Source organism: Clostridium carboxidivorans P7 (assembly GCF_001038625.1).
Lineage (GTDB): Bacteria > Bacillota > Clostridia > Clostridiales > Clostridiaceae > Clostridium_AM > Clostridium_AM carboxidivorans.
Genome location: NZ_CP011803.1, coordinates 5,188,240 through 5,245,910 on the forward strand (window position 1 = coordinate 5,188,240; position 57,671 = coordinate 5,245,910).

At 28.5% G+C, this 57,671-nt stretch carries 44 protein-coding genes and 2 riboswitches (2 of these 46 only partly in view); of the genes, 36 read left to right on the forward strand and 8 right to left on the reverse strand.

Translation table 11 applies throughout. The annotated features are described in order from the left end of the window. Positions 1-648, reverse strand: the 5' portion of a protein-coding gene (locus Ccar_RS23350; protein WP_007059169.1) for a response regulator transcription factor. 51 nt of this gene lie to the left of the window's left edge; 648 of the gene's 699 nt are visible here — the first part of the coding sequence; it begins with the start codon at positions 646-648; its stop codon lies off the left edge, out of view. Positions 649-865: 217 nt separating this feature from the next. On the opposite strand from Ccar_RS23350, the gene Ccar_RS23355 reads away from it, so the two are divergent. From Ccar_RS23355 to Ccar_RS23370, 4 genes are all read left to right on the forward strand, one after another. Beyond that, positions 866-2,254: an efflux RND transporter periplasmic adaptor subunit gene (locus Ccar_RS23355; RefSeq protein ID WP_007059168.1), complete on the forward strand. Its 1,389-nt coding sequence runs from the start codon at positions 866-868 to the stop codon at positions 2,252-2,254. 28 nt (positions 2,255-2,282) lie between these two features. Beyond that, on the forward strand, positions 2,283-2,984 hold the full coding sequence (locus Ccar_RS23360; RefSeq protein ID WP_007059167.1) for an ABC transporter ATP-binding protein: 702 nt from the start codon (positions 2,283-2,285) through the stop codon (positions 2,982-2,984). Then, positions 2,985-4,172: an ABC transporter permease gene (locus Ccar_RS23365; RefSeq protein ID WP_007059166.1), complete on the forward strand. Its 1,188-nt coding sequence runs from the start codon at positions 2,985-2,987 to the stop codon at positions 4,170-4,172. Between the two features lie 250 nt (positions 4,173-4,422). After that, positions 4,423-6,135 carry a methyl-accepting chemotaxis protein gene (locus Ccar_RS23370; protein WP_007059165.1) on the forward strand — a complete coding sequence of 571 codons (1,713 nt, stop codon included), beginning with the start codon at positions 4,423-4,425 and terminating at the stop codon, positions 6,133-6,135. A gap of 288 nt (positions 6,136-6,423) precedes the next feature. Here the strand turns inward: Ccar_RS23370 and Ccar_RS23375 are convergent, their stop codons facing one another. Beyond that, the gene (locus Ccar_RS23375) at positions 6,424-7,341 is read right to left on the reverse strand and encodes a metal ABC transporter substrate-binding protein (RefSeq protein ID WP_007059164.1); all 918 of its coding nucleotides are present in this window, start codon (positions 7,339-7,341) and stop codon (positions 6,424-6,426) included. 389 nt (positions 7,342-7,730) lie between these two features. Next, positions 7,731-7,829, forward strand: a riboswitch (glycine riboswitch). A 151-nt stretch (positions 7,830-7,980) separates the two neighbouring features. On the opposite strand from Ccar_RS23375, the gene gcvT reads away from it, so the two are divergent. Then, entirely contained in the window at positions 7,981-9,060 is a 1,080-nt protein-coding gene (gcvT, locus tag Ccar_RS23380; RefSeq protein ID WP_007065111.1) for a glycine cleavage system aminomethyltransferase GcvT, read from the forward strand. 90 nt (positions 9,061-9,150) lie between these two features. On the opposite strand, the gene Ccar_RS23385 is transcribed toward gcvT, so the two are convergent. Then, complete coding sequence (locus Ccar_RS23385) at positions 9,151-9,540, reverse strand: hypothetical protein (RefSeq protein ID WP_007059162.1); 390 nt, start codon at positions 9,538-9,540, stop codon at positions 9,151-9,153. A 72-nt stretch (positions 9,541-9,612) separates the two neighbouring features. Then, positions 9,613-10,053 carry a cell wall hydrolase gene (locus tag Ccar_RS23390; RefSeq protein WP_007059161.1) on the reverse strand — a complete coding sequence of 147 codons (441 nt, stop codon included), beginning with the start codon at positions 10,051-10,053 and terminating at the stop codon, positions 9,613-9,615. 171 nt (positions 10,054-10,224) lie between these two features. Here Ccar_RS23390 and Ccar_RS23395 point away from each other — a divergent pair, with 171 nt between their 5' ends. The 3 genes from Ccar_RS23395 (at position 10,225) to Ccar_RS23405 (ending at position 12,072) form a co-directional block, all read left to right on the forward strand. Further along, complete coding sequence (locus Ccar_RS23395) at positions 10,225-10,740, forward strand: hypothetical protein (RefSeq protein ID WP_007059160.1); 516 nt, start codon at positions 10,225-10,227, stop codon at positions 10,738-10,740. Between the two features lie 169 nt (positions 10,741-10,909). Next, positions 10,910-11,539 carry a methyl-accepting chemotaxis protein gene (locus Ccar_RS23400; RefSeq protein WP_007059159.1) on the forward strand — a complete coding sequence of 210 codons (630 nt, stop codon included), beginning with the start codon at positions 10,910-10,912 and terminating at the stop codon, positions 11,537-11,539. After that, the gene (locus Ccar_RS23405; protein ID WP_007059158.1) at positions 11,485-12,072 is read left to right on the forward strand and encodes a methyl-accepting chemotaxis protein; all 588 of its coding nucleotides are present in this window, start codon (positions 11,485-11,487) and stop codon (positions 12,070-12,072) included. The genes Ccar_RS23400 and Ccar_RS23405 overlap by 55 nt, the downstream gene beginning before the upstream one ends. Before the next feature lie 65 nt (positions 12,073-12,137). Here the strand turns inward: Ccar_RS23405 and Ccar_RS26185 are convergent, their stop codons facing one another. Next, a complete protein-coding gene (locus Ccar_RS26185; protein ID WP_169823848.1) occupies positions 12,138-14,570 on the reverse strand; it encodes a PAS domain S-box protein in 2,433 nt (810 codons plus the stop codon). Positions 14,571-14,974: 404 nt separating this feature from the next. Between Ccar_RS26185 and Ccar_RS23415 the strand changes: the two genes are divergently transcribed. Next, entirely contained in the window at positions 14,975-19,132 is a 4,158-nt protein-coding gene (locus Ccar_RS23415; protein WP_007059155.1) for a 5'-nucleotidase C-terminal domain-containing protein, read from the forward strand. A 50-nt stretch (positions 19,133-19,182) separates the two neighbouring features. On the opposite strand, the gene Ccar_RS23420 is transcribed toward Ccar_RS23415, so the two are convergent. Together Ccar_RS23420 and Ccar_RS23425 are read right to left on the reverse strand one after the other, a co-directional pair. Then, positions 19,183-19,743: a hemerythrin domain-containing protein gene (locus Ccar_RS23420; protein ID WP_007059154.1), complete on the reverse strand. Its 561-nt coding sequence runs from the start codon at positions 19,741-19,743 to the stop codon at positions 19,183-19,185. Positions 19,744-19,757: 14 nt separating this feature from the next. After that, on the reverse strand, positions 19,758-20,405 hold the full coding sequence (locus Ccar_RS23425; protein ID WP_007059153.1) for a hypothetical protein: 648 nt from the start codon (positions 20,403-20,405) through the stop codon (positions 19,758-19,760). Between the two features lie 308 nt (positions 20,406-20,713). On the opposite strand from Ccar_RS23425, the gene Ccar_RS23430 reads away from it, so the two are divergent. From Ccar_RS23430 to holA, 25 genes are all read left to right on the forward strand, one after another. Continuing rightward, positions 20,714-22,531, forward strand: a complete 1,818-nt coding sequence (locus Ccar_RS23430) for a MutS family DNA mismatch repair protein (protein WP_007059152.1) — start codon at positions 20,714-20,716, stop codon at positions 22,529-22,531. A gap of 24 nt (positions 22,532-22,555) precedes the next feature. After that, positions 22,556-23,035 carry a PTS sugar transporter subunit IIA gene (locus Ccar_RS23435; protein ID WP_007059151.1) on the forward strand — a complete coding sequence of 160 codons (480 nt, stop codon included), beginning with the start codon at positions 22,556-22,558 and terminating at the stop codon, positions 23,033-23,035. A 25-nt stretch (positions 23,036-23,060) separates the two neighbouring features. Further along, positions 23,061-24,044 (forward strand): lipoate--protein ligase, encoded by a 984-nt coding sequence (gene lplA / locus Ccar_RS23440; protein ID WP_007065109.1) that lies wholly within the window; start codon positions 23,061-23,063, stop codon positions 24,042-24,044. 31 nt (positions 24,045-24,075) lie between these two features. Then, positions 24,076-24,927, forward strand: a complete 852-nt coding sequence (lipA, locus tag Ccar_RS23445; protein ID WP_007059148.1) for a lipoyl synthase — start codon at positions 24,076-24,078, stop codon at positions 24,925-24,927. Between the two features lie 197 nt (positions 24,928-25,124). After that, a complete protein-coding gene (gene cbiM, locus Ccar_RS23450; RefSeq protein WP_007065108.1) occupies positions 25,125-26,108 on the forward strand; it encodes a cobalt transporter CbiM in 984 nt (327 codons plus the stop codon). A gap of 134 nt (positions 26,109-26,242) precedes the next feature. Then, a complete protein-coding gene (locus Ccar_RS23455; protein WP_007059146.1) occupies positions 26,243-26,767 on the forward strand; it encodes an FmdE family protein in 525 nt (174 codons plus the stop codon). A 226-nt stretch (positions 26,768-26,993) separates the two neighbouring features. Then, positions 26,994-28,487, forward strand: a complete 1,494-nt coding sequence (locus Ccar_RS23460) for a spore germination protein (RefSeq protein ID WP_007059145.1) — start codon at positions 26,994-26,996, stop codon at positions 28,485-28,487. Next, a complete protein-coding gene (locus tag Ccar_RS23465) occupies positions 28,480-29,583 on the forward strand; it encodes a GerAB/ArcD/ProY family transporter (RefSeq protein WP_007059144.1) in 1,104 nt (367 codons plus the stop codon). The genes Ccar_RS23460 and Ccar_RS23465 overlap by 8 nt, the downstream gene beginning before the upstream one ends. Then, on the forward strand, positions 29,561-30,679 hold the full coding sequence (locus Ccar_RS23470) for a Ger(x)C family spore germination protein (protein WP_007059143.1): 1,119 nt from the start codon (positions 29,561-29,563) through the stop codon (positions 30,677-30,679). Before Ccar_RS23465 ends, Ccar_RS23470 begins: the two co-directional genes overlap by 23 nt. 29 nt (positions 30,680-30,708) lie before the next feature. Beyond that, positions 30,709-31,836, forward strand: a complete 1,128-nt coding sequence (locus tag Ccar_RS23475) for a Ger(x)C family spore germination protein (RefSeq protein WP_007059142.1) — start codon at positions 30,709-30,711, stop codon at positions 31,834-31,836. A gap of 69 nt (positions 31,837-31,905) precedes the next feature. Next, positions 31,906-32,997 carry a GerAB/ArcD/ProY family transporter gene (locus Ccar_RS23480; protein WP_007059141.1) on the forward strand — a complete coding sequence of 364 codons (1,092 nt, stop codon included), beginning with the start codon at positions 31,906-31,908 and terminating at the stop codon, positions 32,995-32,997. Between the two features lie 91 nt (positions 32,998-33,088). After that, on the forward strand, positions 33,089-34,147 hold the full coding sequence (locus Ccar_RS23485; RefSeq protein WP_007065105.1) for an HD-GYP domain-containing protein: 1,059 nt from the start codon (positions 33,089-33,091) through the stop codon (positions 34,145-34,147). A 32-nt stretch (positions 34,148-34,179) separates the two neighbouring features. After that, positions 34,180-35,238 carry a sensor domain-containing diguanylate cyclase gene (locus Ccar_RS23490; RefSeq protein WP_007059138.1) on the forward strand — a complete coding sequence of 353 codons (1,059 nt, stop codon included), beginning with the start codon at positions 34,180-34,182 and terminating at the stop codon, positions 35,236-35,238. Positions 35,239-35,551: 313 nt separating this feature from the next. Then, positions 35,552-39,283 (forward strand): helicase-exonuclease AddAB subunit AddA, encoded by a 3,732-nt coding sequence (gene addA / locus Ccar_RS23495; protein ID WP_007065104.1) that lies wholly within the window; start codon positions 35,552-35,554, stop codon positions 39,281-39,283. Between the two features lie 33 nt (positions 39,284-39,316). Continuing rightward, on the forward strand, positions 39,317-41,020 hold the full coding sequence (locus tag Ccar_RS23500) for a methyl-accepting chemotaxis protein (protein ID WP_007059136.1): 1,704 nt from the start codon (positions 39,317-39,319) through the stop codon (positions 41,018-41,020). A gap of 197 nt (positions 41,021-41,217) precedes the next feature. Beyond that, positions 41,218-42,330: a rod shape-determining protein RodA gene (gene rodA, locus Ccar_RS23505; protein ID WP_007059135.1), complete on the forward strand. Its 1,113-nt coding sequence runs from the start codon at positions 41,218-41,220 to the stop codon at positions 42,328-42,330. A gap of 59 nt (positions 42,331-42,389) precedes the next feature. Then, positions 42,390-42,491: riboswitch (TPP riboswitch) on the forward strand. Between the two features lie 103 nt (positions 42,492-42,594). Continuing rightward, positions 42,595-43,398 (forward strand): bifunctional hydroxymethylpyrimidine kinase/phosphomethylpyrimidine kinase, encoded by an 804-nt coding sequence (gene thiD / locus Ccar_RS23510; RefSeq protein WP_007059134.1) that lies wholly within the window; start codon positions 42,595-42,597, stop codon positions 43,396-43,398. Between the two features lie 17 nt (positions 43,399-43,415). Continuing rightward, positions 43,416-44,228: a hydroxyethylthiazole kinase gene (thiM, locus tag Ccar_RS23515; protein WP_007059133.1), complete on the forward strand. Its 813-nt coding sequence runs from the start codon at positions 43,416-43,418 to the stop codon at positions 44,226-44,228. Then, on the forward strand, positions 44,219-44,833 hold the full coding sequence (gene thiE / locus Ccar_RS23520; RefSeq protein ID WP_007059132.1) for a thiamine phosphate synthase: 615 nt from the start codon (positions 44,219-44,221) through the stop codon (positions 44,831-44,833). The genes thiM and thiE overlap by 10 nt, the downstream gene beginning before the upstream one ends. Before the next feature lie 158 nt (positions 44,834-44,991). Beyond that, positions 44,992-46,236, forward strand: a complete 1,245-nt coding sequence (locus Ccar_RS23525; protein ID WP_048030451.1) for a DUF6385 domain-containing protein — start codon at positions 44,992-44,994, stop codon at positions 46,234-46,236. A 79-nt stretch (positions 46,237-46,315) separates the two neighbouring features. After that, on the forward strand, positions 46,316-48,115 hold the full coding sequence (locus Ccar_RS23530) for a glycosyltransferase (RefSeq protein ID WP_007065100.1): 1,800 nt from the start codon (positions 46,316-46,318) through the stop codon (positions 48,113-48,115). Between the two features lie 306 nt (positions 48,116-48,421). After that, the gene (locus Ccar_RS23535; protein WP_007061164.1) at positions 48,422-50,212 is read left to right on the forward strand and encodes a tetratricopeptide repeat-containing glycosyltransferase family 2 protein; all 1,791 of its coding nucleotides are present in this window, start codon (positions 48,422-48,424) and stop codon (positions 50,210-50,212) included. Between the two features lie 154 nt (positions 50,213-50,366). Further along, complete coding sequence (locus Ccar_RS23540; RefSeq protein WP_007061163.1) at positions 50,367-52,964, forward strand: cation-translocating P-type ATPase; 2,598 nt, start codon at positions 50,367-50,369, stop codon at positions 52,962-52,964. 44 nt (positions 52,965-53,008) lie between these two features. Further along, the gene (locus tag Ccar_RS23545; protein ID WP_007061162.1) at positions 53,009-54,790 is read left to right on the forward strand and encodes a ComEC/Rec2 family competence protein; all 1,782 of its coding nucleotides are present in this window, start codon (positions 53,009-53,011) and stop codon (positions 54,788-54,790) included. Positions 54,791-54,879: 89 nt separating this feature from the next. Next, complete coding sequence (holA, locus tag Ccar_RS23550; RefSeq protein WP_007061161.1) at positions 54,880-55,902, forward strand: DNA polymerase III subunit delta; 1,023 nt, start codon at positions 54,880-54,882, stop codon at positions 55,900-55,902. Positions 55,903-55,939: 37 nt separating this feature from the next. On the opposite strand, the gene rpsT is transcribed toward holA, so the two are convergent. Then, on the reverse strand, positions 55,940-56,206 hold the full coding sequence (gene rpsT / locus Ccar_RS23555) for a 30S ribosomal protein S20 (protein ID WP_007061160.1): 267 nt from the start codon (positions 56,204-56,206) through the stop codon (positions 55,940-55,942). Positions 56,207-56,439: 233 nt separating this feature from the next. Here rpsT and gpr point away from each other — a divergent pair, with 233 nt between their 5' ends. Together gpr and Ccar_RS23565 are read left to right on the forward strand one after the other, a co-directional pair. Beyond that, positions 56,440-57,414 carry a GPR endopeptidase gene (gpr, locus tag Ccar_RS23560; protein WP_007061159.1) on the forward strand — a complete coding sequence of 325 codons (975 nt, stop codon included), beginning with the start codon at positions 56,440-56,442 and terminating at the stop codon, positions 57,412-57,414. A gap of 122 nt (positions 57,415-57,536) precedes the next feature. After that, positions 57,537-57,671, forward strand: partial view of a stage II sporulation protein P gene (locus Ccar_RS23565; RefSeq protein ID WP_007061158.1) — the 5' end (the start) only. It continues 945 nt past the right edge of the window; the window shows 135 of its 1,080 coding nt (coding positions 1-135); it begins with the start codon at positions 57,537-57,539; the stop codon falls past the right edge of the window.

Sequence of the window (57,671 nt, forward strand, 5' to 3'; positions counted from 1 at the left end):
TAAAGAAGAACCAGCATTTAGTAGTTTTTTTCTAATTCTCTTTACCATATCATCAGTGGCCCTGGTTTCTACATCATTTTCGAATCCCCAAACTTTATCTAATAGTTCACTGCGACTTACTGCTCTATTTTTGTTTGTTATAAGGTAATAAATAAATGAAAATTCCATACCTGTAAGGCCTATATTGTTTCCATGATAATGTATTTCTTTTATATCAAGATTTACAGAAATATCTCCAATAGTAATAACTTTGTTATCTTCAATATGTTGTTTTTTATCTAATTCAATTCTACGAAAAATGCTTTTAATTCTAGCTATGAGCTCCATAGGACTAAAAGGTTTAGTAAGATAGTCATCACATCCTAAAGTAAGACCTGCTATTTTATCAGGTTCTGTATCCTTAGCAGATACTATTATTATTGGAATACAGCTTTTCTGGCGAATTAATGAACAAAGCGAAAAGCCATCCATTTCAGGCATCATAATATCCAGTATGAGCATGTCTGGTTCTTTAGTATTGAAAGCTTCAAGAACAGAAAGCCCATCATTAAATAATTCTACTTCAAAGCCTTCCTTGACAAGGAAAGATTTTATTATGTTGCAAATGTTAACTTCATCATCGCCAATATATATTAGTTTTTTATTCAATTAACTCACCTCTTAATCAATTTTAACATAAGCAGCTTACAATATCATTTGAAATTGTTTGGTATTTAAAGTTGCCACAATTTTGCCACAATTTTACCGAGATTTATATAAAGCCCTTAGAGTAGAATTAGAATGTGGATAAAAATGACTTATCATAATTAAAGTTCAAATTGAGGAAATGATAGTGAAGGTAAACTAGATTTGGAGGTTTCTGAGCATGAAAGAAAAGATTTTAAAAATATCAGCTGTAATAGTTTTAATAATTATAGCTGGTTTCGGAGGATACTATGCATATAAAAGAAGTACATCTAAAAATGTACTGACATCTACTAAGTATTCTTTATCAAAGGCAACAAAAACTAATTTGGATATTACTGTAGAAGCTACAGGTGCTGTTACAGGAGTAAATGAAGTAAATGTTTTTTCATCTAACACTGGTACAGTAGATGGAATGACGGCAAAATTAGGTGCTGCTGTTAATAAGGGGGATTTATTTTGCAAAATTGATGACAGTACAACTCAACAGGCAGTGGATAGTGCGCAAATTTCATTGCAACACAGTTATTTAGAACTGCAGGCATTGAAAAATCAGTTGGATGATCTTGTAGTAAAGGCTCCTATAAGTGGAAAGGTAAGAGCAGTATATGCAGGTGTGGGAGACGAGGTTAGTTCCATAAAGTCTACTTATGGAGGAATGGCCATGATAACTGTAGGGTCTGATAATTCTTATGAAACAGCTGTTCCATTTCCTTCTAGTGGAAAAGTGGCAGAAGTTTGTGTATCAGCTGGTCAGAGCGTTAACAAAGGAGATGTATTATTTAGACTTGATGCTAAAACTTTAAACAACACTATTGCTCAAAAAGAAAATGACATCAAGTTGGCACAAAAAAACTTGAGTGACAAACAAGCTAATCTAGCTAAATCTACAATAGCTACTCCTATAAGCGGAATAGTAACAGTATTAAATGTTAAAAATGGTGAAATAGTAACAAATGAAAAGCTTATTGCTACTATATCAGATACATCAAAAATGAGAGTGACACTAGCTGTAGATGAACTGGATATTAACCAAGTAAAAGTAGGACAAACAGCTACAATAAAGTTGGATGATATTAAAGATAAAACTTTTAAAGGCAGTGTTGAATCTATTTCACAAAGTGGTACAACTACCAATAATGTTACAACTTATAGTGTAGTTGTGACTATAGATAATCCAGAGAATGTGAAAATAGGAATGAATGCAAATGTCAGTATTGAGGTACAAAGTAAGGCAGATGTGTTAACAGTTCCAGTAGAAGCTGTTACAGAAAAAAATGGAAAGAAATATGTCATGGTTTCTGAACAAACAAGTAAATCAACTTCAGCTAATAAAAAAGCCTCTAATAATATAAGACCAGGAAAGCTTGTAGAAGTGAAAACAGGACTTAAAAATAAAACTCTAATTGAAATAACAAGTGGGCTTAAAGATAATCAGGTTGTTATGACAGAACTTACACAAACTACTAATACAAATAACAGTAGTAAGTCAAGTAAAAATAAAAGTAGTCAACAAGGCGGAATGCCAGGTGGAGGAATGTCTGGCGGAGGAGGAATGCCACCAAATTAACGAATATGTGGTTTTATGGAGGTAGAATATGAATCTTGTTATAGAAATGAAAAATATTAATAAAATCTATAAAATGGGAAGCAGCGAATATAGAGCTTTAAGTGATGTTAATTTAAATATAGAGAAAGGTGAATTTGTATCAATAGTGGGACCTTCTGGAGCAGGTAAGTCTACTTTGATGAACATAATAGGTTGTTTGGATGTGGCAACCTCTGGAGAATACATCCTTGATGGAGAAGATACAAATTGTAATGATGATAAATTATCAGAGATTCGCAATAGAAAAATAGGTTTCATATTTCAAAATTACAATCTTCTTCCGAAAATGAATGTGCTAGACAATGTGGAATTACCTTTAATATATCAAGGATTAAGTAATAAAGAAATGAAAGAAAAAGCTTTAAAATCTTTAGAAAGGGTTGGTTTAATATCTCATGTTAAGCATAAGCCTGCAGAACTCTCTGGAGGACAAAAACAGAGAGTTGCTATTGCAAGAGCTCTTGCTACAGAACCTGAATTATTATTGGCAGATGAACCTACAGGAGCATTGGATAGCAAAACAGGAAAAGAAGTTATTGAAATGCTTAAGGGATTAAATAAAGAAGGAAATACAATTGTACTTATAACTCATGATAATGAAATTGCACATCAGGCAAAAAGGATAATAACTGTAAAAGATGGATATATTCAATCAGATGAATTAAATTGTGAATATAGTAAGGTGATTTAAATGAAATTTAGTAAACTTATAAAAATGGCATTTTCATCGGTTTTAGCCAATAAGATGAGATCTTTCCTTACTATGCTTGGCATAATAATAGGAATTACTTCTGTTATAGCTTTAGTAGGTATGGGACAGGGAACTAAACAGGATGTAGCTTCTAAAATTTCAAGTTTAGGGACTAATCTTATAACTGTAAATATCATGGGAAGAAGAAGTATAACAGTAACAAATAGTGAGTTAAATGAACTTAAAAAGAAACCAGGAATAAAGGATATAGCACCTTCAGCATCACAGCAAAATGCTACAGTAAAATCAGAATCCAGTTCAAAGAGTACTACAACTTCTATTGAAGGATGTGTACCAAGTTCTGCAACTATAAGAAAATTAGGTGTAACTAGTGGCAGATTTATCACTCAAGATGATGTAGATAGCAGGTATAGAGTTGCAGTAATTGGTACAGATGCTGCGGATACTTTGTTTGGAAGTACAGATGTTGTTGGAGAAGAAATTAATATAAATGGAAGTATATTTTCCATAGTAGGTGTGCTTGCTACTCAAGGTGGTAGTGGACAAGATTCTCCAGATGATAAGATAATAGTACCTTTAAGTGTTGTTCAGAGACTATTTAAGATTTCACAGATAAAAACTTTTTATGTTGAAGCAGAAAGTCAGGATTCGATATCAGAAGCAAAAGGATACCTTCAGTTATTTTTAAACAACAAATTTAGCAGTGATTCTTCACAAAATACTAATTATAGAATAATGGATCAGTCCAGCCTTTTGGAAACAGCTACTTCAACAAGTGATAGTATGACTACTATGCTTTCAGGAGTAGCAGCTATATCTTTGCTTGTTGGTGGAATAGGAATTATGAATATTATGCTTGTTTCAGTAGTTGAAAGAACAAAAGAAATAGGTATAAGAAAAGCCATTGGTGCTAAGAGGAAAACTATTCTGATGCAATTTTTACTAGAATCTGCGGGCATAAGTACTTTTGGTGGGATTTTGGGAGTTTTAGGTGGATATGCAGCAGCTTATGTAATGAAAACTTTTTTTCATACATCTGTTGTAATATCTAATAATGTAGTAATAGAAGCGTTTCTATTTTCTATTCTTGTGGGTATAGTTTTTGGAGTATATCCTGCTAATAAGGCTTCTAAGTTAAGTCCTATTGAAGCATTGAGATTTGAATAAATGTCAAATAATAAAGTACTGACAAATATGAGTTGTCAGTACTTTTTTTATAAAATAAATATTTAGAATTTTTAAGTAAAATACATATACAAAATGTCGAAAAGCAGGTAAAATTAAGTTTAAGTTGTAACCTAATTGTAACAATTTAATATTAAAATATAAATATAATTTTAATGTTTATATTTTAATGTCAAAACGTAGTAAGTGATAAAGTACCAAAGACAACGAAAATACAGAGGAGGATAATTACATGAATTTTTTTAGAAACTTAAAAATTGCGCATAAAATCAGTTTCCTTGCAACTAGTTTTCTTGTTTTTCTATTAATAATGGGGGTTGCTTCAGTAAAACAATTGTCTTTAGTTAATATTGGGATTAAAGAACTAAGTGAATCAAGAATGGGTCCAATTGTTAAGTTAGAGAACATGAAATCAAATGTGGAATATATTCGAACTAGAAGTAGTGCGTTAATGGATGCAAGTGATGAAAATACAAAAAATACTATAAAAAGTGATGTTGCAAATAAGGTAGCATCAATTGACAAATCATTATCAGAATATAAAAGTCATGCTGATTACAAAACTTTATTAGATAATTATGATAAGTTTATAGCAGCAAAGGATGAATTTATGAAAACTGCTGGTCAACAAGGAGCTATAAGTGCAGCTAATGGTAGTTCAGGACCTAATGATGCTGCTAGTTTTGATAAAGCTAAAACTGCATTAACTGCATCCTTTGATGAAATTATAAATAATCATGTTAAAGCAGCAAATAATACTTATGATCAAAGTAAAAAGATTTTTGGTACTACAATGATTGTAATAATATCACTTTCATTGATATGTTTAATTATAACTTTGATTTTATCTATAATTATAATAAAAGAAACTGTTGATCCAATTAGAAGGGTTACTAAAAAACTAAAAGAAATTTCTGAAAGTGATGGTGATTTAACTCAAAGAATAGGCTATGATAGTAAGGATGAAATGGGAGATTTGAGCAGAAGTTTTGACTTATTTATGGACAAACTTCATTCAATTATTAAACAAGTATCAGTTTCAGCTGAATCTATGACATCCTTAAGTGAAAATTTAAGTGATGCAACAACAGCAACAACACAGTCGTTAGATAGTATAGCAGGTACTGTTTCAGAGATATCCTCCAGTACATCAGATGGAGCTGCTGTTTCAGAAGAAACTTCAGCGAGTCTTGCAGAAGTAGCTAAATTTTCTGAATCAACTTCTGTAGCAACAAAGAATACTTCTGTAAATAGTAAAAAGGCAAAAGAAATAGCAGAAGAAGGAGCAGGAAAAATATCTGAAATTGTTTCTTCTATAACGGATATAGCTTCTTCATCAAAAGAAGTATCAATGATTATAAGTGATTTGGATGTATCTTCAAAGAGAATAGGAGAAATTATTCAAATAATAACAGGAATTTCAGCTCAAACAAATATGTTAGCTTTAAATGCAGCCATAGAGGCGGCTCGTGCAGGTGAGGCTGGAAAAGGCTTTAGTGTAGTAGCCGATGAAATTAGACAGCTTGCAGATGAAAGCAATAATGCAGCAACACAAATATCTGAATTAGTTAAAGAAAATCAATTGAAATCAGCCTCTGCTGTAACATCATTTGAACAGGTTGAAGGAAAGGTGTCTCACGGAGTTACTAAAGCGTCTGAGGTTGGAGAGAGTATACAAAGTATAATACATAACATACAAGATATAGTAAATCAAATAGAACAAATAAATAGTGCCAATGAGCAGCAGGCAAAGAGTACTAAAGAAATTGAAATGGCTATTAATACTATAGCTAGCAGTTCAAGTGAAATAGCTGGTGGTACTGAAAATATAAGTGCAAGCATAGAAGAACAGCTTAGCACTATGAATGAGATAGAGAAAAATACGAAAAATTTATCAGAGATGTCAAAGAAACTAACTAAAATGACATCTGGATTCAAAGTGTAATTTAAAAATATTGCGAAGCAATATTTTTAGAGGACATTTGACAGAGGACAGAGGACAATGAAGGTGAGTTTTCCTCCTTACGTCGGAAAACTAATTTATTTCTAAAGCTTATTTTGCTAATGCAAAATGAGCTTTAAACTTATATTAGTCAGCAATGTTTCGCTTTAGCGAAACGAGCCATCAAAAGTTTAATTAAAGATTTTTCGCAGCAAAGCGGAGAAAAATCATCCTTCACTGTCCTCTGTCAATTGTCCTCTGTCCTCTGAAAAAGTTGTGTCGTAATATGTTTTATTTCAAACTATTATATATCATATCAAGGTTATTTTTCATAGTTTCTATATAATCTTTACCACCTTCCGTATTTTCTAAGGTATAAATTTTTTGTGCTTTAGCTCCAACTTGATTTGCTAGTGTTTCGGAAACTTTAGGGCTTACCATATCCTCAACAAAAATTGTTTTTATATGCTTTTCTTTACAATAATCAACTAGTTCTTTTAACTTTTTAGCACTAGGTTCTCCCTCTGCAAAAACACCTTCAATACTGTTTTGCTTTAATCCAAAATCTCTGCAAAGGTAAGCAAATGCAGCGTGTCCTGTGACGAAGTTTTTGTTTTGTAAAGTACTAAATTTGCTATTGTAATCTTTATAAAGTTGTTCAAGTTTATTATAAAAGTCTAAATAATTTTTTTCAAAATAATCTTTATTTGAAGGATCTGCTTTTACGAATGCATCTTTTATATTTTTAGCTTCATTTTCTGCACCTTTTAGGCTCATCCATAAATGAGGATCATATTTTTCATTACTTTTAGATGATTCAGCGTCTACAGCTGTTATTGGGGTAGAACCAGTTGATGCATTTACAACTATAAGATTTTTATTATTTACAGCTTTTAATGTTTCATCTGACCAAGGTTCCATGCCAAAACCGTTGTATATAAATATTTTAGCATCACTCAATGCTTTTAAATCTTTTGTTTTTGGCTCAAAGTCATGGGCTTCAGTTCCACTGGGGATTATAGTTTCAATTTCAACTTTATCTTTACCTACTGCTTCTGCAAATTCTCGTATAGCATTAAAGGAAACTACTACTTTTAGCTTATTACTTTGTGAAGTGTTGTTTGTAGGTGAAGTTTGTTTATTGCTGCAAGATGAAAATGTAAGTAACATACAGAATATAGCAGATAGGAAAATTAACTTTTTCAACATTATGTATCACTCCTTATAAAAATAAATGCAAATAATTTGCATTTAAACATAGAATTATAATATAACTATATTAATTAATTGTCAATGTATTCAATAATTATACTAAAGGTAAGCAAAAAAAATTATTATGCTCTATTTATAATATTTATACAATTAAAAATTTATTTCACTAATATAAAATTGTTTGAAACAATTATGTACAATGTATAGTTTTTCATAGAATTTGTATATTAAATACATAATTAAGTATTAATTTTTAAGGTATGTTATGGTTAAATAAAATATTTATAAATATAACTAAAATTTTATAATTTATTCATAAAAGTGGGTTAAAAATGGATTACAAAAGTGTTATAATGAGTTACGTAATAAAAATCTATATAAATCGGATGAAAATAATGTGAGATAACTTTTGTTAACCGAAGAAGCAATGTTAAACTACCACAAGTTTAATAGAAACTTTCAGGTAAATGTAACATTATAGGACGAAACTCTGAAATTCTATTTTTAACTTTTTATAATTATGTTTAAGTTTAAATATAGAAGTTTTTAAATAGAGTAACAGAGGATCATGTGGCATTTGTAAAGATGTGTCCAATGGTCCTTTTTTTATTATATGAATACATAGGAGGTAACAGTATGGAAGCATTAAAGAAGACTCCACTATATAATGTTTATGAAGAATATGGTGGAAAAATAGGCAAAATTGCAGGCTGGGCTTTACCTATGCAATTTGAAGGAGTAGTAGAAGAATATAAGGCCGTAAGAAAAAAAGCAGGATTATTTGATATTTCCCATGTAGGAAAAATTCAAATAAAAGGTAAGGATGCCTTTCACTTTATTCAAAACTTGGTAACTAATGATATTGAAAGTTTAGAAGAAAATAGAGCTATGTATACTCTTATGTGCTATCCTTATGGAGCGGTTATTGAGATAGTATTATTATATAAATTAAGTGAAAATGATTATTTAATTACTATTAATTCGGGAAATGTAAAAAGAATTTTTAAATGGCTTATAAATAAAAAAAATAAACATGATGTAAGTATTATTAATATTTCAAATGAAATTTGTGAGCTTGCATTGCAAGGTCCTAAGTCAGAGACTATACTACAAAAATTAACAGATATAGACCTTAAAGAAATTAAATATTTGAGTTTCAGGAAAGATGTAAGTATTTGTGATACAAAGTGTTTACTTTCTAGAACTGGTTATACAGGAGAAGATGGATTTGAGATTTATATACTTCCTAAAGATTTAGAATTGCTTTGGAATAGTATATTGAAGGCAGGAAGGGAAGAAGGTATAAAACCTGCAGGCTTATGCGTAAGGGACGCATTAAGATTAGATTCTAATTTACCTCCTTTTGGAGATGAACTTTTGGAGGATATAACTCCATTTGAAGCTGGATTGAAAACTTATGTTAATTTAAGAAAGAATGATTTTATTGGGAAAAATGCATTAAAAAAAGAAAGTGAAAAGGGAATTAAAAGAAAGATTGTAAAATTTGAAACAGGGGATAAATGCACCAATGAAATTTCTGGTTCTAATGTTATTTTTAATGGCGAAAAAGTAGGTATAGTGGCCACAGAACAGTTTTCACCTAAAAAGAAAAAAAATATGGGACTAGCACTAGTAGATCTAAAATATTCAAAGTTAGGAACTACAATATTTATTAAGGATATGAATGATTTAGTTAAAGCTAAAGTAACAAGATAAATTTATTAGTTACTTTATTATAAGATTACAATAGACTTTAAATGCAATTTAAAATTGTATTTAAAGTCTATGTATTTATTATTGCATATTTTAAGGAAATATATTTACAAATTTAATTGCATATATATCACATAATACATTAATATTTGTTCCTGTTTCTTTTAGAATAATATAACTAATTCCAACATCCTCCAAAATTCCTTCTCTATCTTGTACTATATTAGTTCCAATCAAGAAAAATACTCGAACTCTTTTACCTATTTGTGTTCTTAAGTACCCTTGTGTATATTGAATATCTTGAGCTATTGGTGAACCAGGAGCTTGCTCAAAGCCTTGATCTTGCATGATTGGCTGCTGCTGAGGTTGTTGTCCTTGGAATTGTGGAACTGGTTTCTTTTGCTGACGAAAGCCCAGAATATTAGGAGAATCATAGTCTATTGCGTAAGGATTAAAGCAATTAAAACAATATTGAGGAAACATAAATAAACCTCCTTGCATAAAATTTTTTATTTTATTATTTATGAAAAACTTTATTAAACATATGATTTGAATTTAGGTTTTGGCATAGAGTTCAGTTGGATTATAGAAACAATGTTTCACCATTTTTATTTGAAAACTACCACTTCCGTTATATGGAAAAGTATAAGGACAAGGAGCAAATGGGTTAAAGTACCATAGTGAATAACCTATTGGAAATAATCTATTTCCTGCTAATGCCCAATCTGCAATATCATAGTGTATTTGTTCCGGTGGATTTCCCCAAATTGTCTGAGGATTAGCAACACCGCCTAAAACTGAGCGCATACAATCATATTGACCCTTTTGATAAATTACTTTTCTAATATCTCCTTGACCAATTTTATGGTACTCACCATATGGAACTCTTACTCTATTCATAATAGAAGTAGCAACGGCTTTCATTCCGTTTTCACCTTCTCCGCCAGCTTCACATTTAATTAGTCTTGCTAATAATTCTCTATTTGAATAAGCCATATATTATTCACCTCGATTATTCTCACTATAATAATAGTTTATTCACATACATGGTAAATGTTACATCTTTAATAAGATTATTATCAGGATAATTAAGTACATTTCTTGTACTAAATAAATATAGTAATAAAAGAAGATAATGAAATCTTGGGAAGAAGGGAGAAAACAACTATGAGTTCTATTGATGTGAGTAAATATAAATATTTAGGACATGGAAAGAATGGAAAAGTGTACTTAATGCCTGATGGGAAAGTAATAAAGATATGTAGAAGGGAAGATAGGTGTTTGGAAGAGTATAAAGTTTTAAAAATGGCTGAAGGAAGTAGTTATTTTCCAAAAGTATATGAAAGAAAAGGAAAAGTTATGATAAGAGAATATGTAGATGGACAGGATTTAAATACTTATATAAAGAAATATGGATTAAGTAAAAATTTAGTACTGAATTTAATAGGAATGGTTGAAGAATTTGAAAAGCTTGGATTTAAAAGATTAGATATGAGAGGAATTCATATATATGTAACTAAAAATGAAAAAATAAAGGTTATAGATCCTTCCATGCAGCTTATAAAGACAGTAAAATACCCTGAGCTTATGCTCAGAGATTTAAGAAATTCAGGTGTAATAGATAAATTTTATAGTGTTTTAAAAGATGAAAGACCTGATTTGTATAAAAAATGGAATAAGTAGCTTATAATATACCATCTCCGGTTTCAATAAAAAACTTGTTAATATGAAATAGTTTGAATTTAATGAACATTGAAATTTTATGTATTAAAATTAGTGAATTTTATGAAATTTTATTCAAATTGTGTTATTATTAATTTGGATTATTATAGGGGATATGGGAGATGGTAAAATGAGAATACTTTTATTGGTTATGGCTTTTGTTATAATTCAATGTATAATTTTGATGCTGGTTCATAATAAATTTATAAAGCCAATAAAGATAGCAGCGGAAATTATTAATATGACTGCTGATTTAGATTTAACAGTTCAACAAGAAACTAATGAATTGCAGTTTTTTTTAAATGGAAAAAGTGAAATTAGCAATATGATAAAATCTATTTATAGTTTAAGGGAAAAGCTTAGAAGTATAGCTAAAATTATTAAGGAAAATTCAGAGGATATTTCACAATATTATAATGGAGTTTATACATCAACTAAAGAAGCAGTGTCTTCAATTGAAAATTTAACTGCCACAATGGAAGAATTGTCAAAAAGGTCAGTGGAAGAAGCAAAGAATTCTGAGAGTGGGAATGAAAAATTATCAAGTTTGGCTGAGGAAATAAAAGTAGCAGTACAAGGATCTGATAGGGTTAGAAAATTATCTAAGGCGACTCAAAAAATTAATTTAATGGGCATGGAAGCAATGAAGAAGCTTATAGAAAAATTTGAAATAAATAATAGCAGCGTAAAAAAATATCTAACAATGTGGATTACTTATCTAATAAGTCAGGAGACATTGGTGAAATTGTTAATGCTATAGAATCAATTGCAAGTCAAACTAATCTTTTAGCACTTAATGCAGCTATAGAAGCAGCAAGAGCTGGTGAGGCTGGAAAAGGATTTGCTATAGTTGCAGATGAAATAAGAAAACTATCTGAAGAAACAACAAATTCTGCAAAACAAATAGAAAAAATAGTAAAAGATATACAAGGTGAAATAGAAAATACTAAATTGAATATGGAAAATAGTAATATGGCTACTGAAGAGGCCAATGTCGCTATGGCAGAAGCTGAAAAATCGTTTTTTTCCACTGGAAAAGCAGTTAAAAATACAATGAGGCAAGTAGAGAGTCAAGCATCAAGCATTAATAAAGTAGATGAAAATAAGGAAATAGCTATTAGTTCCATAAGAAATATATCTGATATTGCACAAAAATCAGCAGCATCAACACAAGAAATATCTGCTTCTATGGCGGAACAATATGAAGCTGTTGAAAAAGTATCTAAGAGCTTAGAAAAACTTGACAAAATTTCATCAAAATTAAATAAGGTCACAGAAAAGTTTAAGTTTTAATGACACAACTTTTCAGAGGACAATTGTCCTCTGTCCTCTGAAAAAGTTGTGTCGCAATATGCCTATTATGTTAAGTTATTGGATAGAAATTTATCTATTAATTTATAAAGTGTAGTATAGTCAATTGGTTTAGAAATATAATCGTCCATTCCTGCTGATAAAAATTTCTCTCTATCGCCTATCATGGCATAGGCTGTCATTGCTATAATTGGAATATGATTTCCTGTATTTATTTCTATATTGCGAATGTTTTTGGTGGTGTTTAATCCATTTAAATTAGGCATTTGTATATCCATAAGGATTAAATCAATTTTTTTTACTTGTTTTAATAAGTTTAGAGCTTCAATACCATCAAAGGCAGTAAAATAATTGTAACCCTTCTTACTTATTAGAGTAGAAATAAATCTTTGATTTATTTCGTTATCATCTTCTAAAAAACATTTTGATGAATTTTCATCTGGAAAAAATTCTGCGGTAAAGTAAAAACAACTTCCTTCATTATGCTTACTTGTTACCCATATATCGCCATTCATCATATTTACAAGGTGCTTGGATATTGAAAGTCCCAATCCAGTACCGCCATATTTTTTAGTGTACGAATCATCTATTTGACTAAAGGTTTTAAAAAGCTTGTCCATTTTATCTTCAGGAATTCCAATTCCAGTATCGCTAACAGAAAATTGAATTTTAATTTTATCTTTAGGTCCTTCAACTTTTTTTGCACAGACTATTATATTTCCTCTGTCTGTAAACTTAATAGCATTGCTTAGTAAATTCATTAATATTTGGTCCAATTTTGAAGGATCACCTATTATATTACCTTCACTAATGTTAGGATCAATGAAATACATAACTTCAATAAATTTTTTATAAGCAAGAACGGAGATATTTTTAACCATTTTGGAAATCCTTTCTTCAAGGTTAAAAGGTACTAAGTCAAGTTTAAACTTGCCGGATTCAATTTTTGATATATCCAAAATGTCATTTATTATATCTAGTAAGTGGCTGGAGGAGGCTTTTACCATATTCAAATATTCTCTTTGTTCATTTGTCAATTCTGTCATTAAAGTTAAATCTGTCATACCCATTATTCCGTTTATTGGAGTTCTTATTTCATGACTCATATTAGCTAAAAATCTACTTTTTTCAATATTAGCTTCTTCAGCTGCAATTTTGGCTTTTTTTAGTTCATCTTCGCTTTCCATTCTCTTAGTTATATCTCTTCCAATAGAATAAATAAGGCTATATTCTTTTATTACGAATGAATTCCATTCAATCCACTTATAAGTTCCGTTTTTGCAAATATATCTATTTTTGAATATGTGTCTACCACATTTTAACATATATGAAAAATCGTTTACACAACCTTGAATATCATCAAGATGAACAAAATCTTTAAAGTTTTTATATAGAACATCCTTCTCGCTCCATTCCAAAATTTTATTCATACCAGCACTTACTTGTAAAAACTTGCCATCATAATCAAATATAGAGAATATATCGTCAGATAAATTGGTGAAATTTTGAACTTTTTTTTCCACAGTTTTAAGTTTAGTAATGTCTTGTACTTGTAATAAAATTGCAGTTAAATCTTTTTTTTCATTTAGTATAGGAGTAGTTACAATATCAAAATAATAAATCCTATTTTTGTTTGTTTCAAAGTCAGCACGTTGATTTAATTTGTATTTGCAAGTAATACGGGAAGTTTTTTTGTTCCTAATCCTATTCTTTACACTTTCATAAATATGAGGAGTATTAAAGAAATTGGAATATTTGAATTCCTTTATGTCATCTAAGTTAAACATCTTGCAGAAGGATTCATTTGAAGATATAACTTCTCCATCAGCATCAAAAAGCTCTATTCCTATAGGAGATTGTTCATATATACTTCTGAATTTTTTTTCGCTGTTATATAGTTCCTTATGAAGCTTTTTATTTTCAGTTATATCTCGAGCAATAACAGATTCACATACAGTATCTCCACTATAGTTTTTAACAGGTGATATGCTTATGGATAAATATATAACTTCATTATTTCTGTTTATCATTTCTATTTCATAGTCTTTAATTCCATTTTTACTTATTGTACTACATAAAACTTTATTATTTTCATTATTATCTAATATGGAAAATTTTTTACCTAAAAGTTCTTGTTCACTATATCCAAAAATTCTCTCAGCCGCCTTATTCCAGCTTATTATTTTACCATCTAAAGTTTTTCCTATTATAGCATCTTCAGATGCATCAGCTATGGAGGCTAATTGCAAAGCTTTTTTTGTGTATTCATCTTTTTGAAGACGGTAGTTTATAATTAAGAATATAGAATCATTATGTTTTATAAATTGCCCATTAAATTTCCAGGTAATATTATTGAGTTTTACTTCTTTAACAAAAATCTTATTTTGTTTAATGCCTGTTTTAAACTTAATAAAATCTTCTTCAATAAACCATAAAAGATTACTAAATTTAGAATTAAAAGCGTTTATATTTTCATCCATGTAAATGGTATGCAGCATTTCAACAGCAGGAGAATTATATTCTTTTATAGTATCATTGCTGTGTATTAAAAAAAAGGGTACAGAAATATAAGATAAAAATTTAAAGTGTTGTCTAAAATCTTCTTCGTTTTCAAATATATGTCTCATAATAGATAAAAATAGATGTTAAATCTACTTTAATATTCACCTCTTTCTTAAAATTAAAAATGTCTTGAAAATTATGGTGTTTTCTTTAAAGTATATTACACTTGCATATATGTATCAACATGAAGAATTAAGGTAATTTTAAATTGTATTTTATTTTTATAAACATTTGGTTACCAATTTACAAAAAATTCACATTGTTATATAATTTTTATATATGAATATATTTCCAATAGGTTTTAAATTTTAAGGGAAGGTAGATGATAATTTTGTTAAGAGCTTTTAAAAACAAGAAGTTGACATCTTTGGTAATGACAGTACTAATGGTAGTATCACTTTTAACACCAACTGCTTTTACAAATGTTAAAGCAAGTGAATCTGGTAAATTATTTGATTTAATTGAAATTACAGATTTTCATGGTGCATTAGAGGATGCAAGCACACCTCCATTACCTGCAGGAGCAGTACTTGCTAAAAATATTGACAATATTAAAAATGCAAATCCAAATAGAACACTGGTTCTTGGAGGAGGAGACTTATATCAAGGTTCACCAATGTCAAATGTTTTATTTGGAGTTCCTGTACAAAAATTAATGAGCAGTATTGGAATGGAAGTAACAGCTCTTGGAAATCATGAATTTGATTGGGGACTAGACAAAATTATAAACACTACAATGAAGGATTCCAAATATTCAATTGTATGTTCAAATCTTTATAATAAAAATACTGGAGAAAGAGTTTTTGAGCCATATAAAATTATAAATAAAGATGGAGTAAAAATTGCAGTTATAGGTGCAATAACTACAGAAACACCAGGAATAGTTCTTCCAAATAATGTAGCAAATTATAAGTTTACAGATCCTTTAAATGAGATAAATAGTTTAGCTAAGGACATTAAAGATAATAAAAAAGCAGATGTAATTTTAGCACTTATGCATGAAGGAAGTAGTCAAGACTGTAAAACAGGTAAAGTTTTTGACATAGCAGACAAGCTTTCCAATGTAGATGCAGTGTTAGGAGGACATTCACATACTGCTGTACAAGCTATAAGTAAAACAGGCATACCAGTTGTTATAGGTAAAGCACAAGCAAAAGGTTTTATAGATTTGAAAATGTCTGTAGAATCTTCAGGAAAAGTATCATTTGTAAATCCAACTACAAGTTATATAGCATTAGACAATAATAAAGATAATGGATACAAAGCAAAAAATCCAATCACTGATACTAATGCAATATCCATAGTAGCTGATGCTAAAAAGCAAGTTGGCTCAACCTTTAATGAAGTTATAGGCAAGACAGATAAAGATTTAACTAGAAAACAAGATACAGCTCCTTTTGGAGAATCTTATTTGGGAAATTGGACAGCTGATATTATAAAAAATAAAGGAAATGCAGATGTTGGATTACAAAATAATGGAGGTATAAGAGTTGATATACCAAAAGGTGATATAACAGTTGGAACAATATTTTACTTAATGCCTTTTGATAACGTAGTAACTACAGTAAAGATGAATAAAGCTCAGTTAACAAAGGCATTTGAAGAAGCCTTTGCAGATAATGGAGTTGGAGTTCAAATGTCTGGACTTAAGGTTACTTATGATTCAACAAAACCATCTGGAAATAGAGTAATAGATATAAAAAAGGCAGATGGAACAGCTATTTCTGATAAAGAAACCTTGAAGGTTGCTACTAATGATTTTATGGCAACAGGAGGAGACGGCTTTGTTGTATTTAATGAGCCATCAGTTAAAGAAACTTATAATGATACTCATATACTTGTAAGAGATTCATTAATTGAAAATATAAAAGCAAATAAGGGCATAATAGCTTCAATGGATAAGAGAATAGCTACTAATGGAGCTTCACAAATATCCATAGTAGGAACTTCAGACATTCACGGAAGTATATATCCTATAGATTACAGCACAGGAAAAGCTGCAAATTTAGGACTAGCTAAAGTTTCAACTTATGTAAATAGCTTAAGAAATGCAAATCCAAATGTAATGCTTGTGGATTCTGGTGATACTATTCAAGGAACACCATTATCTTATTATTATGATAAAGTAGATACAAAGTCAGAATATCCAATGATGAAGGTTATGGGAGCTATGAAATATGATTCATGGACACTTGGTAACCATGAATTCAATTATGGATTAGAAGTTTTAAACAGGGTAATTAAAGATGCTCAAAAAGAAAATATAAATGTATTATCAGCAAATACTTATAAAACTGATGATAACTCAAACTTTGTAAAACCTTATATTACAAAAACTCTTAATGTAAATGGAAAAAATCTTAAAGTTGGTATATTAGGATTAACAACTAAGTGTATTCCTAATTGGGAAAATGCATCTAACTACAATGGATTAAAATTTAATGATCCAGTGGATGAAGCTAAAAAGTGGGTTCCAATATTAAGAAATGATGAGAAGGCAGATTTAGTAATAGTTACTATCCATAGTGGAGAAGAAACAGCTACAGATACAATACCTGAAAATCAAGTAAAAGCTTTGGCAACAAGTGTAAATGGTATAGATGCTATAATATGTGGACATGCTCATAAAAATATATCTAGCGATGTTACATTGAAGAATCCTTCTGGAAAAGTTGTTCCTGTTACTGAACCAGCAAAATCAGGACAATATGTTTCACAATTAGATATAAATATAAATGTAAATGGAACTATAGGGACAATCAATGCTAAAACAGTACCTATGGATGATAAAATTGCAGCAGATGAAGCTATAACTAAATTGGCACAGCCTTACGAGGATACAACTTTAAAGTATATGGCAACAGTAATTGGACAATCAGCAGGAGAGTTTCCAGGCAAGGGACAAACAATGGAACCAACAGCTATTATGGACTTAATAAACAAGGTACAACGAAAGGGAGCAGGAACTCAATTGTCTATTGCAGCACCTTTAAGTGAAAGTGCATATATACCAAAAGGAGATATAACAATTCAAAATATAATGGGAGTATATGTATTTGAAAATTTCCTATATGGAATAAAAATGAATGGAGCACAGCTTAAAAAGTGGATGGAGTTTTCTGCAAGATACTATGGGCAGGTAAACAATCCTAATGATGTTTTAAGTAAGGATAAAACTTTAAATGTTCCAGACTATAATCTTGATCAATTATATGGAGCAACTTATGATGTTGATTTAACACAACCGGCATGTACAGTGGATTCTAAAACAGGAGAAGTTAAATCAGTAAGCAGAATTAAGAACTTAAAGTTTAACGGAGTACCAGTAAAGGATACAGATGAGTTTACAGTAGCTATAAATAACTATAGGTTTAACGGTGGCGGAGGATTTATGGCTGCAGCTGGCTTAAAACCTGGAGATACATCTATAGTAATGTATGATTCAGCTAAGGCCTTAGGAGATGATGGTCAAGTTAGAAATATGATGACTAAATACATTCAAGAAAATAAAACTATTACACCAACTGTAGATAAGAATTGGAAATTAAGTACTACTCCAATATATCCATTTACAGTACAAACAATAAAGGGTGCTGATAGATATGAAACTGCAGCTAATATTTCTAAAAATGGATGGGATAAAGGTTCTGACTATGCAATAATTGCTAATGGTGAAGTTTTTGCAGATGCTCTTTGCGCAGCACCAATGGCTAAAAAATTTAATGCACCAATATTATTAACACAACAGAATAAACTTCCTGAGTCTTCAAAAGCTGAATTAGAAAGATTAAATGTGAAACATGTAATAATTGTTGGTGGTGAAGGTTCTGTATCTAAAGAAATAGAAGGCAATATACAAAATAATTTAAAGGTTAAACCAGAAGTTAAGAGAATATATGGAAAAGATAGATTTGAAACTTCTGTAAATATTGCAAAAGAAGTAGGAATTAAGGATAAAGCTATTTTTGTTAATGGATATAATTATCCTGATGCTTTGTCAGTATCATCAGTGGCTGCATCAAAAGGAATGCCAATACTTTTAACAGAAGGTAATAGACTTCCAGATAGTGTAGCTGCATATATTAATGAAAATAAGGCAAAGAATTTTTATATAATTGGATTAGATGGTGCAATTAGCAAATCAGTAGAGGTTTCTTTAGACAAAGTTTTATCCCAAAATGCAGTAAGACTTGGAGGCAGTAATAGATTTGAAACAAATGTGGCAGTAATGAAAGAGTTCCAAAATGATTTAAAATTGGATAAAATGCTTGTAGCATTAGGAGATGGTGCAACTGGTACTGAGTTTGCAGATGGATTAACAGGTTCTGCATTAGCAGCACAAAGTTCTTCTCCAATAATGTTAGTATATAATAATGTTCCAAAGGCAACTACAGATTATATTAACAGTAATACTAATCCTAATAGTATTGTAATACTACTTGGAGGACAAACTAAATTACCAGCAGGTATAGGAAACTAAATAAAAATAATAAGACACAACTTTTCAAAAGTTGTGTCTTATTATTTATTTTAAATAGCATCAAGCTTTCTTTCTAATTCATTAATAAGTTTTAAATATTTATCTTGTATATTGTTTAAAGCAGCATTTTTTTCAACTTCTTCAGATTTTTCATTTAGCATTTTTACATTTTCTTCTGATAATGAACGTTCTGCAAATTTATATAAGGCTGTATCTTCACGATCTATATGTCGGGTTAGCAAATCTGTATAAGAAATTGAATTTGCAATTATATCTAATTTTGCATCCTCTTTACCAGCTTCTAATCGCTTTAATGCATTTTCTAAATTTGTCATGTATAATCTACCTAAGTCATGTTCTACTAGCATTCCCATTATAGGACCATTTTTAATTTTTTCTCCAAACTGATTACTTAAAATATCAAATAATATATTTTCTTCTTTACTATGGTGATGCTTATCTGCATAATTTCTAACAAAATCTATTATTTTATAGAAATCATTGTAATCTAAAGCTTCATTTTTTAATACCTTGTAACAATACTTCCTCACTATTTTAAGCATTCTTTTAATATTTGCATGTTCTGAAACCATTATTTCTAAAGCATTCATTTAATCACTTCCTTTTAAGAACTTCTTCTGATTTCTTGGATTCTCTTGTTATCTATTATACTTACATTGTATGAAAAATTAAAATTTAAAGCCTTTATAAAGGATGTAATCCATGCATCACGAAGAATATAAAAGTTATTTACATCTCCATGAACACTATCCCAGTATTTACTGTGTAGACAAAGATTTGTTCTCCATATATAAACAGTAGAATCGCTTTCTAATTCTTCTGTAACTCTATCGCAAGGCATGCCTTCAAGAATAAAGTCATTTATGATATTATAAATTTCTTGAGGTGAATTAGGAATTGATTTTTCACTATATTCTATTCCTAATTTATTACCTTGTTTTTCAAATATGGATATTAAATCATTCTTATATTCTTTAGAAGAATTTAATATTTTAGTAACCCATGCTGCCTGCCTTCCTTCTGCTTTTGAAATCTTATCCTGAAGCCATCCATGTATGTTTGAGGTATCTATCATATCTTCTAGAGGTTTATCTTCAACAGGATGACCAAAATCTTTATATATTTCTTGTTTCCAATTGTCTACAGGTAAACCTTTGTGTTCAGCCCAGCTTACTATGTCACTTTCTAAACCTTCAAACCATTTAATTTTATCAAATAACCAATAGTGAATTTTTCCTAAAAATAAACTCATAATTAACCTCCTGAATTATTATTTTAACTTTAATTTGATGTTTTTATTATATGTAAATATGTATTATAAATCAGTAACAAATGTTACTAAAGTTATAATACAATGAAATGTATGTATGAAATTGTCAATAATAATAGTTATATGATTTGCTGTAAAATAAATAGGTATATATGAAGTATAATAAAGTTAAATTCACACAAAAATAAAGGAAATTTAGTTATACAAATAGAATATAAAGACGTAATATCCTTATATTATTAAAAAACAATAAAAATATATTGGCTTCCATAAAAGGAGGAAAATTTTTAGTGGTAATTGGAGAAAAATTTTATGAGAAGAGAAAAAATAATTATTTAAATTTAGTCAAAAGACAAAATAGAGCTATAAGTATTATGAGCACTGCAAGGCTTATTATTTTTTTCATTGGAATTATATTAACAGGATTTTTATATACAAAAAAATATATTTATCTAAGTATAAGTTCATTTTTATGCTTTTTAATACTATTTATTTTTATAGTTATTATCCATGGGAAAATTAAAAGAAATAGAAATTATTCTTTGGTGATTAGCAAAATAAATAGTAATTGTATAAACCGCTTTAATGGTAAATGGAAGGATTTCGTTGATGATGGCGAGGAATTTGTAGATATAGATCATAATTATTCTTTCGATTTGGACATTTTTGGTAGAGGTTCTCTTTTTCAATGGATTAATACTGCTAATACTTATTTAGGCAGAAGAAAGTTAAAAAGTTCACTTTCTACATGTTTAAAAAGTGCAGAAGAAATTGAAAAAAGACAAGAGGCCATAGAGGAACTATCAAAAAAGCTTAAATGGAGGCAAAGATTTGAAGCTGAAGGAAAAGTTATAAATGAAAAAATAGGTGATCCAGCACCTATAATTAAAGTAGCAGGGGATAGAAATTCTGTTTATACCAATAAATGTTTAATTTTAATATTTAAGATATTACCTGCGATTACAGTTAGCATGCTTATATTACATTTTGCCACTAATAGAGTATCTAAATCTATACCATTATTATTAATAGTTATTCAGATTTTTTTACTTATCCCAAAGGCAGGTCAACGTTTTAAGAGTTTGGGAGTAGTTTATGAATTTAAAAATAGTATAAAGATTTATGATAAAATGATAAAATTAATAGAGAAGGAAAAATTTCATTCTGCATATTTAATGAAACTAAAAAGTAATCTTATAAATGATAAATATAAAGCTTCTGAACAAATAAAGAAACTAGTAAAGTTATGTGATGTAATTTCTGATCGTAGAAATTCTATGTATATAATTATAAATATATTATTATTATTGGACTATCAATATATGTTTGCATTAGAAAAATGGAAAGAGAAGTGTGGAGGAAATTTACAGAAGTGGATTGATACTATTGGACAGTTTGAGGAATTGAGCAGTTTATCAATTATAAATTATGATCATCCAAAGTGGTATATCCCTAAAATTATTGAGAATGATTTAGTATTTGAAGCTAAACATATGGCACATCCATTATTAGGTGAGAAAGGCGTATGTAATAATTTAACAATTAGAAAACCATCTACTGTAGGGCTTATAACAGGTTCTAATATGTCTGGTAAAAGTACACTGCTTAGAACTTCAGGAATTAATTTAGTATTAGCCTATTCAGGATCTGCAGTATTTGCCGAGAATTTTTGTTGTTCCATAATGGAAATATATACTTGCATGAGGGTTAGTGACAATCTAGAAAAAAATATATCTTCTTTTTATGCAGAACTTTTAAAAATAAAGAATATTGTTAAAGCTTCTAAAGAAAAAAGAAAAATATTTTTCTTATTAGATGAAATTTTTAAAGGAACTAATTCATTAGATAGACATACAGGAGCTAAGGTTTTAATAAATAGCTTAAGTAAGAAAAAAACATTAGGTTTAGTATCTACTCATGATTTGGAATTAGGTGATTTGGAAGAGGAAAGTAATAATAAAATAAAGAATTATCATTTTAGAGAATATTATAAAGATGATAAAATTTATTTCGATTATAAGCTTCAGAGGGGTATATCAAAAACTAGGAATGCTCTTTATTTAATGAAGATGGCTGGAATAGAAATTGAAAATGATATACAAAAATAAATATAAGCTTTAGGAGGGTACTATATGTTTGATTTATTAAAGAAAGATTATTCTGTAATATCGCCTGCATCTGGTAAAGTATTGGAGTTGTCAGAGGTACCAGATGAAGTTTTTGCTAATAAACTTGCTGGAGATGGTGTTGCTATTGATTGCTCAGGAGATACAATAGTGTCACCAGCAGATGGTGTATTAACTATAATATTTAAAACAAATCATGCCTTTGCTGTTACCCTTGATAATGGAGTAGAAATTTTAGTTCATATAGGAATAGATACAATACAAGTAGATGGTGAAGGATTTCAAAGAATAGCTAAAGAGGGGAGCAGAGTTAAAGCTGGAGATCCTATAATAAAAATCGATAGGGAAATTATAAAAGAAAAAGGATTTTCTTTAATTACTCCAGTTTTAATTGTTAATGGCGATAGAGTTAAGAATATTGATAAAAATGTTGGAGTAAATGTATCAGCAGGAGAGGATATTATATTTACTTATAAAACTAAATAATTCAAATATTTATTGGAGGTTTTTTATGATTTTTATCAAGAATGATAATACCAATCCGTATATCAATCATGCTATTGAAGAATATATGCTAAAAAATTTTCAAGAAGATTGTTTTATGTTATGGAGAAATGAACGTTGTATATTGATAGGGAAAAATCAAAATACTCTTTCGGAAATAAATATGGATTATGTAAAAAAACACAATTTACCTGTTGTAAGAAGGATGTCAGGTGGAGGAGCAATTTTTAATGATCTTGGAAATTTACATTTTACTTTTATAGCTAATAATAGTGAAAATCGTTTTGCAGATTTTTCTAAGTTTACATATCCCATTATAAATGCTCTAAAGAAAATTGGTATAAATGCTGATTTATCAGGAAGAAATGATTTAACTATAGATGGAAAGAAATTTTCAGGTAATGCTCAATACAACTATAAAAATAAAATTCTTCATCATGGCAGTATTTTATTTTCAGCTAATATGAGTGATTTAACATCAGCATTAAAAGTAAAAGATATAAAGTTTCAAGACAAATCAGTTAAATCTGTAGGAAGTAGGGTTACTAATATAAGTGAACATTTAAAGTCTCCAATGAGTTTAGAGGAATTTAAAGAGTTTTTGGCTAATTCTATTATTAGTGAACAAGAGAAAGCAAAAATTTACGAATTAACAAAAGAGGATTGGATTCATGTAAAAAAGATTTCTGATGAAAAATATTCCACATGGGAATGGAATTATGGAAAATCTCCTAATTTTAATTATTTTAATGAAAAAAAGTTTTTAGGAGGAATAGTACAAGCTAATATAAATGTGGAAAAGGGATTAATAAACAGTATTAAATTATATGGAGATTTTTTTAGTGAAAGTGATGTTATTGAATTGGAAAATGTTTTGACTGGAATAAGATATAATGAAAAGAATGTAAGAGATGTTTTAAAGAATATATCAATTGAAAAATATATGAGTAATATTAATGAAGATAACTTAATACAAGTAATGTTTAATTAATATATAGATTTTTTCAAAGGGGGATAAAATCATGCATCAAAGAAAACCAGAATGGCTAAGAGTAAAAATAAGAGGGGGAGAGATTTCTGGTAATGTTCAAGAAATACTAAAGAAATATTCGTTAAATACAGTTTGCAGAGAAGCAAATTGTCCAAATAGAATGGAATGCTTTAACAAGAGAACAGCCACATTTATGATACTTGGAAAGAATTGTACTCGCAATTGTACTTTTTGTAATGTAACAAAAGAAAAACCAGAGGTGGTTGATTATGAAGAGCCGCATAATGTAGCACAAGCAGTTGATAAGCTAAATCTTAAACATACTGTTATAACTTCTGTAACAAGAGATGATATTGAAGATGGTGGAGCAGCACATTTTGCAAAAGTAATAGAAGAGATAAAAAAATTAAATAAAAATATCACTATAGAAGTATTAATACCTGACTTTAAAGGAAATGAAGAGGCTTTGAAAAAGGTGGTAAGTGCTAAACCTGATATAATAAATCATAATGTAGAAACAACGCCAAGACTTTATAGAGAAGTAAGACCTATGGCAGTGTATGATAGATCATTGGAACTTCTACAGCGAGTGAAAGAAATGGATGATTCAATAATGACTAAGTCTGGCTTTATGCTAGGACTTGGAGAAAATGAAGATGATGTAATAGGAATACTTAAGGATTTAAAAAACATTAATTGTGAAATTGTAACTATAGGGCAATATTTGGCACCTTCTTCAAAGCATCATCCAGTAGTAGAGTATGTGCATCCAGATATATTTAAAAAATATGAAAAAATAGCCTTAGATATGGGATTTAAACATGTTTTTTCTGCTCCTTTAGTTAGAAGTTCTTATTATGCAGAACAGGTATTTAATTCTTAATTATTTATTTGATGTTAAAAAAATTATCATAATGAAAAAATTCTCAAAATGGTACTAAAAAAGTATCGTTTTGAGAATTTTTTGCTGTTTTTACCCTATAAAACATATGGCATAAAAATTGCTCTTATTTATTGTAAAGATAATCTATTTGAAGAAAAAATAAAGGGTTTTTATTATAAAGTTGGGGGGATAAAATTATGCATATTCCAGATAATTATTTAAGTCCATCAACTTGTGCAGCAATGGGGGTTATTATGCTGCCAGTGTGGACAAAATCAGTAAAGAAAGTGAAAGAAGAAGTAAGTAAAAGAAAAATGCCTATACTTGGTGTATGTGCAGCTGTATCATTTCTTGTAATGATGTTTAATGTGCCAGTTCCAGGGGGAACTACAGCCCATGCAGTAGGAGCAACTTTAATAGCAATATTAGTAGGCCCATATGCTGCAACTATATCTGTTAGTATAGCATTATTGATTCAAGCATTATTCTTTGGAGATGGAGGAATACTTGCTTACGGAGCAAATACATTTAACATGGCTTTTGTAATGCCATTTGTTGGATATTCAGTTTATAGATTCATAAAAAATAGAGTAAACAGTGAAAAAGGGGAATACATAGCAGCATTTATTGGTGGTTATATAGGAATATTAGCAGCAGCCTTTTGCGCATCAATTGAATTTGGAATACAACCATTATTATTTAAAGATGCAGCAGGTGCAGCAATTTACTGCCCTTATACATTAAGTATTTCAGTGCCAGCTATGGTTTTACCTCATTTACTTGTAGGAATACTAGAAGGAGCTATAACAGCAGGAGTTTATGCTTATGTAAAAAAGATGTCACCTGGTATTATATATGAAGGAAAGAAAACAAGCAAAAAATCTTTATATGGATTACTTGGTGCTTTAATAGTATTATGCCCATTAGGACTTTTAGCTAGCGGAACTGCTTGGGGAGAGTGGGATTCAGAAGAAGTGAAGTCATTAGTTGGATATGTACCTAAAGCTTTTCAAAATGGGTTTAGCTTTAATGCAATAGCACCAGATTATGCTCCTGGTGGAATGCCTGAAAAGTTAGGTTATATTGTTTCAGCTATAGCTGGAGTGGCAATTTTATTAATTATATTTAAAGTAATTGCTTCAGTTAAAAAGGAAAAAGATTTACAAAATAAAGCATCATAGGAGAATATTAAAATACGAACTTTAAAGGCTGCAGCTTATGCAAATGTATTATAAGCTGTGGCCATTTAAATTTATATCAAAATTGATAGTATAGTATACTTATATTAAGTATACTATGAAGGGGAGAGTGTTATATGAATAAGGGTTTGTGGAAAAAGTGTGTAGAATTTCATGGACATTCATGTCCAGGCTTAGCTATAGGTTATAAAGTTAGTGAAGCTGCTAAAAAAAAGATGGGATTAGATTATTCTAAAGATGAAGAAATTGTTTGTGTAACAGAAAATGATGCTTGCTGTGTAGATGCAGTACAAGTATTAACAGGCTGTTCTATAGGCAAAGGAAACTTGGTCTATAAGGATTCTGGCAAAATGGCATTTACATTTTTCAATAGAAAGAATAATGAGGCTTTGAGAATAGTTTTAAAACCATTAGATAAGTCTGAAGGTAGGGAAAAGCGTATGGAGTACATATTAAATGCTGATATTGATGACTTATTTTTATTTAAGTCACCAAAATTTAAAATTCCAGAAAAGGCTAGACTTTTTAATAGCATTATCTGCGAAAATTGTGGAGAAAGTACTGCAGAACATAAAATAAGATTTATGAATGGCAAAAAGGTTTGCTTAGATTGCTTTAATGATTATTCAAGAGGGTTTTAGTAGGACTAAATTATATTCAAACATAAATAGAAACACTAAACTTTATTTTATATGAAGTTTAGTGTTTTTGTTATTTCTTTTTTGATATTTGAATTAGGTGCTTGTAATAAATACCCACTTATGACAATAGAATACCTACACTAGAGGCATAATTTGTCTAATATTTTTTAAAATTAAATCCATACTAAAAACAAAGATTATATTTTTTGTAAAGTGAGGTGTGTATATGGAGAATAAAAAACTTATCTTGCAACAAAATTTGGATGACATTAAGAATTTAATGGGAAATGGAATACAGCTAATAACTAAAAATTTTGTTATGGGAAGTAAAGAACCTATTGAGGCATGTATTATTTATGTAAATGGTTTGGTAAATAAAGATATGATTGATAGGGATATTTTGAATCCATTAATGCTTCACATAGAGGAAAATTTAAGTAGTATACCACAGGTTGAAGATTATGTATGTAAAAAATATATAACTATTAGCAATACACAATTAGAAAAAGATATAAATAAAGCTGTAGATGCTGCAAAGCGAGGAAAAACTTTGATGTTGGTCCAAGAAAGTAGCAGCTTTATTATAATAGACACAACAGGTGGAAACTTTAGAGCTATATCTGACCCTATGAATGAAACTTCGTTAAGAGGCCCTAGAGATTCTTTTGTAGAAAACTTGGAAACCAATTTAAGTATTATAAGAAGAAGATTAAAAGATAAAAATTTAAAAATGGAAACATTTACTTTAGGCGAAAGATCACAGACAGATTTAGTTATTGTATATATAGATGATATAGTTGATAAAAGTTTATTAAAAAAAATAAAAGATAGAATACAATCTATAAAGGTTGATAGTGTTTCATCAAGCGCTATGGTTGAACAACTTATAGAGGAACATACCTATAGTATTTTTCCACAAACTTTTGCTACAGAAAGACCAGATATAGTTCAATCCAATTTATTAGAAGGAAGGATAGCTCTGATGCCAGAAGGAACTCCTTCTGTTATAACTTTACCAAGTTTATTTACAGATTTTTTTCAAACAGTAGAAGATTATTACCATAGAACAATAGTAGCATCCTTTACTAGAATAATAAAATGTATAGCAGTTTTCATAGTAATCACAATTTCAAGTGTTTACATAACTCTAATAAAATTTAATTCAGAACTAATACCATTAACTTTTATACAATCTATTATTGAATCAAGAAAAGGCATAGCCTTAACGCCGTTTATGTCCATATTGTCTATGAATTTGGTTATAGAATTTTTAAGAGAGGGAGGACTTAGATTACCAAGCAAAATAGGTCAAACTTTAAGTGTAGTAGGTGGAATTATTATAGGAGATGCAGCACTTAAAGCTAAAATTGTAAGTTCGCTTACATTACTTATAGTTGGTGTTACAACTACGGCCTCTTTTTTAATACCTAATTATGAAATGGCTCTTTCTATAAGGATGATAAATTATCCTATGTTGGTATTGGCTAACTGGTTAGGAGCGTTAGGGATAGCTATAGGTTGGTTTTTCTTAATAGCCTATCTTTGCGCTTTAGATAGTTATGGGGTTCCTTATTTGTCTTTTCATAAGAGTGATTTAAAAGATATTTTTATAAGGGCACCTATATGGAAGATGAATAAAAGACCTGAAGCTATACCTAACAACAATCCTGTAAGGCAAAAGAATTTCAGATGGAAATTTAGGAGGGGCAAAAATGGGTAATAATAAAGAAAATACGATAACTATTACCCAATTTGCAGTTATATTACTGGGCAGTATGATTGGAATTGGAATATTAGTTTTGCCTAATGATGTAGTGAAGGTTGCAAAGCAGGATGGATGGATAGCATGCATAATAGGTATGCTATATCCTTTATATATGATTACTATGGCAATGTATATGTGTAAAAAGTTTCCTAAAGACAATATACTAACATTAAGTAAAAGGTGTTTTGGAAAAATTATAGGTGGAATTTTTAATTTTATATTTGTAATGTTTTTCTTATTTTTGTTGACAGAGGTGGCAGCAGGAACATGTAATGTTTTTTTAATATATGTTGTAAATTTTTTGAGTAGAAAAAAAATAATAGCAATTATACTTTTGGCTCCAGCTTTTATTGCGTATAAAGGTATTAATACACTTGGTAAGGTAGGAGAAATTATTTTTTGTTGTACTTTTCCTATACTTTTTATTCCTATAGCAGCCTTAAAACAAGGTAGTTTTTTAAATGTTATGCCTGTATTTGGTTCTGGAATAATAAATATAATAAAATCATCTAAAGAAACTGCGTTTTCATATTCCGGAATAGAAGTTATATTCTTGATATACCCTTTCCTAGAAAACAGGGAAAAAATTAAACGTTACAGCATAGGGGCTGCAGTACTTACTTCAATTATTTATACCTGGATAACTTTTGTAACTATATTTTATTTGGGAATTGAAACTATTCCTAAATTTTTATGGTCTGTTGTAACACTATCAGAATCTGTAATAATACCTGTAATAAATAGCTTTAGATATATATTCATGATGTTATGGTCTCTTATAATGTTTAGAACCATGTCTAATTTTTATTTTATGTTGGTTTACGGATTAAGCCAATTTACTAAGCATATAAGTAGAAAACAATTTGCTCTTTTGATGTATCCAATAGCTTTTTATTTATCTATAAAGTATGGAAATCCAACTATAAGGAGAAGTTTCTTAAGTAAGACAGTTCCTTTATATGTGCTCTTTAATTTAATATATGTTTCTGTTGTAGCCCTTTTACTTTTTATAAAAAAAGGAGATAAACATGAAAAAAAAGTTACACATTAAGTTTATTATTTCCATAATACTAAGTGCAATTTTCTTATGGAGCTTTATAGGTTCAAAGGGTGAATTAGTAGAAAATCTATCTGTACCTATAGGAATAGGAATGGATATAGTAAAAAACACAAAACAAGATGAATTATATAGGCTTCCCATTGCTTTATATGTTTTTGATCCTTCTGGTAATACAACAAGTAGTGTTATTACTGGAGAAGCTAGTACTATGGGAGATACTAGGGAAAACAGGCAGGTAAAAAATAATAAAAGGTATTTATTAGGATTGGAAAAAGTATATGTAATAAGTGAAAGTTTTGCTAAAGATGGAGTTCATGAAATGATAGATATACTAGTTCATAATCCTCAAATAAATGATAAGGCCTTTATGACAGTTTGTAAGGGAAAATCTGAGGATATCTTAAAATATAAAGTAGAAGGATATGCTAATTCAACGGAATTTATAGAAGGAATGATTAAAAACTCTAATTATTTTAATTTTTTTGCGCAGCAATATACCATGATGGATTTAGTAGTGAGAATGGATGCAGAAGGAAGAAGCACTATACTTCCATATTTAGAAATAAAGGAAAATGGTGTTGAAATTACAGGTGTTGCTGTATTTAAAAAGGATAAAATGGTGGCAAAATTAGATATTATGGAAGCTAAAATAGCCAATTTGCTTAGAGAAAACAAAGTACAAGGTATGTTAAGTATACAAAAAAATTCAAAAGAATATATAAATTATTATGCACAATCTAAAAGGAAAGTTAAATGTTATAAAGAAGGTGAAAAATTTAAATTTATAATAAATTTAAATTTAAAAGGTACTATAGCATCAAATGAATTATATAAGAATTTCAATAAAGATCCTAAAGTGTTAAAAGAGTTTACAAATGAAATGGAAAATTCAATAAAAAAACAATGTGAAAATTTTTTAAGTAAGGCTAAATGTGAATATAAAGTAGATTTTTTGGATTTAGGAAGAGTGGCAGCAGCCAAATACGGAAGAGAAACAGGAGTAGATTGGAATAAGGTTATTTGTGAATCAGATATAGAAGTAAATGTAAAAGTTAAAGTTGATACTGAAGGCAGGGGAGAATATTAAATCTTTAAGGGTTATTAAAAGGTGAAAAAATGGTTAAACATGCAAAAAAAAGTCTTAAGAGTACAATTATTAAAATAGCTATTGTAATGATTTTTTTGTGGAGTTTTATAGGTACTAAAGGTCAATTAATAGAGGATTTAGCTATTCCTATAGGTATAGGATATGACTTAGAAAAAAGAAATAAAGAAGATGTAGATTATAGCATTCCTATTGCCACATATATAAGTGATCCTTCAGGAGAGATAAAAAGTGAGGTTATTACTGGTAAAGCTAAAAATGTAGGTGAAACTAGAGGCAATAGACAATTAAGGTCTGAAAAGAAATTTTTATTAGGATTAGAAAAAGTACTTATAATAAGTGAAAGTTATGCTCAATATGGTATCAATAATATTTTAGATATATTGTTAAATAGTCCCCAAGTAAATGATAAGGCGGTTATGATAGTTTGCAAAGGAAAAGCTGAAGATATTTTAAAGTATAAAATTGAAGGATATCCAAATGCTGCAGAATATATAGAATCATTAATTTTAAACTCTAGATATTATAATTTTTTTTCTGGTCAATATAATTTTATAAATTCAATAGCAAGGGTGGATGCTGAAGGGAGAAATTTAGTACTTCCTTATATAGAATTAAAAGAAAATTTACCTCAAGTTACGGGTGTTGCCATATTCAAAGGTGATAAAATGATAACAAAATTAGATTTACAAGAAGCTAAAATTGTAAATTTGCTAAGGAAAGATAGTGGAGGAGGAATATTTACTATAAAAAAAGGGTCTAAGAGGTATATAGACTATGAGACAAAGGTTAAACGTAAAGTTAAATGTTATAAGCAAGGTGAAAAATATAAATTTATAATTGATTTAAATTTAAATGGTGTTATAGCATCAAATGAATTATATGAAAATCTTAATAAAGATCCAAAAGTTCAGAAAGAATTTGTTAAAGATATGGAAGCTTCAATAAAAAAAACATGTCAGGATTTTATAAATAATGCTAAATCTCAATATAAAATGGATTTTTTAAGTTTAGGTAAATATGCAGCTGCCAAGTATGGGAGGCATACTGGTGTAGATTGGAATAAGGTAGTAAGTGAATCTGATATATATGTAAATGTAAAAGTTAAAATAAACGCTGAAGGTAGAGGAGAATATTAAAAAGATATTATTAGCTTTAGTTATATAATACAAAAGTAAATTTTGGGTATAAGTTTAGGAGAGAAATGAATGAATAATAAAGATATTTTTTTAACTGAAAATCAACTGACTTCTATACTAGTTGGAAGTATGATTGGAAGTTCAGTGTTAACGCTACCTGCTGACGTTATAAAAGATGCTCAGCAAGATGGATGGATATCTTGTATATTTGGTTTAATATACCCTATATATATGATCTTTATAGCAAACTATCTGTATAAAAAGTTTCCTAAAGAAAATATATTAGTTTTAAGTAAAAAGTGTTTTGGTAAAATTATAGGTACCATATTAAATTTTATATTTATATCATTTTTTTTATTAATATTAACGGAAGCAGCTTCAGGAATAGCAAATTTACTTAAAATATATATGATATTTTTTCTAGATAAAAATAAAATTTTAATAACAATACTTTTGCCAGCAGCTTTTGTTGCATATAAAGGAATTAAACCTCTTGGAAAGGCTAATGAAATTATTTTTTATTTGACTCTTGTTTCATTTTTTATTCCTATAGTTGCCTTAAAAGAAGGTATGATGATAAATGTAATGCCTGTATTTGGTTCTGGTGTAGTTAATATGATAAAATCTACAAAGGAAACTGCCCTTGCTTATTCTGGTATGGAAATTTTATTTTTGATTTATCCTTTTTTAGAAGAAAATAAAAGTTTGAAGAAATGTGGGTTAATGAGCTTGTTAATTACTGGAAGTGTATATACTTGGTTTACTTTTATTACTATATATTATTTGGGTATAGATATTGTTCCTAAGTTTATATGGCCTGTAGTTACTGTAACAGAAGCTTTAACACTACCTATTATAAATAGTTTTAGATATGTATTTATAGTAATGTGGACTTTAATAATGATTAAAATCATATCAAATTACTATTATTCATTTACTTTTGGATTAAATGAAATAATTAAAAAAGTACAGAGAAAAGATTTTATCATTATTATGTATCCTATAATTTTCTATATATCTTCTAAATATGAAAATACTATAATAAGGGGTGCATTTGCTAGTAAGCTTATACCTATATATGTGTTATTTAATTTATCATATGTTTCTTTAACAGCACTTTTAATAAGTATAAATAATAGAAAAATTTTAATTAAAAAATAATTCATTCATTAAGTTGAATATTTACTATTTATCAATTAAAATATTAATATAGTTTTAATTTTTATTCCATTTGAAGAATGGGGATATTATTATGAGATTTGAATTGGTAAGAAATTTAAAGGGTGATGAAGTATTAGGAAAAACGTTATTTGATGGATATGGAAAGGTGCTGTTGCCTTCAGGCACAAAATTAAATACTCCATATATAAATAGAATAAAACAAAGTGGATTTTATTATATTTATATAGAAGATAACGAATTAGATGATGTTAAAGAAGATAAAAAAATTGATGAATTAAAGCAATCAACCATTGAGAGACTTCCTAGTATATTTGCAAGTATAATGCAGGGAGATGTCAATACCATTAAAGAATCTTTTAAAATTGTAGAAAATTTAGCTGAATATATTGCTGAAGAAGGTGATATGAATACTAATTTGTATGAAATTAGTAGGTATGATAATTACACATATATTCATTGTGTAGATACAGCAATTATGTCCATATTTTTAGGTCGTTCTTTAAATTTAAAAAAAGAAGAATTAACGGAATTAGGAATTTCAGCAATACTACATGATATAGGCAAAATAAAAATTTCAAATGGAATTATAAATAAAAAAGAACCTCTTACTGCAGAAGAGTTTGAGGAAATTAAGAAACATCCAGTATATGGTTATGAGATTTTAAAAGAAGCTGGAATAAATAATAAAAATATTCTATGTGCAGTAGCAGAGCATCATGAAAGAGTAGATGGACAAGGCTATCCTAATGGAATAAGTGGAGATAAAATTTGGTATTATGCAAAAATTATTAGTGTTTGTGATGTTTTTACAGCCTTAAGTGCTAATAGAGCTTATAGAGAAAGATTCAATCCAAATGAAGCTTATGAGTATATAATATCCAATGCGAGTACTATGTTTGAAAGTAATATAGTACAAAAATTCAAGGAAAACTTTTTTATTTATCCATTAGGGTGTTGTGTAAAACTTTCCAATGGAGTGGAAGGATATGTGGTAAAGCAAAATAAATATTTTCCAGACAGACCTGTTATAAGAGTTAAATATGATCATATTACAAAAGAAAAAATAAATAACTATGAAATCGATCTATTAACAACATATAATACAATTATAGAATCTCTTGTTTATTAGAGTGTACTATAAATAAAATAAAGGAGATTTATATGTTATCATTGCAAGATAATTATAATCAACTAAAGAATGATTATGAAAGCTACCAGAAAATGGCTGAAGGGATAATTCAAAAACAAAATGCTAAAATAATGGAGCTAGATAAAAAACTAGATATGATGTCTCTTATAGTAGAAATTAGTGAGTATATAAATAAACGTCTCGGCAGTAGCGAGATTGTTTCTATGATAAATGACATAATGATAGGTATTTTAGGAGTTACATATTCTAGTGTTTATTTAGTACAAAATAGGAAATTAAAATTAAAAGTTTCTAATTTGAAAGATACTAATCATCACTATTCAGTTAATGATTTTAATAAAAAAAATTTTAAATTAGAAACTAGTATTTTTAATGATGTTGAAAATATATCTGAAGATAAAAGCATTGAAATACATTCATCTATATTTATGCCAATTTATTTGAAAAATAATATTTTAGGTGCTATTGTAGTAGAACACAATAGGTATAATTATTTGACGCAAGAGCATATAAAACTTCTAACTGCCTTGAGTAATCATTTAGCTATATGTTTAGAAAATAATAGTCTTTACAATAGAATAAAAGAAAATTCACAAATAGATGGGTTGACTGGATTGTATAATAGAAGTTACTTTTTTTCTATTATGGAAAATAAGCTAAAAGATTATAGAGAAAAAATTACAATAATTATGATAGATATAGATAATTTTAAAAAATGTAATGATACATTTGGTCATCAATATGGAGATTATGTTTTAAAAGAAATTTCTAAAATTATAAAAGAAAATCTTAGAAAAGATGATATTATAGCTAGATATGGTGGAGAAGAAATAATAGTATATATGTTTGACATGAAAAATGTAAATGATATATACCGTAGAATGGATTATATAAGAAGTGTTATAGAGAAAAGTGTAATAAGTTATAAAAATATAGAATCTAATGTTACTGTTTCTATGGGAATAGGTATCAGTAACAAAACAGATACATCTTTAGAGAAAATTATAGAGAAAGCAGACCAAAATTTATATAAGGCTAAAGACCTAGGAAAAAATAGAGTGATTTTTTAATGAAAAATCACTCTATTTTTTAGAGGACAATGAAGGTGAGTTTTTTTCCTTACGTCAGAAAACTAATTTATTTTGAAGCTTGTTTTGCTAACGCAAAACAAGCTTCAAATTTATATAAGTCAGCAATATTTCGCTTTAGCGAAATGAGTTATCAAAAGTTTAATTAAAGTTTTGTATGTGCTAAAGTAATTATAAATAAGTTTAAAGTAATTTTTATAGGAAATAATAGAGGAGAATAACATTTTATATTGAATAATTAAGTAGAAGAAAATAAGTTTTTACTTACATAATAAATCAAGATTGGGTGATAAGTATGGACACAAAGTGGACGCAAGAACAAAGAGAAGCAATTTTCACAAAGAATTGTAATCTTTTAGTAGCAGCAGGAGCAGGGGCAGGAAAAACAGCAGTGCTTGTAGAAAGAATAATACAAAAAATAACGGATAATGAAGATGATGTAGATGTAGATAAACTTTTAGTTGTTACTTTTACTAATGCAGCTGCTTCTGAAATGAGGGAAAGGATTGGAGACGCTATTTCAAAAAAGTTGGAGGTTATGCCTGAATCAAAAAATCTTCAAAAACAGCTGATGTTGTTAAACAAATCAAATATAATGACTATACATTCTTTTTGTCTTCAGGTTATTAAAAATAATTTTCATATTATAGATTTAGACCCTAATTTTAGAGTTTGTGATGAAACTGAATCCATACTTTTGAAACAGGAAACCATTGATGAAGTTTTTGAGGATAAATATGAGCAAAGTGATGAAGGCTTTATACAACTTGTAAAATGCTATGGAGGAAAAAATGACTTTAAAGTTGAAAATATGATATTAGATTTATATGAGTTTGCCAAAAGTAATCCATGGCCTGAAAAGTGGATTTCAACAATGGTAGAAAGATTTAATGTTGAAGAGGATTTTAACTTTGAAAAATCTCCCTGGTTCCCTGTAATTTTAGACTATATGATAGTTGAATTACAAGGCTGCAAAAGTAAAATGGAGAAAGCAATAGAAATAGTAGAAAATGCTCAAGGTATAAATTACTATTTAGAACCTATGAAAAAAGATTTGCAAAATATAAACAATATAATGCAATGCATAAGTTTAGAAGAGTTAAAATATCAATTTGATAATTTACAGTTTGAAAAACTTCCTGTGAAAAGGAATAAGGATGCTGATAAAGAAGCAAAGGAAAAGTCAAAGAAAATAAGAGATGATGTAAAGAAAAAAATTACTGAAATATCAGAAGATATTTTTTTGAAAATGAGCAGTATGGGTAAGGACTTAAAAGAAATGTATCCTAAAATGAAGTCTTTAGGAAAAATAGTAATGGAGTTTAATGAAAGATATGGAGCTAAAAAAAGAGAAAGAGGATTAGTTGATTTTAATGACATTGAACATTTTTGTCTTAATATACTTATAGATACGAAGGAGAACGGAGATATAACACCTTCAAAAATAGCATTGGAGTATAGACAAAAATTTGAGGAAATACTTATAGATGAGTATCAAGATAGTAATGAAGTACAAGAGGTAATTATGAATGCTATCTCTAAAAAAAATGATATACCAAATACATTTATGGTTGGAGATGTGAAACAAAGCATATACAGGTTTAGGCAAGCTAAGCCAGAATTGTTTTTAGATAAATATAATAGGTATTCAGATAATAGAGTGGGAAATGAGAGAAAAATAAAGCTTTTTAAAAATTTTAGGAGCAGACCTGAAATAATTTTTGCAGTTAATTATGTATTTAATCAGATAATGTCCGTGAATATAGGTGAGCTTGAATATGATGAAGGAGAAATGTTAAAAAGCGGAGCGGATTTTCCAGAATTAGGAGAAAATGTCATGGATGCCGAAAGTAAAATAGAACTTCATTTATTAGATAAAAAAGATAATGAGGTATGTGAAGACAATAGTCAGAATCCAGAAGGTGCTGAAGCTGAAAATATTAATGAGGAAACTCCAGATAATATACAAATAGAAGCTAGATTAGTAGGAAAAAGAATAATAGATTTAATAAATAATGAGAAATTTAAAGTGTACGATAAAGACGAAAAAAAGTATAGAAATGTTACGTATAAAGATATAGTAATCTTATTAAGAACTACATCAAATTGGGCACCTACTTTTGTAGAAGAACTTAAAAGTTTTGGTATACCTGTATTTGCAGATACTAATACTGGGTATTTTGATAATATAGAAATAAGAACTATAATTTCTCTCCTTCAGATAATTGACAATCCTATTCAAGATATTCCTCTATTATCCATACTTAGATCTCCTATAGAGGGATTTTCATCAGAAGAAATTATAGATATAAGAATGGTAGATAGAAATATAAATTTCTTTAGTGCATTAAAGATAATAATAGAAAGTGATGATGCAGATGAGAGAATTAAACATGTAAGCAAGGAACTTAAAGATAAGGTAAGTAATTTTCTTAACAAGCTTAAAAAATGGAGAAAAAAATCTTTATATATGCCTATTGATGAATTTATATGGTACATTTACACTGATACAGGATACTATGGTTTTGTTGGGGCTATGCCTGGAGGAAAACAAAGACAGGCTAACTTAAGAATTTTGTTCCAAAGGGCTAAACAATATGAAAGTACAAGTTATAAAGGTTTATTTAATTTTATAAATTTCATAAACAAGCTAAGAAATAGCAGTGGAGATATGGGGAGTGCTAAAATTCTTGGAGAAAATGAAGATGTTGTAAGAATTATGAGTGTGCATAAAAGTAAGGGGTTAGAATTTCCTGTAGTTATACTTTCGGGAACAGGTAAGAATTTTAATTTGATGGATATGAACAGAAGTGTACTCTTTCATAGTGAACTAGGGTTGGGACCAGAATATGTAAACATAGATAGAAGGATTAGTTATCCAACTATTGCTAAACAGGTACTTAAAAAGAAAATAAAAGTTGAAACCCTATCTGAAGAAATGAGAATACTATATGTAGCACTTACAAGAGCAAAAGAAAAACTTATAATAACAGGTACTGCTAAGGATCTAGAAAAAACTTCAGAAAAATGGTGTGAAGCTATAAAGTATGAAGAAGGAAAAATACCTGAATATGTGGTGATAAATGCTAAAAACTATTTAGATTGGATAGTACCAGCTGTAGCTAAGCATCTATCTGGAAAGGTTATAAGAGATATAGGTGGTGTGTATGATTTTGAACCTTTAGTAGATGATAAGTCTAAATGGTGTGTTAAGCTTTGGAGAAAGGAAAATTTTAAAAATGACTTACGTGATGAAAATGAGAAAGAAGATATAATTAAAATAGTAAAAGATGAATCGTTAAATGGTGGCAATAGCATATATTATGAGGAAGTTAATAGAAGACTCAATTGGCAGTATAAATACAAAGAGTCCTGTAATATACCATCAAAGTTTTCTGTATCAGAGATAAAGAGAAGATTCGATTTTTTATCAGCAGATGAAGGAAGTTCATTTTTAGTTGATTCTAGTAAATTAAATAAACCTGTATTTCTTCAGAAAACAACAAAGTTATCAGCATCAGAGAAGGGAACGCTTCTACATACTGTTATGCAGCATGTAGATTTGAAAAAAGTTTCTAACTATGAAGAGATATCTAACCAGGTGAATGACTTAGTAAATAGAGAATTTATAACTAGAGAAGAAGCTAATTCAATTGATGCAAATAAAATATTAAAGTTTTTTAACTCTAGTTTAGGAAAAAGAATGATAAAATCAAAAAAAGTTTTAAGAGAAGTTCCTTTTATTGTAAGTTTAGATAGCACTGAGCTTTACAAAGATTTGCCAAGAGATGTATATGGAGAGGAAAAAGTACTTTTGCAGGGAATAATAGACTGTTATTTTGAAGAAGATGATGAATTAGTGCTTTTAGATTATAAAACAGATTATGTAGATGATTTAGATAAGATTAAAGAAAGATATTCAGTTCAAATTAAGTGCTATAAAAATGCGCTTGAAAGATTAACAGGAAAAAATATAAAAAATAAATATTTATATTTATTTTATAATGATGAAATATTGGAACTTTAATTTAAAGTAATAAAATTAGGAGGGGAAATAGTAATGAAAAATAAAATAATATCATTTTCTATAACGTTATTCCTAACTATATTATTAATAACTGGTTTTACAATATCTTATGTTTCACAAAACATGCTTAGAAGTATACTTTTATCCAAGTTAGGTAGTAGTGATCAAGTAAATTCTATACTATCTCAATTTAATTCTAAAAGTATATTTATAGTGCTTATTTCTATGTTAATATGTGCATTAATATTATCAGTTATAATTGCAATGTTTTTAAACAGTATATTTATAAAAATTGACAAATTAAAATATGATTTGAATAAGATATCACAAGGAGATTTATCTATAAAATTAAAATCTAAGGGATATATGTCTACTTTAGCAGACAGTATAAATATTATGGTAGGGAATACTAGAAAAATTTTATGCGAAATAGCAGAAATGTCTCAAAAAACTAGAGAGTTATCTAGCAATTTAAATAAGAATACAAAACAAACTTTATCATCATCAAATGAGATAACTAAATCTATAATTGCGATTAGTGAATCGGCTTCAGTACAATCAGGAAATGCAGAAAGTACAGGAGAAAGTGCAAAGCAAATGGTAAGCAATGCTGAAATTATAGCTGAGCATGCCGGAAATACTGAAAACATCGCAAAAGAAATGATGAATGTAATTAATGAAAGTGTTAAAGTTTTTGATGAAATAATTGTGAAAATTAAGGGTACTGGAGATGTGAGTGAAAAGCTTGCTAATAATGTTGAGACACTTCAAGGTGAGGCTGATGCAATAAAAGGTATTGCTACAGTAGTAACGGAGATAAGTGAACAAACAAATCTTTTGGCTTTAAATGCATCTATTGAAGCGGCAAGAGCAGGTGAGCATGGAAAAGGATTTGCTGTAGTAGCAGATGAAGTTAAAGAATTAGCAGAACAATCCTCAAGTTCTGCAGAGGAAATAACAAAAATTATTGATAATATAACTTTAAAAATAGCTCAAATAACTAAAGAAGCTAATGAGCAAGCGGAAAGTACAAAGGATGATATAAAATTTGCAGATGGATCTAAAAATTCATTTTCAAAAATTAAAGAGTCAACTAGTTCAACTTATGATGCCATTAATGAAATACATAAATTAGCTAGCCAAACGTCATTAATGTCTGATAAGGTAAATGAATTAATAAATGGTATCATTTTAGCTAATGAAGAATCAGTAGCCTTTACACAGGAAGTTTCTGCATCAGCACAGGAACAATCAGCATCAATGGAAAGTCTTTCTGAATTAATAAAAAATATGAATGATGCAGCAGATAGTGTAGATTTAAAGCTTAAAGATTTTATAAACAATATAGAAATAGGAGAGAATGAAAAAAATTCTATTAAGTCTGGATTCTTAAATCTGAAAAATATAAATGAAGAAATAAACTCTAAAGCTTTGCCAATGGATGGAGTTTCACAGTTATTAAAGGAAAAAGAAAATTTATATAAAGAATTTGAATATATAGGTGTGATGGATAAGAAAGGTATTATGAAATCTGCTAGTAAGCCTATATCATCTGAAAATAATAACTATTCATTTAGGCCTTATTTTAAAGAGGCAATGAAAGGAAATGAATATTATACTGAACCATATATATCCAATGTATCTTTTAATTACTGTATTGCCATAGCAGTACCATTTAAAAATAAGTTTGGAGAAATTGATGGAGTTATTATGGCAGATTTGATTATAGAAAAATAAGATTATATTAAGTATGCCACTTTTATTAATTAATTGTTCAGAAAAAGTTAATCCTTTATTTTCAATATATTCTTATTTCTTACCATAATATATGACATTTATTGAAAATTATTCATTGATATAAGAGTGTAATTATTACATAATAGTGAATAGATGTATCAATTAGTTTTTGAATTTGTGGTGGAGGAAAGTAAAGGATGAGAAAAATTTTATTAAGCAGAAAATTTTTAAAGGACTTGGATTATATAATGTTATTTTCAGCTATAATTATTGTATGCTTTGGTATAGCTAATATTTTTAGTGCAACACACAATAAGTATGGATTTAGCTATTTTGAGTTGCAATCTATGTGGTTAATTGCTGGAGTTATAGTTGTATATATATTGCTAAATTTTGATTACAAAACAATAGGTTCATACTGTGGATTTATATACTGGAGTGGGGTAGCGCTATTGTTATTTAATGATATAACAAGTAGAGCTGTTAAGGGTGCTGCTTCTTGGATAAGAATAGGTAATAGAGCCATAGAACCTGGTGAATTTGTGAAAATAGGTCTAATATTAATGCTTGCCAAAAAATTAGATGATATGGAAGGTAACATTAATAATATAAAAAACTTTTTAATACTTTGTGCATATGCTGCTATACCAATGATTTTGATTATAGTACAACCTAATTTAGGTATGACTTTAATATGTTTTTTTATAACATTAGCTATATTTTTTATAAGTAATTTAAATTTAAAGGTTATAATATATGGATTTTTATCCATGATTCCAATAAGTGTACTTATATGGTTTAGTGGTTTAATGAAAAGTTATCAGAAAGATAGAATAATTTCATTTTTAAATCCAGAATTGTATCAACAGGATACGGCGTTTCAATTAATGCAATCAATTATAGGTATAGGATCTGGAGGACTGTTTGGTAGAGGATATTTAAAAGGTGTACAAGTTTCAGGAGGCTATATACCTGAGGTCCATACTGATTTTATATTTGCAGTGGTAGGAGAAGAATGGGGATTGATTGGAGCTGTTATTCTGTTGATTTTTTTTGGTATATTGTTGTATAGAATGATTAATGCAGCTAAGGAATCTAAAGATATTTTTGGAAGACTTATATGTGTGGGAACAGCAGCATCTTTTATATTTTCTATATTTCAAAATATAGGTATGACAATAGGTATTATGCCTATAGCAGGAATTACCCTACCTTTTATGAGTTATGGAGGAAGTTCTATTTTAACTAATTTTATATCATTAGGATTAGTTTTAAATGTGTATATGAGAAGAAGAAAAATTAATTTTTAAGGTTGCAAATATGTATAAATATATGTACAATATAATTGTAATTAAGTAAAAATTTAATAAATTCGTTGTGGGGGTGCTGTAAGGCTGAGAAGAGATTATTCTCTAACCCTTTGAACCTGATCTAGGTAAAACTGGCGTAGGGAAGCAGATATTTTATGATATAAAATAGTATTTTTAAGTGTATTGCTTTTCTGCGATACACTTTTGTTTTATTTAAATTAGAGTATGTTTATCATCCACACAGCCATATAAGGAGTGATTAAAGTGAAAAAAGTCCTAACTATTGCAGGATCAGATAGCTGTGGAGGGGCAGGAATTCAAGCAGATTTAAAGACTATGAGTGCATTAGGTGTTTATGGTATGAGTGTTATTGCAGCTATAACAGCACAAAATACTGTAGGGGTTCAAGATGTAATGGATGTTACAGATGAAATGGTAGAGGCCCAAATAACATCCATATTTACTGACATAGATGTAGATAGTGTGAAAATTGGAATGGTTTCCAATAGTAAAACTATAGGAGTAATAAAAAAATTACTATTGAAATTTAAAGCAAAAAATATAGTATTAGATCCAGTCATGGTTTCTAAAAGTGGATATTTTCTTTTAAAGCCTGAAGCACAAGAAGCTATAAAGGAACTTGTATCCATATCAGATTTAGTAACTCCTAATATTCCAGAAGCAGAAGTATTAACAAATATGAAAATAGAAAATGCAGATGATATGAAAAATGCAGCAGTGAAAATAAAAGAATTGGGTGTTAAGAATGTTTTAATAAAAGGTGGTCACAGATGTAATGATGCCAATGATATACTGCTATGTGATGAGGGATTTGTAAATTTAGCAGGACATAGAATCAATACTAAAAATACACATGGAACAGGATGTACATTATCCTCAGCAATAGCTTCTTATTTAGCTAAGGGATATAGTGTAAAACAATCAGTGACACTTTCTAAAGAATATATAACAAAGGCTATAGAAAACTCTTTTTCTATAGGACATGGAGTAGGACCAGTAGGACATTTTATTGAACTTTATAAAAAAGCAGATGTAGATTTTGAATAATATGGGGGGAATTGAAAATGAATGATTTAAACATGATGGATAAAGTAGTTGAAAGTTTAACAAAGCTTAGAAAAAAGGTTCCATTGGTGCATTGTATAACAAATTATGTAACAATAAATGATTGTGCAAATATACTTTTATCTTTTGGTGCTTCACCAGCTATGTGTGAAGCTTATGATGAAGTTTTTGATTTTGTAAAGTTATCCTCAGCACTATATATAAATGTTGGAACTTTAACAAAAGAACAAGAAGAAGCTGCAGTACTTGCAAGTATATCTGCAAAACAAAATAATATACCTGTAGTATTAGATCCTGTGGCTTGTGGGGCTATACCAAGGAAACTTTCTGTAATAAATAGAATATTTGAAGTAGGACGTGTGGATATTATAAAAGGCAATATCGGAGAAATAAAGTTCTTAGCTGGTGAGGCATCAAAGGTAAGGGGAGTAGATTCTCTTGAAGGCTCTGAAGGAGCATTGGAAGCATGTATTACCCTTGCAAATAAATATAATTGTGTAATTGCAGCTACAGGAAAAGAAGATTTTATTACAGATGGAAAAAGAAGTGCAATTATTCAAAATGGTACAGAGATGTTTACAAAAGTGACTGGATCAGGATGTATGCTGGGAGCACTTTGTGGTGGTACTGCTGGAAGCTCTGAAGATAAGTTTATAGCTGCTGTGACAGCTGTACTTTCAATGAATGTAGCAGGAGAAGGAGCTTATGAAGAAGCTAAATTCCCAGGATCTTTTAAAGTTAAACTTATGGATCACATTTATTGCTTATCAGAAGAAAAATTGAAGGAAGAAGGAAAAATTATATGGAAATAGATTATGGTTTATATCTTATAACAGACAGAAGTTTTTTAAAAGGTAGAGATTTAAAAAAAGTTGTTGAAGAAGCAATTTTAGGAGGAGTTACTTTAGTTCAAGTGAGAGAAAAAGATATTTCAACTAGGGAATTTTATAATGTAGCTTTAGAAGTAAAAGAAGTTACAAAGCACTATAAAGTTCCTATAATAATAAATGATAGGCTAGATATAGCGCAAGCTATAGATGCAGAAGGAGTACATTTAGGACAAAGCGATATGCCTATAAAATTTGCAAGAAAGATATTAGGCAAAGAAAAAATTATAGGTATTTCAGCAGGAAATGTAAAAGAAGCTGTAGAGGCTGAAAGAGATGGAGCAGATTATTTAGGCATAGGAACTGTATTTTATACTGGTACTAAAAAAGATATAAAAACTCCTATTGGTATTGAAGGACTTAAAGAAGTATGTAATAGTGTAAAAATACCTTCGGTAGCTATTGGCGGGGTAAATGAAACAAATTTTAAAGAAGTTTTATCAACAGGAGTTAATGGAATTTCTGTAATATCTGCTATACTTGGAAAAGATGATATCAGACAAGCATCTAAAAATTTAAATAGTAAATAAATATGGAATGAACAGCGCAGTTAAAAATTATTTTTACTGCGCTGTTTTTTATGTTTAGAATGTTTTTTATAAGCACAATTTTAATTTTCAGTAATATTATATATTGAAGTACAGGCAAGGTACTTTAATTTTAACTAAGAATTAAGAGGTGAAGAACTTTGGCTAATAGTATAGTATTTCAAGATTCAGCTAGTCAATTAAAAACGGCGATATTTGGTTATGATTCAAATTCAAAGAGTTATAAATCAGTTAGTGTAAGTTCAAGTGGTGCAATAGACGTTAAAGTTGCAACAATAAATAAAGTTAATAGTTTAGGAACAGTGAACACAGTTAGCACAGTTAGTGCAGTAACAGATGTAGCTAAAGTTAATAGTTTAGGAACAGTGAACACAGTTAGCACAGTTAGTGCAGTAACAGATGTAGCTAAAGTTAATAGTTTAGGAACAGTGAACACAGTTAGCACAGTTAGTGCAGTAACAGATGTAGCTAAAGTTAATAGTTTAGGAACAGTGAACACAGTTAGCACAGTTAGTGCAGTAACAGATGTAGCTAAAGTTAATAGTTTAGGAACAGTGAACACAGTTAGCACAGTTAGTGCAGTAACAGATGTAGCTAAAGTTAATAGTTTAGGAACAGTGAACACAGTTAGCACAGTTAGTGCAGTAACAGATGTAGCTAAAGTTAATAGTTTAGGAACAGTGAACACAGTTAGCACAGTTAGTGCAGTAACAGATGTAGCTAAAGTTAATAGTTTAGGAACAGTGAACACAGTTAGCACAGTTAGTGCAGTAACAGATGTGGCTAAAGTTAATAGTTTAGGAACAGTGAACACAGTTAGTACGGTTAGTGCAGTAACAGATGTGGCTAAAGTTAATAGTTTAGGAACAGTAAACACAGTTAGTACGGTTAGTGCAGTAACAGATGTAGCTAAAGTTAATAGTTTAGGAACAGTGAATACAGTTACAACAGTAACAGGAGTAACTAAGGTTAGCTCAGTAGGAACTGCTCAAATATACGGTTATACAGGAGCAACTATTCAGCAGGTTAAAATTGATCATGATGGACAATTAATGGTTAATCTCAGTGGTAGGAAATTCTATGAAGTTAGTGAAACAGTTAAGAATCTAAAAGCTGAAAAATTAGGTACAATTGTGGATACTTCAAAATATCAAGACATTAGCTGGTATATTAAAAATGTATCTGCTACTAAAGCAACAGTAAATGTACAAGTTTTAGTAGCACCAACTAAAGGAGCTGACTATGCAATAATTGGTGAAAAAGCAGAAATAGTAGCAGACAAACCAAAGGTTATAACTTCAGAGTACTATTTCCATTATACAAGACTTCAATTTACTTCAAATACTACTCAATCTGTGCAGGTTTGGTTTAATGGAAGATATTAAAGATTAATGGCTGAGAAGTACTTGAATGTACTTCTTGGCTTTTTTATAAATTTGGAAAAAATTAAGAGGTGATTTACCAGTGTTTAATGAAATCAGCCTTTGTATGATAGTAAAAAATGAAGAGGAAAATATTGAAAGATGTATTTTAAGTGTTAAAGATTTAGTTGATGAAATTATAATAGTTGATACAGGATCTACAGATAAAACTGTAGAAATAGCTAAAAGCTATGGTGCTAAAGTATTTTATTTTAAATGGTGTAATGATTTTAGTGCTGCAAGAAATGAATCATTAAAATATGCAACCAAGGATTGGATTTTAATTATGGATGCAGATGATGAATTTTGTATAGAAGATAGAACGAAGTTTAAAGAATTAATTAAAAATCTTGATAATAATATTTTATATTACTTTGAAACTTTGAGCTATTTAGGAGATGAAAAAAGTTCAAATTTAAATGTAAATTTAAATCCACGTCTTTTCAAAAATAACTATGGATATTATTATCGTGGAGCAGTTCATAATCAATTATTAAATTCCAATATTTTAATTAAGGGAAAAGTAGAAAAGATAAGGATATATCATTATGGATATATGACAAAAAATATGGTTGGTAAAAATAAGAGGGAAAGAAATATTAATATACTAAAAAAGCTGATAAAAGAAGAACCAGATAATAAATTTAATTATTTCAATTTGGGAAATGAATATTGTTGTTTAAATGAAAAGAAAAAAGCTTTGGAATGTTATTATAAGTCATATGAAGGTTTCAATCCTCATTTAGAGTATTCTGCAAATCTATTGGAAAAAGTCATTATTGTAAATTATGAATTAAAAAACTTTGATAAAGCTTTAGAATTTATAAATATTGGGCTTTATTATTATCCAAATTTCACAGATCTTTATCATTTGAGAGGTATTATATATGATGCTCAAAATAAACCAACATTGGCAATAAAATCATTTCAAAAGTGTATAGAATTAGGTGAACCGCCAGCTTCATTAAAATCTATTTATGGAGTTGAAAATTTTAGGTCATATAATGAAATATCAAAACTATATATAAAGTTGAAAGATTATGATGCTGCATACAAATATTGCATCGAAACAATAAAGTCAAAACCTGATTGTTTAGAACCCTTATACAATATTTGTTATATATTAAAACGAAAAAAAATGCCAATAGATGATTTTAAAAATAGGATAGAAGGTTTTTTTTCTGATTTTCCAAGAGAATATTTTTTTATTGCACATTTATTTTATACAGAGGGATATTATGAAACAGCATTAGAATATATAGAAAAAATGGAGGCAAAACAGCAGCTTACAGAAGATATAATAATTTTTAAGGCCAAGTGTCTTATAAGAACATCTAAATTTAGTGAATGCATTGAAATAAATTCTACACCTAAAGACAATCAACTCTATTTAGAATTTTCAATGTGTAAAATCATAAGTTTAATCATGCTAGATAGATTGGATTTAGCATTAAACATTATAAATGATTTTGACGAAAACTATTTTTCTGATGATGATAAGAAAATGTTTCAAGTATATAGACAATTGGTAAATTTATTTACAGATAAACAAGTTTCTGTTTTATCAGAAAGTGAAGATGAGAAAAGTTATAATGAATTTATATTTGAAATTATTGAGATATTTATCATAAATAAAGAATTTGATAAATTGGAGAAAGCTTTAAATTTATTAAATTTAATAAGTGATAAATTTGTATTGCTTGAGCTTGGAAAGATTTATTATAAATATGGATATAAGGACATGGCAAAAAAGGAAATAATGAGATCAATAAAACTATTTGAAATAATTGATAAGCAAGGGGCAGATATTCTTCAGGACACACTTTTTAATTGTAATTCATAATATACATTGAATTAGGTTATAAGTTTTATAACTTAACTTTCGCAGTCTAAAAATATTACGAAGCAACTTTTGGGAGAGGACAGAGGACAATTGACAGAGGACAGTGAAGGAGGATTTTTCTCCGCTACACTACGAAAAATCTTTAATTAAATTTTCGATGCCTCGTTTCGCTAAAGCGAAACATTGCTGACTAATATAAATTTAAAGATTATTTTGCTTTAGCAAAACAATCTTTAAAACTCACCTTCATTGTCCTTTGTCCTCTGTCAAATGTCCTCTGAAAAAGTGTAATGAGGTGATGAAGAAATGGCCCATGAAATTAGTTTATGTATGATTGTAAAAAATGAAGAAGAAAATCTTCCAAGGTGTCTTGAAAGCGTTAAAGATATAGTAGATGAAATGATAATAGTTGATACAGGTTCTTCTGATAAAACGGTAGAAATAGCAAAAAACTATGGAGCAAAAATCTATTATTTTGAGTGGTGCAATGATTTTAGTACTGCACGAAATGAATCGCTTAAGTATGCAACAAAGGATTGGATTTTTATTATGGATGCAGATGATGAGTTCTGTAAAGATGATAAAGAAAAATTTAAAATGTTAGTTAAGAACCTTGATGATGATACAGTATATTTCTTTGAAACTATGTGTTACTTTGGAGTTCTGTCAAGCAATAATATGACTATAAATTTAAATCCAAGGCTTTTCAAAAATAATTATGGATATTGTTATGAAGGGGTTATACACAATCAATTAATAAATAAGGAACATCCTATTAGAGGAAAAGAGGAACCCATAAAAATATATCATTATGGATATTTAGATGAAAGTTTAATAAGCAAAAATAAAAATAAAAGGAATATTGCTATTTTGGAAGAACAAATAAAAAAGAATCCACAAGATAAATTCAATTATTTTAATTTGGCAAATGAGTATTCTTCAATAGGTAATGAGGAAAAAGCATTAGAAAATTATTATAAAGCATATGAAGAATTTGATGAAACTACAGGTTTTGCTCCAAAATTAATTGAAAGAATAGTTATGAGTAACTATAGTTTAGGATATTACAATAAAGCTTTTGAATTTATAGATATTGGACTTAAATACTATCCTAAATTTACAGATTTATATTATTTAAAAGGATCAATGTTGGCTGCTCAAGATAGACCTACTTTAGCAATAAAGGCTTTTGAAAAGTGTATGGAAATAGGAGAAGCATCTGGAATTCTTAAATCTATTTATGGAACGGGTGGTTTTAAAGCCTCTTATGAATTAGCACAAATATATATGAAACTCAAAGATTATGATACAGCATATGATTATTGTGTTCAAACAATAAGATTAAAACCTGATTATTTAGTGCCACTATACAATATTGCACATATATTAAAAGAAAAACAAACGCCGCTGGAGGAATTTAAAAAAAGTATAGAAAATTTTTTCACTGATTTTCCAAGGGAATACTCTATAGTCGCAGATTTATTTTATATGGAAGGATATTATGAAACAGCATTAGAATATATAAATAAATGCGAAATAGAAACGGATATTTCAGAGGAGCTTAAGTTTTTTAAAATAAAATGCCTTATAAGATCATCAAAGTTTGATGAATGCATTGAGTATACAAAAAATATATATCAGGATAACGTATATTATTTTCAAATTATGATGTATAGGATTATGTGTCTTATTGTCATGAATAAATATGAACTAGCACTAAAAGTAATAAATGGATTTAATGAAAATAAATTATTAGAGTATAATAAAAAGGTATTTGAAGTATATATACAATTCTTTAATCTTATTAGTGATAATAAAACGTCTATTTTATCTGAAGATGAAAGTGAAATAGATTATACATCAACTATGTTTGAAATTTGTGAAATACTTCTTATAAATAAGGAATTCGAAAAATTTGAGAAAGCTTTAAATTTACTAAATTTAGTAAGTGATAAATCAGTATTATTGCAGCTTGGAAAGTTATACAATAAACATGGATATGTAGACATGGCTAAAAAGGAGATAATAAGGTCCATAAAGCTATTTGATGTAATAGATAGAGAAGCACTAGATATTCTTAAAATTGATAGTATTTGATAGATAGTAATAGTGCCAATGAGTATATATTGGCATTATTACCTTTATGCTTACTATGTATTAAAGTCTTTTATCTATGGAACGACTATTAAAATGAGGGCAAATATCTATAATATGGATAAACTTTACTTAACTTATAGAAAGGTGAAAACTTATGATTGAATGGTATGACAAGCCTTGGAGCGAAGTTGTTAAAAATTTTGGAAGCAACATATATTCAGGATTAGATGAGGAACAAGTAAAACCTCATAGAGATAAATACGGTGCTAATAAAATAAAAATGCCTAGGCCACCTAAACTAGGAAAGCTAATTAAAAATCAAATTAAAAATTTTTGGATGATAATATTAATTTTAGTTTCTATAGTGTTTGTTTATTTGCATCAATATATTTCTGCTTCTATAGGATTTTTTATAATTATAATTAACTTTTTATTTGTTGTATTAAGTGAATATAATCAAGGAAAAAGTTTGAAAACACTACAAAGATTAAACATGGGAAATGCTAGAGTTGTTAGAGAAGGAAGAACTTTAAAAGTACCTGCAGAGCAGTTGGTAGTTGGTGATATTGTAATAGTAGGTAAAGGTGAAGTTATACAGGCAGATTTAAGAGTTATTGAAAGTGATGAATTAAAGACAAATGAGAGTGCTGTTACAGGGAAAAGTTTCATAGCAGAAAAATATGAAACAAAAATAATAGATAAAGAATTAAAATTATCAGATATGAAAAATATACTATTTAAATCATCTTATGTTGTTGATGGAAGTGGTACAGGTATAGTAATAGCTACTGGTATGAATACTCAAATATCTAATATAATAAAATTATTTTTAGGGGAAAAGGAAGAGGGTAAATCCTTTAATGAACGACTTAATGGTATATTAAATTTATTTGCTTTGTTTATATTAACACCTTTAGTGGCAATTCTGTGTATTGATTTTATGCAAAAAGAAAATATAAAATATATACTTAAGTTTTCTTCAACTATGATATTGAATTCTACACCACAAACAATAATAGTAATTGTGTCCATTGTGTCTGCAATTTTACTTAAAATAGCTAAAAAACAATTTATAGTGTTTAAAAACTTATCTGTTATGGAAAAGTTAGCTCAAGTTTCAGTTATATGCACAGACAAAGTAGGTGCTTTTTCTACCAATAAAATGAAAGTAGCAAAAATATATTCTGATGAAGTTTTGATTGATGCATTAGGATCAGAACTAAGACAGGGAATATCTGAAGATAAGGATGTAAACATATATAGAATGACTAATATAGCTTTATTATGTAACGATACCAAAAGTATTGCAGGTAAGTTACAAAATCCCAAGGATGATTTAATGGAAATTGCTTTAGTAAAGTTTGCAAGGGAAAATGGAATAGATAAAAGAGATTTAGAAAGAACACATAAAAGAATTAAGCAAATATCCTTTGATACTGAAAGAAGAATGATGACAACTTTAAATGTTGTAGATGAGAATTGCAGAGCTAATGTTAAAGGAGCAGTGGACTCTATATTAGCTAGATGTACTTATATTATGAAAGACGGTCTAGAAGTAGAAATAACAGATGAAGATATAGAAAAGATAAAACAGGCAGACATAGAGATGTCTAGCGAATGTTTGTCAGTTATTGCTACAGCGTATAGAAACTTCATTTATGAGCCTAGTTTAAATGAAAATATAGAAAGTCATTTGGTTTTCTCAGGATTGTTTGGTTTTGAAAACACTATAAGAGAAGATGCTATAGAAGCAATTGAAAAAAGTGAATTTTTGAATATCAAGCCTATTATAATTACTGAAGATAATAAACTTACAGCTCTTGCTTTAGGAAAAAAATTAGGTACTATATCTAATATACAACAAATATTATCTGGTGTTGAAATGGATAATATGTTGGATGAAGAATTTAAAAGAATCGGAGATAAAATAAATATTTTTTCAAGAATAGATTCAAGGCATAAAGTTAAAATAATAAGAGATTTAAAAGAGTATGGGTATACTACAGCTATTACAGGATCAAAGCTAACAGATTTACCTGCTTTAAGAGTTTCAGATGTAGGAATTACCACCTCAAGCAGTAATATAGTAAAAAAATTATCAGATATATTTGTTAATGATATTAATTTTTTGCAAATTTTAAATTCCATTGAAGATAGCAGAAAGATAATAAGCTTAATAAAGAAGATAATTTTATATGTGGTTACTAATAGTACAGCTATGATCACATTTACTTCTATTATGCATTTGTATAAAAGAGAAGTTCCATTTATATTAGAAGAAGGATTAATATTTAGCTGTATAGCAATGACATTATCTTGTATAGCTATTACATATCAATATAAAAATGAAAAGAATGAATGTGATGGATATATAATAGACAAAACAATCATAAAGGATAATATGTCTTTTATAATATTTAATGGTGTTTTAATGGGAGCAGCAGCATCTTTAGCTTTCCAATTTGGATATAGTAAAGGAGTAATGTTTGCTCAAGCTTTATCATTTGGTATATTAAATTTAAATACAGTTATATTTACTTATAGTTTTTCAAATAAACTATTTTTCAAAAATAAGCTTTCAAATTTTATTGTATTTATAAACTTTATTATACAATGGTGTGTTTTATATCTTATTTCAGGAAAAAACATTATATTTAATATGGAGTATTTAAGGATTATAGGTATAGTTATAGTCATTTGGTTTATAATATGTTTATTTAAAAAATTTGATAAAGAAGAAATATATGATTAGTATTCTGCTATTTGGATAAAATCAATAGCAGGAGGGGATAGATAATGAAAAAGCCATTAGTATATTACACTATTTCATTGTTTATGGGATGCCTTTCTACTTTGATGTTATTTAAGAGTACTATAGTGGGTGCAGTTATTGCTGCATCCTTTTTTGCTATATTCTTCTTTACCTTGGATAAAAAATTTTTTTTCATAAATGTCGCCTTCTTTTTCGTTGGAGTTTTTAGTTTTATGCTATATTTTTATATTAAAATACCTCAAAATGTCAGTATAAGAGTAGCTGAAAAAAAGAACTATTATTATATGGCAAATTATAAAGGAAGAAAACTAATACTGAAAGGAAATATAGCTAAGCTTAAAGAAGGAGAAAAAATCAACGCTTATGGTAAATTTAAAAAAGAAGTAGATTTTGAAAGAGGCATAGTAGGAGTATATACACTAAATAGCTATGAATATTCCAAGAAGGATATTATTTTTTATTTTTATCAAGTAAAAAGAAATATTTATTTACAGTTAAAACAGAATTTAGGTGATGATAAAGCTTCTGTAATAATGTCTCTTTGCTATGGAGATACACAATATCTTTCTAAAGATTCTAAAAGTCAATTTCAAAAATTGGGTGTTATTCATGCAGTTAGCGTATCTGGATTTCATATTGCAATAATATATCAGGTACTTGAAAAGTTTATAGGATTGAAACTAGCAATATTGGTTTCTTTTATATATGTTCTGTTTACAGGGATGCAGGCGGCTACTATAAGGTCATTTATTATGATATTAGTATTTAAATTGTCAAAAATGTTATTTAAAAACTATGACAATATATCATCTTTGAGTTTAGCGGCTTTAGTTATACTTCTAGTAAGACCTTATTATATAACAGATATAGGCTTTATGTTATCTTTTTTATCTACTTTAGGTATACTTTTGTATTATAAAAAGATTTCTAGAATTTTATATAAAATACCGCAAAAGTTAAATGAAACTTTAAGTGTGACGTTGAGCTCTCAAATATTCTCAGTTCCTTATATAGCCTTTACAATACAAAGTTTTAGTTCAGGTTTTATAATTGGAAATTTGTTTTTATTGCCTATATATTCTATTATAGTTATTTTAGGAAACGTAGCTCTTCTTTTATGTGGGTTTAACATATTATTTGAATTTACGTGTAAGGCTTTAAATTTTGTAATGATGGCTTTAGATGGAGCAAACTATTTAATTTTAAAAATATGTCCTGAAGTTAATAATTTAACTTATTTAGATGGTACAATTTTGACCCTAATATTTATAAGTTGTTTATTATATAAACATGGATATAGCAAGTTTAAATATATTCCATTTTTACTGCTTATACCTATGTTTTTTGAAAACTACGATTTTATTCCAAAAGTGTATTGTGTTAACTTTCAAAAGGCACAAGCAGTTGTTATAAAATATAAAAGAGACAGCACAATGATATGTAATTATGATGAAAGCTCTGCTAAAGACATTATAAATTTAAAAGAGGAAATGAATGTAGATAAGGTTATTAATAATGCTGAAGGAAGCCGGATAGTGAAATTAAATAACAAGTTATATATGAAGAATATTTATTATTATAAAAATGATTCTATAAATGTATGTATTTATAATGGGAATCGTAAATTTGCTATTTTAAGTAGTAATTTTGAAAAAGAAGATAGAGATATTTTTAAACATTATAATAAGGTGGAAGTTTTACCTGTATATTTGAAAAAAGATAATAAAACATATTCCGATTATAGCAATGAGGAAAATTGTATTTTATATGCTATAATATTTAACGAAATATATAAATTAAATTAATAGTTAAAAATGAAGAATTAATAGTTAATGTGGACTTTTTTCTGTACTATTAATTTTTAATTAAAAATAAGGTATGGAGGGGAATTTTTTTGATTGATGTATTTACCTTTAATGAGAATATTAAAAAGGGTATTTTAAATAATTGTTATTTGTTTTGTGGAATAGATGAACAGCTTATGAAGGATGGAATAAATTCTATAATAAATAAAGTTTTAGATAAAACCTTTATGGATTTAAATTATGTTAAATTTGATGGCAGTACATTAGAAAGTTTTGAACCTGTTGTCAATGCTTGTGAAACACTACCTTTTATGAGTGATAAAAAAGTTGTATTAGTATATAGAGCTAACTTTTTTCAAGAAGATAAAAATGATAATGTTTTTAATAGAATTTATGAATATGCATCCAATTTACCTGATTATTGTATACTTATATTTTATGATGTTTTTAAAAGTAAAAGAGATAAGCCGGGTAAAAAGATATATAAATTAGATAAAAGAGCATGTGTAGTGAAGGCTGACAAAATTAAGGGTCAGCAGCTTGAAGGAAAAATAAAAAGTTTTTTTGAAGCAAGAGGTAAACAAATTGGAAGAATTGAACTTAAAGTTTTTTCTACTCTTATGGATGAAAATAATTTAAATATTATTGAAAATGAAGTTGAAAAATTATGCTGTTATACTTATGAAAAGTCTATAACAAAAGAAGATATAAAAGAGTTGTTTTTAAAGAGTAATGATGATGACATTTTTGATTTAGTAAATCCTATATCCCAAAAAAAAGTAAAAGAAGCTATAGAAGTGTTGAATGAACTTATATACAGGGGAGAAAAGATACCATATATATTGAACATGATAGAAAGACAATTTAATCGTTTATTTAGAGTAAAGATGTTACTAGAAAATAAAAAAAATAAACAGGATATTATGAAAGAACTTAATATAAGGTCTGATTATGCATGTGACATAATTATAGGACAAAGTAAAAAGTTTACCTTAAAACAATTAGAACATGCCTTACAATTATGTTTAGACTGTGAGCAGAAATTAAAAAGTTCCACTGTAAATGGAAAAACTGAAATAGAATTACTTGTGATAAACACTATTACAGGATAAAAAATAAAAAAACCGGTTTAAAGAACCGGTTTATTTATTAAGCAGTTAAACTTTTTAATTTTGCTGATAATCTTGATTTGCTTCTTGCTGCTTTGTTCTTATGTACTACTCCCTTTGAAGCAGCCATATCTAATGCTTTAACGGCACCAACAAAAGTAGTTTTTGCTTCTTCAGCATTTCCGCTAGTTATAGCAACTTCAAACTTCTTTATAGCAGTTTTTAATGCAGATTTAATCATTCTGTTTCTAAGAGTTTTAGTTTCTATAACTTTTATTCTTTTCTTTGCAGATTTTATATTTGCCATATTTTCACCCCCTCGTATTTTTATAGGGCCTCAACAGCTCTGGGGAAATTTGCTAGTGAGTTTCGTTTATTCAACAAATGATATTATATCATTAAAATTCAAGTACTTCAAGTATTTTTTTACTATGCAAACTTAAATATGTAATATTTTGGATTTAAATTATGCTTAAAGTTTGAATATGCACGTTAATTTAAGGAAAACCTAATAGAAAATTTATTTAAGGGAGTGAAGTTATGTTTGGTATAAGAACTGATTTGGCTGTTGAAGCTGCAGAAATTTACAAACAGGAAAATAATGGAGAGATACCTGGAGTAGAGGTGGAGGAAAATTGTGTAGATGACATAAAGACAACTATAGTTAGAGTAGTGAATGATGTAGGAGAAAAAATGATGGGGAAACCTAAGGGAACATACATAACTATAGAGATGCCAAAGTTTACTTATTATGATGGTGATACTATGGAGCAGGTCAGTGAAGTTCTTGGCAAAACTTTATCTGAAATGGTAAACATAGATGACAGTATGACTGCTTTAGTAGTGGGATTGGGTAATTGGAATGTAACTCCTGATGCTTTAGGACCTAAGGTAGTATCTAAATTGATGATTACAAGACATTTAAAACAATTAGTTCCAGATAAAATAGATGAGGGTATAAGGCCTGTATGTGCTATAGCACCAGGAGTTTTGGGACTTACAGGAATAGAAACAGGAGAAATTGTAAAAGGTGTAGTAGAAAAAATAAAGCCTAATTTAATAGTATGTATAGATGCATTGGCTTCAAGAAAAATGGATAGAGTAAATTCAACAATTCAAATAGGAAATACAGGAATATCTCCAGGCTCAGGAGTTGGAAATAGGAGGATGGAGATAAGCGAAAATGTTTTAGGAATACCGGTAATAGCTATAGGTGTGCCAACTGTTGTGGATGCAGCTACAATGGCTAATGATACTATTGATATGGTATTAGATGAAATGATAAAACAATCTAAAAAAGATAGTAAGTTCTATGATATGTTAAAATCTTTAGATAAAAATGAAAAGCAGCATATGATTGAGCAGCTTTTGGATCCTTATGTTGGAAACTTAATGGTAACTCCTAAAGAGGTAGATTTAGTTATAGATTCAGTTTCTAAAGTAATAGCTAATGGAATAAATATAGCTCTTCAGCCAGCTTTAAATCTTGAAGATATAAATAAGTTCTTAAATTAGTTATAAATTTAAAGATTTGTAATATAAATTTAATATAGAATTTGTTTGAACATGAGAAAAACTTAGTAGTTTATCTGAGAGGGGGGAAAGCTGCTTTGAATATTTTCATAGTGGTGTAATTGGTGGGATACAGAAGAAATAATACAAAAAATAATCTGGCATTGAGATTATACATTGTAATGATGAGTTTATTTATTATTATCATCGTGCCTTTTGTAGCTAAAGCTAATTCTTATAGCAGTAATGTAAAAAGAAAT

Excerpts from the sequence above, each read along its gene's own strand:
- Ccar_RS23355 (WP_007059168.1), top strand. The coding sequence starts at position 866 with ATGAAAGAAAAGATTTTAAAAATATCAGCTGTAATAGTTTTAATAATT.
- Ccar_RS23360 (WP_007059167.1), top strand. The coding sequence starts at position 2,283 with ATGAATCTTGTTATAGAAATGAAAAATATTAATAAAATCTATAAAATG.
- Ccar_RS23365 (WP_007059166.1), top strand. The coding sequence starts at position 2,985 with ATGAAATTTAGTAAACTTATAAAAATGGCATTTTCATCGGTTTTAGCC.
- Ccar_RS23370 (WP_007059165.1), top strand. The coding sequence starts at position 4,423 with ATGAATTTTTTTAGAAACTTAAAAATTGCGCATAAAATCAGTTTCCTT.
- Ccar_RS23375 (WP_007059164.1), bottom strand. The coding sequence starts at position 7,341 with ATGTTGAAAAAGTTAATTTTCCTATCTGCTATATTCTGTATGTTACTT.
- gcvT (WP_007065111.1), top strand. The coding sequence starts at position 7,981 with ATGGAAGCATTAAAGAAGACTCCACTATATAATGTTTATGAAGAATAT.
- Ccar_RS23385 (WP_007059162.1), bottom strand. The coding sequence starts at position 9,540 with ATGTTTCCTCAATATTGTTTTAATTGCTTTAATCCTTACGCAATAGAC.
- Ccar_RS23390 (WP_007059161.1), bottom strand. The coding sequence starts at position 10,053 with ATGGCTTATTCAAATAGAGAATTATTAGCAAGACTAATTAAATGTGAA.
- Ccar_RS23395 (WP_007059160.1), top strand. The coding sequence starts at position 10,225 with ATGAGTTCTATTGATGTGAGTAAATATAAATATTTAGGACATGGAAAG.
- Ccar_RS23400 (WP_007059159.1), top strand. The coding sequence starts at position 10,910 with ATGAGAATACTTTTATTGGTTATGGCTTTTGTTATAATTCAATGTATA.
- Ccar_RS26185 (WP_169823848.1), bottom strand. The coding sequence starts at position 14,570 with ATGGATGAAAATATAAACGCTTTTAATTCTAAATTTAGTAATCTTTTA.
- Ccar_RS23415 (WP_007059155.1), top strand. The coding sequence starts at position 14,975 with ATGATAATTTTGTTAAGAGCTTTTAAAAACAAGAAGTTGACATCTTTG.
- Ccar_RS23420 (WP_007059154.1), bottom strand. The coding sequence starts at position 19,743 with ATGAATGCTTTAGAAATAATGGTTTCAGAACATGCAAATATTAAAAGA.
- Ccar_RS23425 (WP_007059153.1), bottom strand. The coding sequence starts at position 20,405 with ATGAGTTTATTTTTAGGAAAAATTCACTATTGGTTATTTGATAAAATT.
- Ccar_RS23435 (WP_007059151.1), top strand. The coding sequence starts at position 22,556 with ATGTTTGATTTATTAAAGAAAGATTATTCTGTAATATCGCCTGCATCT.
- lplA (WP_007065109.1), top strand. The coding sequence starts at position 23,061 with ATGATTTTTATCAAGAATGATAATACCAATCCGTATATCAATCATGCT.
- lipA (WP_007059148.1), top strand. The coding sequence starts at position 24,076 with ATGCATCAAAGAAAACCAGAATGGCTAAGAGTAAAAATAAGAGGGGGA.
- cbiM (WP_007065108.1), top strand. The coding sequence starts at position 25,125 with ATGCATATTCCAGATAATTATTTAAGTCCATCAACTTGTGCAGCAATG.
- Ccar_RS23455 (WP_007059146.1), top strand. The coding sequence starts at position 26,243 with ATGAATAAGGGTTTGTGGAAAAAGTGTGTAGAATTTCATGGACATTCA.
- Ccar_RS23460 (WP_007059145.1), top strand. The coding sequence starts at position 26,994 with ATGGAGAATAAAAAACTTATCTTGCAACAAAATTTGGATGACATTAAG.
- Ccar_RS23465 (WP_007059144.1), top strand. The coding sequence starts at position 28,480 with ATGGGTAATAATAAAGAAAATACGATAACTATTACCCAATTTGCAGTT.
- Ccar_RS23470 (WP_007059143.1), top strand. The coding sequence starts at position 29,561 with ATGAAAAAAAAGTTACACATTAAGTTTATTATTTCCATAATACTAAGT.
- Ccar_RS23475 (WP_007059142.1), top strand. The coding sequence starts at position 30,709 with ATGGTTAAACATGCAAAAAAAAGTCTTAAGAGTACAATTATTAAAATA.
- Ccar_RS23480 (WP_007059141.1), top strand. The coding sequence starts at position 31,906 with ATGAATAATAAAGATATTTTTTTAACTGAAAATCAACTGACTTCTATA.
- Ccar_RS23485 (WP_007065105.1), top strand. The coding sequence starts at position 33,089 with ATGAGATTTGAATTGGTAAGAAATTTAAAGGGTGATGAAGTATTAGGA.
- Ccar_RS23490 (WP_007059138.1), top strand. The coding sequence starts at position 34,180 with ATGTTATCATTGCAAGATAATTATAATCAACTAAAGAATGATTATGAA.
- addA (WP_007065104.1), top strand. The coding sequence starts at position 35,552 with ATGGACACAAAGTGGACGCAAGAACAAAGAGAAGCAATTTTCACAAAG.
- Ccar_RS23500 (WP_007059136.1), top strand. The coding sequence starts at position 39,317 with ATGAAAAATAAAATAATATCATTTTCTATAACGTTATTCCTAACTATA.
- rodA (WP_007059135.1), top strand. The coding sequence starts at position 41,218 with ATGAGAAAAATTTTATTAAGCAGAAAATTTTTAAAGGACTTGGATTAT.
- thiM (WP_007059133.1), top strand. The coding sequence starts at position 43,416 with ATGAATGATTTAAACATGATGGATAAAGTAGTTGAAAGTTTAACAAAG.
- thiE (WP_007059132.1), top strand. The coding sequence starts at position 44,219 with ATGGAAATAGATTATGGTTTATATCTTATAACAGACAGAAGTTTTTTA.
- Ccar_RS23535 (WP_007061164.1), top strand. The coding sequence starts at position 48,422 with ATGGCCCATGAAATTAGTTTATGTATGATTGTAAAAAATGAAGAAGAA.
- Ccar_RS23540 (WP_007061163.1), top strand. The coding sequence starts at position 50,367 with ATGATTGAATGGTATGACAAGCCTTGGAGCGAAGTTGTTAAAAATTTT.
- Ccar_RS23545 (WP_007061162.1), top strand. The coding sequence starts at position 53,009 with ATGAAAAAGCCATTAGTATATTACACTATTTCATTGTTTATGGGATGC.
- rpsT (WP_007061160.1), bottom strand. The coding sequence starts at position 56,206 with ATGGCAAATATAAAATCTGCAAAGAAAAGAATAAAAGTTATAGAAACT.
- gpr (WP_007061159.1), top strand. The coding sequence starts at position 56,440 with ATGTTTGGTATAAGAACTGATTTGGCTGTTGAAGCTGCAGAAATTTAC.